Origin of the sequence: Pseudomonas sp. ESBL9, from assembly GCF_036668715.1 — a bacterium.
GTDB classification, from domain to species: Bacteria; Pseudomonadota; Gammaproteobacteria; order Pseudomonadales; family Pseudomonadaceae; genus Aquipseudomonas; species Aquipseudomonas lundensis.
In genome coordinates this window covers 1-56,073 of the sequence record NZ_JAZEVV010000005.1, presented here as the reverse complement: position 1 = coordinate 56,073, position 56,073 = coordinate 1, and the positions used below count along the sequence as shown (strand labels likewise).

Here is a 56,073-nt window from a genome sequence, read left to right as displayed (position 1 = left end):
GGTTTTTCAAGACATTCCCCGGCACCCACTCATTCAAGGTACAACTGATCGGCCCGAACGGTCAGCAAGCGGTTAACGTGTCAGCGAAAGCCCCGACGCTGACGTTCTAACCACGGCCAGTGGCTGGCGCCGCCCTTTACGCAGACGGCGCCACTGACACCCTCGTTTTCCCGACATTGCAGGCGACCCTGATTTCCCATGACCCAAGCACTCATCGAACTGAGCGACCTGCGTTTTAGTTGGCCGGGCCATCCCGTGCTGCTGGACATCCCCCACTTCAGCCTGCAGGCCGGCGAAACCCTGTTTCTCAAAGGGCCCAGTGGCAGCGGTAAAACCACCTTGCTGGGCTTGCTCGGGGGGGTGCAAAAGGCTGACTGCGGGTCGATCCGCCTGCTGGGCCAGGAGTTGAGTGAGTTGGGCTCCGGTGCGCGCGACCGTTTTCGCGTCGACCACACGGGGTACATCTTCCAGCAATTTAACTTGCTGCCTTTTTTGTCCGTGCGTGAAAACGTCGAGCTGCCTTGCCATTTTTCCAAACGGCGGGCCAGCCGCGCCGTTCAACGTCATGGCAGTGTCGACACAGCCGCGCGCACCTTGCTCGCGCACTTGGGCCTTAAAGACCCTGCTTTGCTGGAGCGACGGGCCGACTCGTTGTCCATCGGCCAGCAACAACGGGTCGCGGCGGCCCGCGCCCTGATCGGCCAACCGGCGCTGGTGATCGCTGACGAGCCCACCTCGGCCCTGGACGCCGACGCACGCGAAGCCTTCATCAAATTATTGTTCGCCGAATGCCGCGAAGCAGGCGCCAGCCTGTTATTCGTCAGCCACGATCAAAGCCTGGCCCCGCTGTTTGACCGCAACTTGTCGTTGTCTGAACTCAATCGTGCCGCCACTCCGGCAGAGGTCTGAGATGTATTTGTTCCGTCTTGCGCTGGCCAGCCTGGCCAACCGCCGTTTCACCGCGCTGCTGACCGCGTTCGCGATTGCCTTGTCCGTGTGTTTGTTGTTGGCCGTGGAGCGGGTGCGTACCGAGGCCCGCGCCAGCTTTGCCAGCACCATCAGCGGCACTGACCTGATCGTCGGCGCTCGTTCGGGTTCGGTGAATTTGCTGCTGTATTCGGTGTTTCGTATCGGCAATGCCACCAATAACATTCGCTGGGACAGCTTTGAGCACTTCGCCACGAACCCCAAGGTGAAATGGGCGATCCCCATGTCCCTGGGTGATTCCCATCGCGGCTACCGGGTGATGGGCACCAGCGAAGCCTATTTCGAGCACTATCAGTACGGTCATCGGCAAAACCTGCAGTTGGCCGATGGCCGCGCCTTTGCTAGCGACCCATTTGAAGTGGTGCTCGGCGCCGAGGTCGCACAGGCGCTGCACTACAAACTGGGGGACAAACTGGTGCTGGCCCACGGCGTAGCTGCCGTGAGTCTGGTCAAGCACGACGACAAACCCTTCACCGTGGTCGGCATTCTCAAGCGCACGGGCACGCCCGTGGACCGCACGCTGCACATCAGCCTGGGCGGCATGGAGGCCATTCACATCGACTGGCACAACGGCGTGCCAGCGCGCGGCGCAGGCCGTGTGACAGCCGATCAGGCCCGTAACATGGACCTCACACCACAGGCCATTACCGCGTTCATGCTGGGGCTGAACAGCAAGATTTCGACCTTCGCCTTGCAACGTGAAATCAACGACTTCCGGGGCGAACCGATGATGGCCATTTTGCCCGGCGTCGCCTTGCAGGAATTATGGAGCTTGATGAGCACCGCTGAAAAAGCCTTGTTTGTGGTCTCGCTGTTTGTGGTGCTGACCGGTTTGATCGGCATGCTGACGGCGATTTTGACCAGCCTCAATGAGCGACGGCGCGAAATGGCGATCCTGCGATCAGTCGGCGCCCGGCCGTGGCACATCGCTACTTTGCTGGTGTTCGAAGCGTTGGCATTGGCGCTGATCGGTGTAGTGGCGGGGGTTGCCCTGTTGTATGTGGGTATCGCGCTGGCACAAGGTTATGTGCAATCGAACTACGGCCTTTACTTGCCGCTGGCCTGGCCCAGTGAATATGAATGGACGCTGCTGGCAGGTATTCTGGCCGCCGCCCTGTTGATGGGCTGCGTGCCCGCCTGGCGCGCTTACCGCCAATCGCTGGCCGATGGCCTGTCCATTCGCTTATGAGCCTGTGTATGAAAATGTCCGTCTTGCCACGCGCACTGCTGGCCCTGTTACTGATGGTTTCAACCCCTGTATGGGCCGCCGAACCCAAGGAGTTGACGTGGTCGGAGATGATTCCGCCGGACGCCGCGCCCGAAGTGCCGGACACGGCGCCGATGCATGACCTGTCACAGTTGGGCAATCTTGACCCCGAGGCGGCCCCCGCTGCGCAGCAGAGCATGCCCAATGCGCCGGTTGTGCCTGCGCTGGACGGGCAAAACATTCGCTTGCCGGGCTACATCGTGCCCCTTGAAGTCAATGAGGAAGGCCGCACGACAGAGTTTTTGCTGGTGCCGTATTTCGGCGCCTGCATCCATGTCCCGCCACCGCCCTCAAATCAGATCGTGCACGTGACCAGTCACGTCGGGGTCAAACTGGACGAGCTGTACCAGCCGTATTGGATCGAAGGCGCATTGCAGGTCAAGCCGAGCAGCAGTGAGCTGGCCGATGCGGGGTATCAGATGGACGCGCAGAAAATCTACGTTTACGAGTTGCCGGAGTAACCGCCGGGGCCACGCTGCCCCGGCGTCTGAGCCGCCTGATGGCAGGCCACGACCGCGAGTAAAGAGTCCGTGTTTGCGGGTTAGTTCACGAAATTTTCACAAATTTTCATCGCATCGCCGTTTCATTGAGCTGGGTCAACAGAGTGGCTCGGAGCGCTCATTACCATTGGTTATATAAATTTTAAATATCCAATTGGAGCTCCCATGCACAAGTCTTTGCTCAGCGCAGCGGCACTTGCCCTTGCCGTCGTTGCCCCGCTTGCCCACGCGCACACTGAAGGCGACATTATCGTCCGTGCCGGTGCCATTACGGTTAACCCGAAAGCCGACAGCTCCAGTGTAAAAGTGGACCAGGGTCCGCTGGCTGGTCGCGATCTGGGCGGCAAGGCAACTATGAGCAGCGACACCCAATTGGGTCTCAACTTTGCTTACATGGTCACCAACAACATCGGTATCGAGTTGCTGGCCGCTACCCCGTTTGAACACGACGTCAAAATCAAAGGCACTGCCCTTGATCCGGCCAATGGCAAACTGGGTTCGCTCAAACACTTGCCGCCCACTCTGAGCGTTGTGTACTACCCGCTGGACTCCAAGTCCGCGTTCCAACCGTACGTGGGTGCCGGTATCAACTACACCTGGATTTACGACGAGCACGTGGGCAGCCGCGCCAACGCGGCGGGCTTCGATAACTTCAAAGCGAAAAACTCGTGGGGCATGGCCTGGCAGATCGGTGCCGACTACATGCTGACCGACAACATCATGATCAACGCCCAGGCGCGCTACATCGACATCGATACCCGCGCGACCGTGGAAAACAACGGTGTTGCGCCTGGCACTCGTGCCAAGGTCAACGTTGACGTCGATCCATGGGTTTACATGGTGGGCTTGGGTTACAAGTTCTAAGCAATAGCCGAACCTAAAAAGGCGCCTTTCGAGGCGCCTTTTTCATGTGCAGCGTTTACTAGCGACCCAACAAACGCGCCAGGCCTTCACTCATGGGCGTAGTCTGGCCCAGTGTGAAACGGTGTAACAGGCGGCTGTTATCGGCACGCGAATGCCGAATGTCACCGGAGCGCGCCGGGCCATAGCTGATCGGTGGCAGCTCACCGACCACTTCACTCAGGGCAGCCAGCATTTGCTTGAGGGTCGTGGCTTGGTTCAGGCCCACGTTGACCGCGCCTTCTTCCACGTGTTCGGCTTCGACGGCCTGCACCAGAATCTTCACCAAATCGCCCACATACACGAAGTCGCGGGTTTGTTCGCCATCGCCAAAGATGGTGATGGGCAGGCCTTTTTCAGCACGCTCACTGAAAATGCTGATCACCCCCGAGTACGGGGAAGACGGGTCCTGACGCGGCCCGAAAATGTTGAAGAAGCGGAAAATCACGGGCTCCAGACCGTGCTGGCGGCGGTAGAAGTCCAGGTAGTATTCGCTCGACAGTTTGTCTGAGGCATACGGGGTGAGCGGCGCTTTGGGGGTGTCTTCGACAATCGACTCGCCTTCGCCGTTGTTACCGTAGACCGCTGCGCTGGAGGCAAAGACCACACGTTTAACGCCCGCTTCGCGCATGGCTTCGCAAACGTTCAAGGTGCCAACAAAATTACTCTGGTGGGTGCGTACGGGGTCATCCACCGAGGCTTGCACCGACGCCACTGCCGCCAGGTGCACCACGGCACGACAGCCGGCCATGGTTGTGGCGACCAGCGCGGCATCGGCCACATCCCCTTCGATCAGTTCGACCTTGGGATTATCCAGCGGCAGGTTGCTGCGCTTGCCGGTGGACAGGTCATCCAGGATGCGCACTGCGTAGCCCTTAGCCAGCAATGCATCGACCAGATTGGAACCAATAAAACCGGCACCGCCGGTGACGAGAATGGGGGCATCAGCCATGACGATAAAACCTGTCCAGTAGGATCGGGAGGCCAGCGCGCCAGGCGCGGGGCTTGATCCCGAAGGTGTGTAGAATTTTTTTGCACGCCAGCACCGCATGCTGCGGTTCTTCAGCGGCATCGGGGCGTGCGGCGTGCGCTTGGGGGGTCGGGGCTTCGATGGCCAGCGGGTGCAGGTTGCGCGCCTCGGTCAGGATGGCCTGGCCCAGCGCCAGCGGCGTAGTGGCCTCGTGCCCGGCATAGTGGTAGGTGCCCCACAGCGGCGCCGCGCAATCGAGTTGTTTGAGTACCGAAATGATCACCCGGGCCGCATCATCGACCGGCGTCGGGTTACCGCGACGGTCATCGGCCATCAGCAACTCGCCCGGTTTTTCAGCCTGTGCCAAAAAGCGTCCCAACGTGCCGTCCGGGCTGTCATCGAGCAGCCAGCCAAACCGCAGCAACACGTGTTGCGGGCAAATGGCACGCACGGTTTGCTCGATCCGCCACAAAGCCTGCCCGCGCAAACCCAGCGGCACAGGTTCATCTTTCTCGCTGTAGGCCGTGGCCCGGGAGCCGTCGAAGACACGGTAACTGGAAGGCTGGATCAGCGTGATGCTGTGGTGCTGGCACAGTTCGGCCAGGCGCTCAACAGCTCGTTCCTGGGCAGACAGGCGAGCCTCGCTGACAGACTGCGCCTGAAACCAGTCGAAGTAGTACGCAAGGTTGATGACGGCGTCCGGTCGGGTGTCATCGAGCAGTAGGGTCAGACTCGCAGCATCCCAGCCGTCTTGCGGCGGACGCGGGGCCAGGAAGTTGATGCCTTCCTCGGCACCCAGACGAATCAGCGCCTGCCCGAGAGCATTTCCGCCGCCCAATAACATAAGGCGCATTCGCATAGAGTGTGCAGGCTCAGTCTATTCAGAACGGTGATGTATACCAGAAAACCAACCATACAAGCCGTTGGCCATGATCAAGACCCCCGCATTTTGCGGGTTTCTGTGCGTGTCGTCACTGACAAACTGCATCAGTTTCCTACACCGATTATTGCGATGAAGGCGGTGCATCGGTCAGTACCAGCGTGGATCGATGGGCCGCCGCCTCCGCTGGCTGTGGCGGCGTCAGCGTACTGATTGGCGCCAGCAACGCCTGTGGATAGGTTTGGGCGAAGTGAACGTCTTCTGACTTATCCACAAGCTTTTTCAAGCGATCGTTGAATGCCCGTGTGATCGTGCTCTGCGCACCGGACATGGTTCGAAATTGCGCGGTAACCGTTACGCCATCGAGGTTCATGCTGTCCACCCCGAACACCGTCAACGAGCCTTGCAAGCTCAGGCTCAGCAGCGGGTCATCGCTGATCTGGCGCCCGGCCTGGCGAATAAGGTCAGTGGCTTTGTCGATGTCCGTGGCATAGGTGAACTGCACGGAAAAGAACGCATAGGCGAACTGACGGGAATGGTTGACCACGGCCTTGATCTGGCCGAACGGCACCGAGTGGACGAAGCCGCGACTGTCGCGCAGGCGCAGGGTGCGGATTGTCAGGCCTTCGACGGTCCCCGCGTGATTGGCGTCCACCACCACCCAGTCACCGACCGAAATGGTGTCTTCAATAATGATGAACAACCCAGTGATGACATCCTGAACCAATTGCTGTGAGCCAAAACCGATCGCCAGACCGATCACCCCGGCCCCGGCCAGAAACGGCGCAACGTTCACGCCCAGATTGGCCATGGTGGTGATGGTGCACACCACCACCAGAATCACTTTGATGGCATTGCGCAGCAACGGCAGGATGGTTTTGATCCGGGTACTCGGTTCGCGCGTGCCACGCCGGTTGATATTGGGTTGCAAGGCTTGTTGAATCGAGGTGTCCAGCACCACCCACGTCAGCCAGGTCACCAACAGGATCAAGAGGATATGCCCGAGGGAATCGCTGATGACCTTGCCGGTGCTGCTATCGGACGCAAACGCCAGCAGCGAAAAGCCCCAGATTTGCGCCAGCAGTTCTATAAACGTTACGGCCAGCGCAATGCGCAACAGCGCGTACATCACCGTCATCAAACGCTCTCTGTAAGCGCCGTTGCGGTTGGCGTGGGTGCTGAACCAGTGATGCAGGATTGTGCTCAGGAACACGGTGCCGATTAACAGCCCGGAGGTCAGTAACGCGTTGCGTAACGCCTGTTCACTGCCCTCACCCACGCCAATCAGATTCAGCATCGAGACCAGCAGCATCAGCAGGATTGGCCAGTACCAGAGCGCGGAGAAAATGCGCAGCGACTCTTGCAGCGCCGGTTGTCCCAGGCGCTGGGCCAGTGCGCGGTTACGAATCAGGTGCGCCACCGGACGCCGCAACTTGATGGCCAAAAAAGCGAACACACTGCACGCGATCAGGCCGGTCAGTACCGACAGGCAACTGGCGATGTTGCCGCCCAATTGGCCAGCGATTTGCGGGCTGTTCATGGCATCGCTGAACGCTGCAAAAAAACCGATGATGAACAAAGGCCGCAGCGAATAGCGGCGAATAATCTCCACTGCCCGTCGCTTGTGGCCGACATAAAACATCGAACTCAGCGACAACACCAACGCCGTGCAAAATACGCCAGCGCTGCTGGCATAGGAAAGACTCAGCGCCAGCGAGCGGCCCATGGAATCATGCAGAAAACGACTCGCGTAGAGGGTCAACGGCAAGGCGATCAAGGCCGGGGCTAAATACGAAGCGCAGTACTGCGTCAACGTCTGCAAGCGCGGGCGATTTCGCAGGGGGCGGGTTGTGCTCGCATACCGCGCCACCAGACGGCCGCCGAACCACGCAGCGGCAAAAATGCCGATCCATACCACGGATAACCACACGAAATCGGCGACACCACTCCAAGAAGGATGAGTCGCAGCCTGCTCCACCAAAACGCCGACTTCATCGGCGGCCCGCTCGGAGCGCAGTCGCCAGCTGTCCAGTAAGTGCATGCTCAGACCGAGCTGACCTTGCATCTCGTCCATGCCGGCACCCAGCGCGCCCAGCAAGCCACCGTCTACCAAAACCGGCGGCTTGCCGTCGGTTTCCTCAGCTTTGATGACGGATGACAGCGTGGGCGCAGCCTGCAAGATTCCATTGCCTGTCAGCAACAGGATAAGCAGCAGAAAAACCGTTTTGAAATGGGACAAAACCGGGGTGACCTCCTGGGCGTCTGTAGTCAACTGATCGATAGAGCTCAGCGAAGTTCGATTTCAGTCGCCTCGCTGTTTTCTGGTTACAGCGTAGTCAATCACTAGGAAGACTTCGCACCTTCGCCAGAAAACCTTCTTACAGAGCACTCAGACAAACCTTTCGAGGTACTTTTAGGCCGTCAACGCGGTACCTAAGGCCTCCAGCACGACGCCGACCCTGGCCTGGGATTGGCGACGCTTGAGCCACAGTAAGTGGATGGGCGATCCGTCCGTCGCCAGATGCGCCAGCACTTGCACCAGTTTTCCCTGGTCCAGCGACGCTTGCACCAGCCACGTCGGCAACTGGGCAATGCCGTGCCCGGCCAGCACCGCAGCGGCCTGCCCTTCGCCGTCACCTATCGCGATGTGCGCCGGCAATAACCGCCGCTCCCGCCCTCCGTGCGGCCCGGCGAACCACCACGGGTTAACGCTGCCATCCGCGCGGCCATACATCACGCAATGGTGGTGCTCCAAATCCTGTTCCGTCCGGGGTACACCGTGCCGGTGCAAATAGTCGGGCGAGGCGCAAAACACCAGGCGCTCGGCCCCCAGATAACGTCGACCCAACGCCTGTGACAACAGATCCGGCCCACCTATGCGCACGACAATGTCGATGTCTTCTTCGACCGGGTCCACATAACGGTCCGAGAACGAGATATGCGGCTGCAACAAACCATGCTCGCGCGCGCAAGCCAAAATAGCCCCCAACGCATGCAGGCGACCGTAGGCAGCAGGCAGGTCAATGCGCACCTGCCCGACGGGCTCGGTACTGTGCGCGTGCAGCGACAACTCAGCCTCTTCCAGCTCACCCAGCACGTTGGTGCAGGTGCGGTAAAACCTCACCCCGGCCTCCGTCAGTGACAACGTGCGGGTGGTTCGATTGAACAGTCGGATATCCAGCCGCGCTTCCAGTCGGGCGATGGCTTTGCTGATGGCCGAGCGCGTGAGGTTTAAACGCTCAGCGGCACCGGTAAAACTGCCGGTTTGTGCAACAGACACAAAAACATCCAGCCCTTTCAACCGCTCTGAAGAAAACATCGCGCCTCGTAATTAGGGAATTCAATTCATCGGATTGCGTAGTTTATAGCCGCAATCAGAATTTACTTCTCCAATAAGCTGACGCCCTGTTTTTTTTGAGCTTCTGACCATGCCCTCTACCTCTCAGGCCCCCTCCACGGCCGCACCCACAACGCATTCACACACGGCAGTTCAAATCGCCATCATGGCCATTGCCGCCTTTGTGATTGTGACCACTGAGTTTCTGATCATCGGCCTCTTACCTGCGCTGGCGCGCGACTTGAATGTCTCGGTGACGCTCGCTGGCCAGTTGGTGACGTTATTTGCTTTCACGGTGATGCTGTTCGGCCCGATCCTGACGGCACGGCTGGCGCACATTGATCGCAGGCAGTTGTTCACCTGTATTTTGCTGGTGTTCGCTGCGTCGAATGCGCTGGCAGCGGTGTCCGCCAACATCTGGATTTTGGCGATTGCACGGTTTATTCCCGCACTGCTTTTACCGGTTTTCTGGGGCACGGCGAGCGAAACAGCCGGACAACTGGCCGGTCCGGCGAATGCCGGGAAAGCGGTGGCCAACGTGTACATGGGTATTTCAGCGGCACTGGTTTTCGGTATCCCGCTGGGCACGCTGGCGGCGGACGCCATTGGCTGGCGTGGCACCTTCTGGATGCTGGCCGCGCTGTGCCTGTTAATCGCCGCACTGATGCGCAGCTCTATGCCGACCTTACCCGCCGCGCCCCAGCGCAAACAGGGTGAAAAACAAACGCTGATCTTCAAGGACCCGCGCTTTATCGCCCATGTCGCGCTGTCTGTCCTGACCTTCACGGCCATGTTCACGGCCTACACCTACCTCGCAGATACACTCGAAAGCCTCGCGGGCATCTCGCCCGGTCATGTGGGTTGGTGGCTGATGGGCTTTGGGGCCGTCGGCATGCTCGGCAATCACATCGGCGGGCGCCTGGTCGATCGCAGCCCATTGGGTTCGAGTGTGGTATTTCTCGCGTTACTCGCTGCCGGCATGCTGGCCGCCACGCCACTGGCGACACAGCACACAGGCTTGATGGTCGCGTTGGCTGTGTGGGGCATTGCGTATACGGCACTGTTCCCCATTTGCCAGGTCCGGGTCATGCGAGCAGGCGCCAAGGCTCAGGCATTGGCCGCGACGATGAACATTTCGGCCGCTAACGCGGGTATCGGGTTAGGTGCGATCTTCGGCGGCCTGGGGATTCGTCACTATGGGCTGGAGTCTCTGGGGGTTATTTCAACGGCTATTGCTGGCGTAGCCATTGTGCTTGCTGTGCTGTTGATGCGTCGTCGGTAGTGCGATTAACACGCTCCCCCCTGAACGGCGGCGAGCGTGCTCACAACTGACGTGTCTTGCCTGACCTGAGCGAGCCCTCGGGCTTACCACAGCGCGATATCGTAAGTCAGGTAAAGACGATTACTGTCCCTGCCCCGCGCCCCATCGGAGCGGTAAACATAATTACGCATTTTTAAGCCCACGCCTTTAAGCGCCCCGCTTTGCACAACATAAGCCAGCTCTGCGTCGCGCTCATGTTCGTGCAACTGCGCGGACCCAGTCTTGCCATTTCTCCCACTCAAGTAGCGGCCAGATAGCGTCAAGCCAGGTAAACCCACTCTTGAAAAGTCATAGCCGTAACTGAGCATCCAGGTCTTTTCGTCTTCATGAATGAACTTGCCTATTCCGGCGTTGCTAAAGGAGTACACGCTCGCACCCGTGATGTACGGTAAACCGGCTTGGCCATTGAGCACTTGATAACCGGCGCCGACCCGGTGGCCTGCGATCGAATAGCTCAGCAGGCCACTGAGCAAGGTATTGTCAATTGCACCGGCCTTCTGCATTCCGGCGTCAACACTACGAAAATAACGAACATCGGTCGTTAACAGGCCTGTTCCCCATTGCTGATCGTGCTGTACCGAAGCGAAATGCTGTCTGTAAAAGTTGTCCAACTGGGCGTAGAAATACCCTAACCGGGTACGTTCACCCAGTGTGTATTCACCGCCTATAAATGAGAAGGGCGCCCCTTGTCCCGTAAAACCGTTGGGTGTTATCGAGCGGCTATCCGAGGAGTCCCTTAACTTGAATTGATTCAGGCGCCCGCCCGAAAGTGTCAAGTTATCGATGTCGGTACTGGTGAACAGTGTTCCCTGATAAGTCTGAGGTAAAAGGCGCGCATCGTTGTAGATCAAGACCGGCGTTTTGGGCAATACAGATCCGTGTTGAACGGTGGTGTGTGCAAACCGGACTTTACCGGCGATGCCCAGACTGGCGAACTCATCGGCGGCTTGTCCATCTGAGCCTACAGCAAGCAAACCAGTGCCACTGCGCCCTTTGCCAGAGTCCAGCTTAAAGCCTGTCAGCCCCAATGCATCTACACCAAAACCAACCGTGCCCGGTGTAAACCCGGACTTGAAGTCCAGTAGAAAACCTTGAGCCCACTCTGTTCGCTCACTCTTCGCGTTTTTAGCCGCGCGGGGGCTCAGTCCGTTCTCATCCCGAAAATTTTCATTGAAGTAAACGTTTCGCAACTGAAGTTTCAAATGACTGCCGTCAATAAACTCCGTCGCGTTGGAATTGATGAACGGTGAAGCACTCAGGGACGTAACAAGGACACCCCGCAGTAGAAGTTCTTTCATGACACGACTCTTTTTATTATTGGAACTGCCTGGGCCTGTCACCCGAAGCAGGTGTTATGCAAAAAACATCAGATCCACAGTGTCAAAGCCCCTGTTAAAAGCGCGATGGCGGTCACCACGAGCGAGGTGAGCACCGCCCACTTGCAAGCCGCTTTCTGAAAATCCCCGATATTGCAGTCGATCATGCCCATCAGCAGTAACGTAGAGGCGACCAGAGGGCTCATCAAATGAACGGGCTGCCCTAAAATAGAGGCCCGTGCAATTTCCAGGGGGCTAATGCCGTAGATAGCTGCCGCATTGGCAAGGATGGGGACAACGCCGAAGTAATACGCGTCATTGGACAGTACAAAGGTCAGTGGCATGCTGGTGAGGGCCACAATAAGAGGAAACAGATGGCCCCAGTCTGGGGGGATCCACTCCACTAATGTGTGTGCCAGGGCATCTACCATCTTGGTGCCTGAGAATATCCCTGCAAAGATGCCGGCACCAAATACCAGTACCACCACGGTCATGGCATTACCGGAGTGGGCGAGCAGGCGCTCTTTTTGTATGTCCAGTTGTGGGTAATTGATCATCAATGCGCACACAAACCCGATCAAAAACAGGATCGCGGAGTGCATCAATCCCATGACCAAAGCCGTCATCACCGCGATAACCAGCATCAAGTTGATGTAGGCCAGCCGGGGGCGCTTATGCGGGGTATCGTTCAGAATGGCTTTGATGTAGCAATCGCTGCCACCGCTGGACAAAAGCACATTGCCAATACGTTTGCGCTCTCTGCGTCCCAATAGAAAGGCGGTGAAAACAACCCAGAGCGCCCCACCGATCATGGTGGGCAATAACGGGATGAAGTACTCCCCGGCATCAAGGCCCAGCGCCGCTATGGCTCGCGTGGCCGGCCCGCCCCACGGGGTCATACCGCTCATGATGCTCAGTGACAACATCGCAATGATGCCCAAGATCATCGGATTCATGCCAATACGCTTGTATAAGGGCAACATTGCAGCGCAGGTGATCATGTACGTGGTCGTGCCGTCCCCATCCAGCGCAACGGTCAATGACAACAGTGCAGTACCTATAGCAATCTTCATCGGGTCCCCATTAACCCGCTTCAGGATTTTGCGGATCAACGGATCGAACAGGCCCGCATCAATCATCAAGCCAAAGAAAAGAATGGCAAATAACAACAATGCTGCCGAAGGCGCGACCATTTTCACGCCATCCAACATCATTTTTCCGGTTGTACCGCCGACCCCCCCGATCAGCGCAAATGCAATCGGTACTAGTGTCAAGGCAACTATCGGCGAAAGGCGCTTGGTCATGATCAGCAACGTGAACACGACCACCATGGCCAACCCCAGTAAGGCGAGCATAGATTATTCTCTTATTGTTATAGATGAAGTAATCGACAACCACGTGTTAAGCGGCATTTAACCGTTACAGAGACTCGGTACAACTTACACCCCTACAATGAACCTTATAGGCACTGCGCAGCGGTACATAATTACAGCACACGTCAAAAAGCGAATTAATAACTTTCATGACATCACCTTTTTTAGAATTATTTTGAGGTAGCTGCTTAAAGCGGACGTTACTTAAATTCACTCACTCGTTCGTTTTCGTGAGGGAAAGGCATATACGTATCCGGAAAACAATCGACGTGCTGTTCGTACAACAGAAGCGCAAATAATTCCGCCGCTCACGCCGGTGTAAGACAACATGACATCGATACCGCCGCCTGGGTGTTCAATGCGCACGTGTTGCTGACGCGGCTTGCAAGCCGTACCCAGCATCTGTGCTGCGACGCTTCCTTGGCTAACACAGGCGGTCGCCAGGCCAATCGAACCGGTAATGGCCAAGGCACGATGACAGGCGTGAGGCATGAAATACCTGACTAGAAGCGTTCCACCTGCTTTGGCGGGTGCTATCAACACAGGTTTGGGGATGACCCGTTCACTCACATCGCCCAACCCCATTGCCGCGCCAGCACGCAGGCGCAGGGCTTCCAGACGGTGCAGAAATGTCGTATCGGCATCGAGTTCTACCGGCGATTCATCACCTTGCTTACCCAGGTGCCGAGCCTCGACGATCACCATCGGCATGGCCATGTCGATGCAGGTCACAGGAATGCCGTCAAATTCGTCTTGAACATTGCCCGTCGGAAACAGCGCGCCTGTCTTGCTACCGGCAGCATCCAGAAAGGTAAGGTGAACAGCCGCCGCGCTCCCCGGCACGCCATCAATGGTTGTCTGCCCTTCATAAGTCACCTTGCCTTGTGGCGTCTGTACTTGAGCGGTGACAAATGTATGGGTGTTCAGGTTACGGATACGCACCCGGGTTGTAGGACCGTCGGGTTTTACCAGGCCTTGTTCAATAGCAAACGGGCCAACTGCACAGAGCATGTTGCCGCAGTTAGGCGTCGTATCAACACGGCGCGTTGAGACCATCACCTGGACAAAAAGATAATCGACATCTGCATCAGGGTGGCGCGAAGGACTGACGATGGCTACTTTACTTGTTTGAGGACTACCACCCCCGATCCCGTCAATCTCCAACTCGTGACCCGACCCCATCAACGCAAGCAATAACTCATCTCGTTCCGTCATTGACTCGGGTAGATCATGCGCGAGAAAAAACGCTCCCTTTGAAGTACCACCGCGCATTAGAACGCATGGAACACGCTGCATAATTAGTAACTCTTTTTAAATTAACTTATTGAATTATTTCCTTGCGAAGAGAGTGACAGGGAAGCAATAGTGTTTCCAATGCAAAGATTTCAACCATTATTGCGTTTCACAAAATAATAATCCCAAGCCACTTCCGGTGAAGCTGACCTTTCTGGCGAGAAAACACTATGGAATACGAACTTCAAGACATTCGCTCTTTCGTTAAAATCGCAGAACTCGGCAGTTTTCACGAAGCGGCTGATGCACTTCATCTTTCTCAGCCTGCGCTAAGTCGCCGGATAAAAAAACTTGAAGAGGGGTTGGGGACTGCTCTGCTTGATCGAACAACGCGCAAAGTGAGTGTGACAAGTGTAGGGCGCGATTTTTTACCCAAAGCGCGCAGACTGCTCGACGACTTTGATGACTCGATTCTTAATATTCGGGAGTTGGCTGAACGACGAAGCGGTCGTGTCACGCTGGCTTGTATCCCCACGGCAGCCTTCTATTTTTTGCCTTCAGTGATCCGGCTCTACAACGAGCGTTATCCTAAAATCCATATTCGATTGTTAGACCTGAGCGCAAACGACGGACTGGAAGCAGTACTGCGTGGCGAAGCCGATTTTGGTATCAACATGATGAGTGGCCAACACCCGGATATCGAGTTTGTAACCTTGGTCAATGAGCCGTTTGTGTTGGCCTGCAGACGAGACCATGAGCTGGCCAATTGTGCGTCTGTAAAGTGGTCGCAACTCAGTGAGTATCGGTTGATTGGCGTGGGCCGCTTAAGCGGAAACCGCATGCTTTTAGACCATGCCTTGTCGAGTTTAAGCTGGCGACCGAAGTGGTTTTATGAGGTTCAGCACCTTTCAACCTCATTGGGTTTAGTCGAAGCAGGACTTGGCGTATCGGTGATGCCCAGTCTGGCAATGCCAACGGGCGATCATCCCACACTGGTCAGCGTCCCCTTGATTGAGCCCGTGGTAAATCGCTCATTGGGTCTGGTGTATCGCAGAGGTGCGTCTCTGTCTCCGGCGGCAGAAAAGTTTGCCTCGATCTTGCTTGAGCAGTGGCCTCAATAAGTGTCTGCCGTTCTACAAGTGCAAACCTTAGGCAAAATCACAGTTTCAAAACGCCGCATTGCTCTGCAACCCCTTGGTTTTCCATGCACGGCCGACATGCCTGTAAGGCATCGCGCACCAATGAAAAAGCCCCAAAAACAGCGTTTTCGGGGCTTTGGTCTATACCTTACAAAATTGTCTTAGGTAAGTCCTAGAACGGGATATCGTCATCAAAGCTGTCGAAATCAGGGGCTGGCTGTTGAGCCTGCTGTTGCGGCGCCGGACGCGACTCGCGCTGTGGCTGCTGCTGCTGCGGTGCCGGGCGTTGAGCCTGCTGACGCGGCGCGGATTGCTGGTAGTTGTTACCGCCACCCTGATTTTGCTGGTCGCCTTGTGGGCGGCCGCCGAGCAGTTGCATGGTGCCTTGCATGTCGACCACGATTTCAGTGGTGTAACGCTTGATACCGTCTTTTTCCCACTCGCGGGTTTGCAGCTTGCCTTCGATGTACACCTGCGAACCCTTACGCAGGTATTCGCCAGCAATTTCGGCTACTTTGCCGAACATCGATACACGGTGCCATTCCGTCTTTTCAACTTTCTGGCCGGTTTGCTTGTCAGTCCACTGTTCGCTGGTTGCCAGACTCAGGTTGGTCACGGCATTACCGTTAGGCAAGTAGCGAACTTCGGGATCCTGGCCGCATGTGCCGACCAATATAACTTTGTTAACCCCACGGGCCATAACGTTCTCCTAGGCTTCGCACGTCGGCGCCGGGTTGACCAGCTGCTCGAGTGTCGCGCGATCCAATAGTTCGGTGTCCAATTTGATATAAATGGCAGCCTCTTCGGCTACCACCACTGCATCCGTTACGCCTGCAACGGCCTTTAAACGCTCGGTCAAACCTGCTTCGCGAAGCGCCTCAGGCGACAGCGGCAAGCGCAGGCTGGTTACATACGGCGGTTCGCGCATGGTAACAGCAAAGGCTAGCCAGAGTGCAGCCAGACCTGCGCATCCCAGGAACACAACCGACAGACCGCCATGCTGAAACATCCAGCCGCCGAGTATGCCGCCCAATGCCGACCCCAGGAACTGGCTGGTAGAGTAGACCCCCATCGCCGTGCCCTTGCCGCCCGCCGGTGACACCTTGCTGATCAGCGAAGGCAACGAAGCCTCCAGCAGATTGAACGCGGTGAAGAACACCACCGTGCCGATCACCAACGCACGCAAGCTGTCGCCGAACTGCCAGAAGAATAGCTCAGTGAGCATTAACGTCGCGACGGCACCGAGTAAAACTCGTTTCATTTTGCGTTTCTTTTCGCCGTAGATGATGAACGGGATCATGGCGAAGAAAGAAATCAACAACGCGGTCAGGTAGACCCACCAATGCTGCTCCTTGGGCAAACCGGCTTTTTCAACCAGCGCCAGCGGCAAGGCAATGAAGCTGGACATCAACATGGCGTGCAACACAAAAATGCCGAGGTCCAGACGCAGCAGGTCGGGATGGCGCAAGGTCGGCAGCAACGCCTGCCTGGCCACGCCTGACTCACGGTGCTGCAGCGTGCCGGTTGAGCGCGGCACCATGAACATGACGATGACAATCCCCACCAATGCCATGGCCCCGGTAGCCAGAAACAGCCCGGACAAACCAAAGGCGCGGGTCAGCAGTGGGCCCACCACCATCGCGACTGCGAACGACAAGCCGATGGTCATGCCAATCATGGCCATGGCCTTGGTGCGGTGCTGCTCGCGGGTCAGGTCTGAAAGCAAGGCCATCACCGCCGCAGAAATCGCGCCCGCCCCTTGCAGGATGCGCCCGGCAATCACGCCCCAGATTGAGTCAGAACAGGCAGCCACTACGCTGCCCACTGCGAACACCACCAGCCCCAGGTAGATAACGGGGCGACGGCCAATGCGGTCGGAAATGACCCCAAAAGGGATCTGGAAGATGGCCTGGGTCAAGCCATAAGCGCCAATCGCCAGACCAATCAAGGCCGGCGTTGCACCTGCAAGGTCCATCCCATAGGTCGCCAGTACCGGCAACACCATGAACATACCAAGCATGCGGAAGGCAAACACAAGGGCCAGACCGCTTGCTGCGCGGGTCTCGCTACCACTCATGCGTTCGCTGTGGGGATCGTGCATGGAAAAACCTCGTGTGAACCGGCGGCGATTCTACCAGTCCCATCGAGTAACAGCACACACACGAGCGATGCGCGACGCTTTGTCACGTAAAAGTTATAAAGACCCTTAATGACAACGTGCCATTAAGGACCTGCACAGCTTTCACACAGATCCGTATACTCATTCGTTTATGTTATGCCCGCCAAGCGAGGCCGCAGTGGACAAGATCCTGATACGTGGGGCACGAACCCACAACCTGAAGAACATCGACCTGACCCTGCCACGGGACAAACTGATCGTCATCACCGGACTGTCTGGCTCCGGCAAATCATCCCTGGCGTTTGACACGTTGTATGCCGAAGGCCAGCGTCGGTATGTCGAGTCGCTGTCGGCCTATGCGCGGCAGTTCCTTTCGATGATGGAAAAGCCTGACGTCGACACCATTGAAGGTTTGTCGCCAGCCATCTCCATCGAGCAAAAATCGACGTCACACAACCCGCGTTCCACTGTCGGCACCATCACTGAAATCTACGATTACCTGCGTTTGCTGTATGCACGCGTCGGCATTCCGCGCTGCCCGGATCACGATATTCCACTGGAAGCACAGACCGTCAGCCAGATGGTCGACCTGGTGCTGGCGCAACCCGAAGGCAGCAAGTTGATGCTGCTGGCGCCGGTGATTCGTGAACGTAAAGGCGAGCACCTGTCGGTGTTCGAAGAGCTACGGGCTCAGGGCTTCGTTCGCGCGCGCGTAGACGGCAAGCTGTGCGAACTGGATGAGTTGCCAAAGCTCGACAAGCAGAAGAAACACTCGATTGACGTGGTCGTTGACCGCTTCAAGGTCAGAGCGGATCTGCAACAGCGCCTGGCCGAATCGTTTGAGACCGCGCTCAAGCTGGCTGACGGTATCGCGCTGGTGGCGCCGATGGACGACGAGCCCGGCGAAGAGATAATTTTTTCGGCACGCTTCGCTTGCCCCATTTGCGGGCACGCTATCAGCGAGCTGGAACCCAAACTGTTTTCCTTCAACAACCCGGCCGGTGCATGCCCGACCTGCGACGGGCTCGGGGTTAAGCAGTTTTTCGACATCAAGCGACTGGTCAATGGTGATTTGACCTTGGCTGAAGGCGCCATTCGCGGCTGGGACAGGCGTAACGTCTATTACTTCCAGATGCTGGGTGCGCTGGCCAAGCATTACGATTTCAGCCTTGAAGTGCCGTTCAGCGAACTGCCCGCCGACAAACAGAAAGTCATTCTGTACGGCAGCGGCCCGCAGAACGTTGATTTCCGCTATCTCAATGATCGAGGTGACATCGTCAAGCGGGCGCACCCGTTTGAAGGGATCGTGCCTAACCTTGAGCGGCGCTATCGCGAAACCGAGTCGGCGACCGTTCGAGAGGAGTTGGCCAAGTTTCTCAGCACCCAGGCTTGCCCCGACTGCCGCGGCACACGCCTGCGTCGTGAAGCGCGTCACGTATGGGTCGGTGAGAAAAACCTGCCGGCCGTGACCAACATGCCCATTGGCGATGCCACTGAATATTTCAGCGCGCTGAGCCTGACCGGGCGTCGCGGCGAGATTGCAGACAAAATTCTGAAAGAAATTCGCGAACGCCTGCAGTTTTTGGTGAATGTGGGCCTCGATTATCTGTCGCTGGATCGCAGTGCTGACACACTGTCCGGCGGCGAGGCGCAGCGTATCCGTCTGGCCAGCCAGATCGGCGCGGGCCTGGTGGGTGTTCTTTACATCCTTGATGAGCCGTCTATCGGCCTGCATCAGCGCGATAACGATCGTTTGCTGGGCACCCTCAAACACCTTCGCGATATCGGCAATACCGTGATAGTGGTCGAGCACGATGAAGATGCAATTCGACTGGCGGACTATGTCGTGGATATCGGCCCGGGGGCAGGCGTGCATGGCGGACACATCGTGGCCGAAGGCACACCGGCCGAGGTGATGGCGCACCCTGATTCGCTGACCGGCAAATACCTGTCGGGGCGGGTGAAGATCGAAGTTCCGGCCAAACGCACTCCGCGCAACAAAAAGCTGACGCTGTCGCTCAAAGGTGCGCGCGGCAACAACTTGCGTAATGTTGACCTCGAAATCCCCATTGGCTTGCTGACCTGCGTGACCGGGGTTTCAGGTTCGGGCAAGTCCACACTGATCAACAACACGCTCTACCCGCTCAGCGCGACAGCCTTGAACGGCGCGAGCACGCTGGAGGCGGCGGCTCACGACAGCATCAAAGGGCTTGAGCATCTGGACAAGGTCGTCGACATCGATCAAAGCCCGATCGGCCGCACCCCGCGCTCTAACCCTGCGACCTATACCGGGTTGTTTACGCCTATTCGCGAGCTGTTCTCCGGCGTACCGGAATCCCGCTCCCGAGGCTATGGTCCGGGACGTTTCTCCTTCAACGTGAAGGGTGGACGTTGCGAGGCGTGTCAGGGTGACGGCCTGATCAAGGTAGAAATGCACTTTCTGCCCGACATCTACGTGCCTTGCGACGTGTGCAAAAGCAAGCGCTATAACCGCGAAACCCTTGAGATCAAGTACAAGGGCAAGAGCATCCATGAAGTGCTGGAGATGACCATTGAAGAAGCCCGCGAGTTCTTCGATGCCGTCCCTGCGCTGGCGCGTAAGCTACAGACGCTGATGGACGTAGGTTTGTCGTATATCAAGCTGGGGCAATCCGCCACGACCCTGTCAGGCGGCGAGGCTCAGCGGGTCAAGTTGTCCCGCGAGCTGTCCAAGCGCGATACCGGCAAAACGCTGTACATCCTCGACGAACCGACAACAGGCCTGCACTTCGCCGATATCCAGCAATTGCTGGATGTATTGCATCGATTACGCGACCACGGCAATACCGTGGTGGTCATCGAGCACAACCTCGACGTGATCAAGACCGCGGATTGGCTGGTGGACTTGGGCCCTGAAGGCGGTTCCAAAGGTGGGCAGATAATCGCAACCGGTACGCCGGAAGACGTGGCAAACATGAAGCAATCTCACACCGGTTTCTACCTGAAGCCGCTGTTGATTCGCGACAAAGCTTAAATCAGCGTATGAAAAAGGCCCTGTCATCGTGAGATGGCAGGGCCTTTTAGTCTGCGTCATCGCTGCCTGAAGCAGCGACAGGTAAGAACGCTAATCAGAACTGCGACTGAAGGTAGTTCTGCAAGCCAATCGACTTAATCAGACCGAGCTGTTTCTCCAGCCAATAGGTATGGTCTTCTTCAGTGTCGGCGAGCTGGATGCGCAGCATGTCGCGGCTGACGTAATCCTTGTGCAATTCGCACAGCTCAATACCTTTGCACAGCGCTGCCCGGACTTTGTATTCCAGACGCAAGTCTGCGGCGAACATCTCCGGGACGGTGGTCCCCACATCCAGGTCGTCAGGACGCATGCGAGGGGTGCCTTCGAGCATCAGAATCCGGCGCATCAACGCATCGGCGTGCTGCGCCTCTTCTTCCATCTCGTGATTGATACGCTCGTAGAGCTTGGTGAAACCCCAGTCTTCGTACATACGGGAATGGACAAAATATTGATCACGTGCAGCCAGCTCACCGGTGAGCAACGTGTTGAGATAATCGATTACTTCCGGGTGCCCTAGCATTGGCCCACATCTCCCTGCTTGAAAGGCTGTAGTTTGAACCAAGCTGACCAAGAGGTCACGGTTCAATCGCAACAAATGTGCTGTTTATCTGAGAAAACGAGCCTAAATAACGCAAAAACCGCCCAATTGAGGGCGGTTCTGCTTCTCACTTAGAGTTAGTTACGCTGTACACCCAACGCTTTTGCCACCCCTTCTCCGTACGCCGGATCAGCGTTATAGAAGTGAGGCAATTGACGCTGCACCACGTCGTCAGACACCCCGGCCATTGCCCCGGCAATGTTGTTAATCAACAGGGCTTTCTGTTCCGGGCTCATCAACCGGAACAGAGCACCTGCGTGGCTGTAGTAATCAGTATCTTCGCGATGATCGTAACGATCCGCCGCGCCATTCAACGCCAATGGCGGCTCAGCATATTGTGGCGCCTGCTTAGGGGCGTCAGAGTAACTGTTGGGCTCGTAGTTCGGTGCCGCGCCGCCGTTGTTGCCATAAGCCATGGAGCCATCACGCTGGTAGTTGTGCACAGGTACACGTGGCGAGTTGATCGGCAAATGTTGGTGGTTGGTGCCTACGCGATAGCGATGGGCATCCGCATACGCGAATACACGGCCCTGTAGCATGCGATCAGGCGAGAGGCCTACACCCGGAATCATATTGCTGGGGCCAAAGGCCGCCTGCTCAACTTCGGCGAAATAATTAAGCGGGTTGCGGTTGAGCTCAAGTTCGCCAATCTCAATCAATGGAAACTCTTTCTGCGACCAGGTTTTGGTGACATCAAACGGGTTCTCGTGATGCGCAGCCGCCTGTGCTTCGGTCATCACTTGCATGCAAACGCGCCATTTAGGGAAATCTCCCCGTTCAATCGCACCAAACAAATCGCGTTGCGCATAGTCAGGGTCTGTACCCGCCAAACGCGCCGCCTCGGCAGGCGCCAAGTTTTTAATTCCCTGCTTGGTTTTGTAATGCCACTTGACCCAATGGCGCTCGCCGGCGGCGTTGATCAGGCTGTACGTGTGGCTGCCGAAGCCATGCATATGACGATAGCCATCCGGGATACCGCGGTCAGAAAACAGGATGGTCACCTGATGTAAAGATTCAGGTGAATGTGACCAGAAATCCCACATCATTTGCGCGCTTTTCAAGTTGCTTTGCGGGAGACGCTTTTGGGTGTGGATAAAGTCCGGAAACTTGAGTGGGTCCCGGATAAAGAACACGGGGGTATTATTACCCACGATGTCCCAATTGCCTTCTTCGGTATAGAACTTGATGGCAAAACCGCGAGGGTCGCGCTCGGTGTCGGCAGAACCGCGTTCACCGCCGACCGTCGAGAAGCGCATAAAGGTCGGTGTTTGCTTGCCGATCGTGTCGAACAGCTTCGCGCTGCTGTATTGCGACATGTCACGCGTCACAGTGAACGTACCGTGAGCCCCCGAACCTTTGGCATGTACACGACGTTCAGGAATGTTTTCACGGTTGAAGTGAGCGAGTTTCTCGATCAAATGAAAGTCATCAAGCAGCAAGGGGCCACGAGGACCGGCAGAACGAGAATTCTGGTTGTCAGCTACTGGGGCGCCGCTGGCAGTGGTAAGCGTTTTGGTCTGGCTCATGCGTTTACTTCCTCAGTCAGTCTTGATGCTGCCGTGTAATCGGCTGACGAGGAGTATTGACCATGCACTTCACATGGGCAAATTCATTAAATGATGGAGATCAATAGAAAACCACAATACAACGCGCACAAAAAACCGGGCACTAGGCCCGGTTTTTTGTAGAGACTGACGTCTTACTCAGCGGATACAGCTTCACCGCCAACTGGACGATCAACCAACTCGACGTACGCCATAGGCGCGTTGTCGCCAGCGCGGAAACCGCACTTGAGGATGCGCAGGTAGCCACCCTCACGAGTTGCATAACGCTTGCCCAGATCGTTGAACAGCTTACCAACGATTGCTTTCGAACGAGTACGGTCGAAAGCCAGACGGCGGTTAGCAACAGAATCGTTCTTGGCCAGAGTAATCAGCGGCTCAGCAACGCGACGCAGTTCTTTGGCTTTCGGCAGAGTCGTTTTGATCAGCTCGTGCTCGAACAGCGACACTGCCATGTTTTGAAACATAGCCTTGCGGTGCGAGCTAGTGCGGCTCAGGTGACGACCACTTTTACGATGACGCATGGTTCATTCCTTACCAAACACAACGTTCGGTGATTACGACGATCAGGCAGTCGCCTTGTCGTCCTTCTTAAGACTTGCAGGCGGCCAGTTGTCGAGGCGCATGCCGAGGGACAGACCACGGGAGGCCAGAACGTCCTTGATTTCAGTCAAGGATTTCTTGCCCAGGTTCGGAGTCTTCAACAGTTCTACTTCGGTGCGCTGAATCAGGTCACCAATGTAGTAAATGTTCTCCGCCTTAAGGCAGTTGGCCGAACGCACGGTCAGTTCCAGATCGTCAACCGGACGAAGCAGGATCGGATCGATCTCGTCTTCCTGTTCGATAACCACTGGCTCGCTGTCACCTTTGAGGTCGACGAATGCAGCCAACTGCTGTTGCAGGATGGTTGCAGCACGACGAATGGCCTCTTCAGGATCCAGGGTACCGTTGGTCTCCAGATCAATAACCAGTTTGTCCAGGTTAGTACGCTGCTCGACACGGGCGTTTTCCACCACGTATGCGATACGGCGAACCGGGCTGAACGAAGAATCAAGCTGCAAGCGACCAATGCTGCGGCTTTCATCTTCATCGCTCTGACGCGAGTCTGCTGGTTCATAACCACGACCACGAGCTACGGTGAGCTTCATGTTCAAGGCGCCGTTAGACGCCAGGTTGGCGATTACGTGATCGGGATTAACGATCTCGACATCATGATCCAGCTGAATATCGGCAGCGGTAACCACCCCCGAACCCTTCTTCGACAAGGTCAGCGTAACTTCGTCACGGCCGTGCAGCTTGATAGCCAGACCTTTAAGGTTCAACAGGATTTCAATTACGTCTTCCTGTACACCTTCGATGGCGCTGTACTCGTGGAGCACACCATCAATCTCGGCCTCGACTACTGCACAGCCTGGCATTGAGGACAACAGGATGCGGCGCAGCGCGTTGCCCAGGGTGTGGCCAAAACCACGCTCGAGAGGCTCGAGAGTGATTTTAGCGCGGGTTGGACTGACAACTTGCACATCAATATGGCGAGGTGTCAGGAACTCATTTACCGAAATCTGCATGGATGCACCTATTTTCTAGCCCTTACTTGGAGTAGAGCTCGACAATCAGGCTTTCGTTGATGTCGGCGGACAGATCACTGCGAGCTGGAACGTTCTTGAAAACGCCCGACTTCTTCTCAGTGTCTACTTCTACCCATTCTACGCGGCCACGTTGGGCACACAGATCGAGAGCTTGGACAATGCGAAGCTGGTTCTTTGCTTTCTCGCGGATAGCGACCACGTCACCAGCACGAACCTGGTAGGACGGAACGTTTACGGTCTGACCGTTAACGCTGATCGACTTGTGCGATACCAACTGACGAGATTCGGCACGAGTAGAACCGAAACCCATACGGTATACGACGTTATCCAGACGGCATTCGAGCAGTTGCAGCAGGTTTTCACCGGTTGCACCTTTCTTGCCAGCAGCTTGTTTGTAGTAGCCGCTGAACTGACGCTCGAGAACGCCGTAGATACGACGGACCTTCTGCTTTTCACGCAGCTGGGTGCCGTAGTCGGATTGGCGACCGCGGCGCTGGCCGTGGATGCCTGGAGCAGCTTCAATATTGCACTTCGATTCGATAGCGCGCACACCACTCTTCAGGAAGAGATCGGTGCCTTCACGACGTGCCAGTTTGCATTTTGGACCAATGTAACGAGCCATTCTTTACAGTCTCCTGGATTACACGCGGCGCTTCTTCGGCGGACGGCACCCGTTGTGCGGGATTGGCGTCACGTCGGTGATGCTGGCGATCTTATAGCCACAGCCGTTCAAAGCACGGACAGCGGACTCACGACCTGGACCTGGGCCCTTAACGTTAACGTCAAGGTTTTTCAGGCCATATTCCAGCGCAGCTTGACCAGCACGTTCAGCAGCTACTTGAGCAGCGAACGGGGTGGACTTGCGAGAACCGCGGAAACCCGAACCACCGGAGGTTGCCCAAGAAAGCGCATTACCCTGACGGTCGGTGATGGTCACGATGGTGTTGTTGAAAGACGCGTGGATGTGGGCGATGCCATCAACCACTGTCTTTTTAATTTTTTTACGAGGACGAGCAGCAGGTTTTGCCATGACTAAATTCCTGTCGATTCGCTGGTGCGATTACTTGCGGATCGGCTTACGCGGACCTTTGCGAGTACGCGCGTTGGTCTTGGTACGCTGACCGCGCACTGGAAGACCACGACGATGGCGCAGACCGCGGTAGCAGCCCAAGTCCATCAAGCGTTTGATTTTCATGTTGACTTCACGACGCAGGTCACCTTCAGTGGTGAACTTTGCCACTTCGCCACGCAGCTGTTCAATCTGCTCGTCGCTCAGATCCTTGATCTTAGCGGCTGGGTTTACACCAGCATCTACACAGATTTTCTGTGCAGTAGTGCGACCAACACCATAGATGTAGGTCAGCGAGATAACAGTGTGCTTGTTATCTGGAATGTTAACGCCTGCAATACGGGCCATTCAGTGGGACTCCAATTGACAGCTACCTACGCCCCGGAAGCCAAGAAATAGGGCGCGAGATAATATCGCTGTAATAACAAATAATCAACCCAGCAGCGCACTAGCTGCTGGGCTTCAAACAGATCACACTCAGCCTTGGCGCTGTTTGTGACGTGGTTCCGCGCTGCAAATTACCCGAACAACACCTTCGCGGCGAATAATCTTGCAGTTACGGCACAGCTTTTTCACCGATGCACGAACTTTCATCACCAACTCCTCTAACCTTATGGGTACTTCAGCGAAGCATTCCGCTGCCGTAGCCCTTCAGGTTGGCTTTCTTCATCAGGGATTCGTACTGGTGCGAAACGAGGTGCGATTGTACTTGCGACATGAAGTCCATAACAACCACGACAACGATCAGCAACGAGGTCCCGCCAAGGTAGAACGGAACGTTGGCTGCAACCACCAGGAATTGGGGCAGCAGACACACGGCCGTCATATAAAGAGCACCGAACAGAGTCAAACGAGTCAAAACGCCATCAATATAGCGCGCCGACTGCTCGCCTGGACGGATACCCGGAATAAAGGCACCGGACTTCTTCAGGTTTTCCGCTACGTCTTTCGGATTGAACATCAACGCCGTATAGAAGAAGCAGAAGAAAATAATCCCTGCACTAAACAGCAGAATATTCAACGGCTGACCAGGAGCGATCGACTGTGAGATGTCCTGCAACCAGCCCATACCTTCAGACTGACCAAACCAGGCACCCAGCGAAGCCGGGAACAGCAAAATGCTGCTCGCGAAAATAGCCGGGATTACGCCGGCCATATTCACTTTCAGCGGCAGGTGGCTCGTTTGAGCAGCAAACACCTTACGGCCCTGCTGACGCTTAGCGTAGTGAACAGCAATACGACGCTGGCCACGCTCAATGAACACCACAAAACCGATAATCGCTACTGCCAGCAAACCGATAGCAACCAGGGCGAAAATATTGATATCACCCTGACGCGCAGACTCGAACGACTGCCCAATTGCTCTCGGAAGACCGGCGACGATACCCGAAAAAATCAACATCGAGATACCGTTGCCAACTCCACGTTCAGTAATCTGCTCACCCAGCCACATCATGAACATTGCACCAGCCACAAATGTGGTCACTGCAACGAAATGAAAGCCCAGGTCACCAGTGAACGCTACGCCCTGCCCCGCCAGACCAATGGACATGCCAATAGCCTGGACGAGAGCAAGAGCGACAGTGAGGTAGCGGGTGTACTGGCTAATCTTGCGACGGCCAGCTTCACCTTCCTTCTTCAACTGCTCCAGCTGCGGGCTAACAGCGGACATAAGCTGCATGATGATCGATGCCGAAATGTACGGCATGATCCCCAGCGCAAAAATACTCATCCGCTCCAGCGCGCCGCCGGAAAACATGTTGAACAAGCTAAGAATGGTCCCCTCATTCTGTCGAAACAGGTCCGCCAGCCGGTCCGGGTTAATACCAGGAACTGGGATGTGTGCGCCTATCCGGTAGACGATAATCGCCAGGAATAGAAAACGCAGACGAGCCCAGAGCTCGGACAACCCGCCTTTGCTGAGCGCTGAGAGAGCACCTTGCTTAGCCATTTATTCCTCGAACTTGCCGCCAGCTGCTTCGATAGCCGCACGCGCACCTTTGGTGGCTGCGATACCTTTGATGGTGACAGCGCGAGTCACTTCACCGGACAACATGATTTTCACACGTTGTACGTTGACGTTGATCACGTTGGCATCCTTCAGAGTCTGCACAGTTACGATGTCGCCTTCCACTTTAGCCAGCTCGGACAAACGCACTTCTGCGCGATCCATAGCTTTCAGGGAAACGAAACCGAACTTAGGCAGACGGCGATGCAACGGCTGTTGGCCGCCTTCAAAGCCTGGAGCAATGGTGCCACCGGAGCGGGAAGTCTGACCTTTGTGACCACGGCCACCAGTCTTACCCAAACCACTACCGATACCACGGCCCGGACGATGCTTTTCGCGACGGGAACCCGGCGCTGGACTCAGATCATTGAGCTTCATCGATTAACCCTCTACACGCAGCATGTAGTAAGCCTTGTTGATCATCCCGCGATTCTCGGGAGTATCAAGTACTTCTACAGTGTGACCGATGCGACGCAGACCCAGACCCTTAACGCACAGTTTGTGGTTAGGGATACGGCCGGTCATGCTTTTGATCAACGTTACTTTAACGGTAGCCATGATCAGAAGATCTCCTTAACGCTTTTGCCACGCTTAGCGGCAATAGATTCAGGAGACTGCATAGCTTTCAAACCTTTAAATGTGGCGTGAACCACGTTTACAGGGTTAGTCGAGCCGTAGCACTTAGCCAGTACGTTCTGAACGCCAGCAACTTCGAGGACAGCACGCATAGCGCCGCCAGCGATGATACCGGTACCTTCAGAAGCAGGCTGCATGTACACCTTCGAAGCGCCATGGGCAGACTTCATTGCGTACTGCAGGGTGGTGCCGTTCAGATCAACCTGGATCATGTTGCGGCGAGCAGCTTCCATTGCCTTCTGGATCGCAGCAGGCACTTCACGTGACTTGCCACGGCCGAAGCCAACACGCCCTTTACCATCACCAACCACGGTCAACGCGGTGAAAGTGAAGATACGGCCGCCTTTAACGGTTTTGGCTACGCGGTTAACTTGAACCAGCTTCTCAATGTAGCCTTCGTCGCGCTTTTGGTCGTTATTTGACATAACTTAGAACTCCAGCCCAGCTTCACGAGCAGCCTCAGCCAGCGCTTTAACGCGGCCGTGGTACTTGAAGCCAGAGCGGTCGAAAGCCACCTGCGAGACGCCAGCGGCTTTTGCACGCGTAGCGACCAGCTGGCCAACCTTTGTGGCCGCGTCGATGTTGCCAGTGGCAGCATCACGCAGTTCTTTGTCCAAAGTCGAGGCGCTTGCCAGGACTTTGCTGCCGTCGGCCGAGATGACCTGGGCATAGATGTGCTGCGAAGAGCGGAACACGCAGAGACGCACGACTTCTAGTTCGTGCATTTTCAGACGTGCTTTGCGAGCGCGACGCAGTCGAGTAACTTTTTTGTCGGTCATTTGCTAGGCCCTACTTCTTCTTGGCTTCTTTACGGCGGACGACTTCGTCCGCGTAACGCACACCTTTACCTTTGTAAGGTTCTGGCGGACGGAAGTCGCGGATCTCAGCGGCCACTTGACCTACTAGCTGCTTATCGATGCCCTTGATCAGGATATCGGTCTGGCTAGGAGTCTCAGCGGTGATGCCTTCCGGCAGTTCGTAATCCACTGGGTGCGAGAAGCCAAGAGCCAGGTTCAGCACTGTGCCTTTTGCTTGCGCTTTGTAACCAACACCGACCAGCTGGAGCTTGCGCTCGAAGCCTTGGCTTACGCCTTGGACCATGTTGTTTACCAACGCACGAGTGGTACCAGCCATTGCGCGAGTTTGTTGATCGCCATTGCGAGCAGCGAAACGCAGCTCACCAGCTTCTTCAACGATCTCAACGGACGAATGGATGTTCAGTTCTAGAGTGCCCTTGGCACCCTTCACCGAAAGCTGTTGGCCGGCGAATTTTACTTCAACACCAGCTGGCAGCTTAACGGGGTTCTTAGCGACGCGTGACATGCTTATCCCCCCTTAGAACACAGTGCAAAGAACTTCGCCGCCGACACCGGCAGCGCGCGCAGCACGATCCGTCATCACACCTTTGTTGGTGGAGACGATAGACACACCCAGACCGCCACGAACTTTTGGCAGATCTTCGGAGGACTTGTACTGACGCAGGCCTGGACGGCTAACGCGCTTAACTTCTTCGATAACCGGACGGCCTTCGAAGTACTTCAGCTCGATAGACAGCAGTGGCTTGATTTCGCTGCTGATCTGATAATCCGCGATGTAACCTTCGTCCTTCAGAACTTTGGCTACAGCTACCTTCAACGTGGAAGATGGCATGCTTACGACGGACTTTTCAGCCATCTGGGCATTACGGATTCGAGTTAGCATGTCCGCTAACGGGTCCTGCATACTCATGGGCTAGACGCTCCTGATACAAAAAGAATTAGCCTTACGGCTACAACTGTCGCCGAGTAACTCAATGCTTAAAAAGCACGGGCTCAGGCGAGCCGGTCATTCTAGACACACACCAGAAATGAATCAAGCCCCAATAGGGGCTTGATTCATGTTCAGGGTCACCGACTGTCAGGATCTTACGAACCTGACAACGATAACTTTGCCTGTACAGCTTACCAGCTGGCTTTAACCAGACCTGGTACGTCACCGCGCATTGCTGCTTCACGCAATTTGTTACGGCCAAGGCCGAACTTGCGGTAAACACCATGCGGACGACCAGTCAGGCGGCAGCGGTTACGCATGCGCGAAGCGCTTGCGTCACGTGGCTGCTTCTGCAGAGCTACTGTAGCTTCCCAACGCGCTTCTGGACTTGCGTTCAGATCAACGATGATCGCTTTCAGCTCGGCACGCTTCTTGGCGTACTTGGCAACCGTGAGCTGACGCTTCAGCTCGCGGTTTTTCATGCTCATCTTAGCCATGGTCCTACTCCAATCAGTTGCGGAACGGGAATTTGAATGCACGCAGCAATGCGCGACCTTCATCATCCGTCCGAGCAGTGGTGGTCAGGGTAATATCCAGACCGCGGAGTGCATCGATCTTGTCGTAGTCGATTTCCGGGAAGATGATCTGCTCTTTAACGCCCATGCTGTAGTTACCACGACCATCGAAGGACTTGGCATTCAGGCCGCGGAAGTCGCGAACCCGAGGCAGGGAGATCGACAGCAGACGATCCAGGAATTCATACATACGCTCACGGCGCAGAGTTACTTTGACGCCGATCGGCCAGCCTTCGCGAACTTTAAAGCCTGCGATGGACTTGCGAGCGTAAGTCACAACAACTTTTTGACCCGTGATTTTTTCCAAATCAGCTACAGCGTGCTCGATGACTTTTTTGTCGCCGATCGCTTCGCCCAGACCCATGTTCAGGGTGATTTTGGTAACGCGCGGAACTTCCATCACGTTCGAAAGCTTAAGTTCTTCCTTAAGTTTCGGAGCGATTTCCTTCCGGTAAATCTCTTTTAGTCGTGCCATGGTCTTATCTACCTAGCAGTGTTCAAGCATCAACCGCTTTTTGGGTCGACTTGAAGACACGAATTTTTTTGCCTTCTTCTACTTTGAAACCAACGCGGTCAGCCTTGTTGGTTTCGCCGTTGAAAATGGCGACGTTAGAAGCGTGCAATGGCGCTTCTTTTTCGACGATACCGCCTTGTACGCCCGACATCGGGTTAGGCTTGGTATGACGCTTTACCAGGTTCAGACCACCAACAACCAGACGGTTGTCAGCGAGAACCTTAAGCACCTTACCGCGCTTACCTTTGTCTTTGCCGGCGATCACGATGATCTCGTCGTCACGACGAATCTTTTGCATGTCGGATCTCCTTACAGCACTTCTGGGGCGAGCGAGACGATCTTCATGAACTTCTCAGTACGAAGTTCACGGGTCACTGGCCCAAAGATACGGGTGCCGATAGGCTCTTGCTTGTTGTTCAGAAGAACAGCAGCGTTGCCATCAAAGCGGATAATGGAGCCATCAGCACGGCGTACGCCGTGACGAGTGCGGACTACTACTGCAGTCATCACTTGGCCTTTTTTCACTTTACCGCGCGGAATTGCTTCCTTGACGGTTACTTTGATGATGTCACCGATACCAGCGTAACGACGATGGGAGCCACCCAGCACCTTGATGCACATAACGCGGCGTGCGCCGCTGTTATCGGCCACATCGAGCATGGATTGAGTCTGAATCATATAATTTCTCCGACCCCTAGTCCTTAGACTTCCACAGCGCGTTCGAGAACATCAACCAGCGCCCAAGACTTGGTCTTGGCCATCGGACGAGTTTCACGAATAGTGACTTTGTCGCCGATGTGGCACTGATTGGTTTCGTCGTGCGCGTGCAGCTTAGTCGAACGCTTAACGTATTTACCGTAGATCGGGTGCTTAACGCGACGCTCAATCAGAACGGTGATGGTTTTGTCCATCTTGTCGCTGACAACACGGCCAGTCAGCGTACGGACAGTTTTTTCGGCTTCAGCCATGATTACTTACCTGCCTGCTGTTTGAGCACAGTCTTCACGCGAGCGATGTCACGCTTAACTTGCGAGAGCAGATGCGACTGCCCCAACTGGCCAGTTGCTTTCTGCATACGCAGATTGAACTGGTCGCGCAGCAAGCCGAGCAGTTGCTCGTTCAGCTGCTGTGCGGATTTTTCACGAAGTTCATTCGCTTTCATCACATCACCGTCCGTTTAACAAAGGAGGTGGCGAGCGGCAGCTTTGCAGCAGCCAGGGCGAAAGCCTCACGCGCCAGCTCTTCAGAAACACCCTCGATCTCATACAGGACTTTGCCTGGCTGAATCTGGGCAACCCAATACTCCACGTTACCCTTACCTTTACCCATACGAACTTCGAGGGGCTTTTTGGTTACAGGCTTGTCCGGGAATACACGGATCCAGATCTTGCCACCACGTTTCACGTGACGGGTCAGTGCACGACGCGCTGACTCGATCTGACGAGCGGTGAGACGACCACGAGCAACAGACTTCAGCGCGAACTCGCCGAAGCTGACTTTGCTACCGCGCAATGCCAAGCCACGGTTGTGGCCAGTCATTTGCTTGCGGAACTTCGTACGCTTAGGTTGTAACATTTGGCGTACCCCTTACTTAGCAGCTTTTTTACGAGGCGCTGGTGCTTGTGGTTTCAGTTCTTCTTGGCGACCACCAATTACTTCGCCTTTGAAGATCCAAACCTTTACACCGATCACACCGTAAGTGGTGTGAGCTTCGTAGTTGGCATAGTCGATGTCGGCACGCAGGGTGTGCAATGGCACACGACCTTCGCGATACCATTCAGTACGTGCAATTTCAGCACCGCCGAGACGACCGCTCACTTGGATTTTGATGCCCTTGGCACCAATGCGCATAGCGTTCTGTACAGCGCGCTTCATAGCGCGACGGAACATTACACGACGCTCCAGCTGCTGAGCTACGCTCTGCGCAACCAGCATACCGTCGAGCTCCGGCTTGCGGATCTCTTCGATATTGATGTGCACAGGCACACCCATTTGCTTGGTCAGGTCCTGACGCAGTTTCTCAACATCTTCACCTTTCTTCCCGATAACAATACCTGGACGAGCGGTGTGGATGGTGATGCGTGCAGTTTGGGCCGGACGATGGATATCGATACGGCTTACGGACGCGCTTTTTAGTTTGTCTTGGAGGTATTCACGCACCTTCAGATCAGCGAACAAGTAGTCCGCATAAGTCCGGCCGTCTGCGTACCAGACGGAGGTGTGCTCCTTGACGATTCCCAGGCGAATGCCAATGGGATGTACTTTCTGACCCATCTCTTCGACTCCGTTACTTGTCAGCAACCTTGACAGTGATATGGCAAGACCGCTTGACGATGCGATCAGCGCGGCCTTTGGCACGCGGCATGATGCGCTTCAGCGAACGCCCTTCGTTGACGAAAACGGTGGCGACTTTCAAGTCGTCAACGTCTGCGCCTTCGTTATGCTCGGCGTTGGCTACGGCCGACTCCAGCACTTTCTTGATGATCTCGGCGGCTTTCTTGTTGCTGAAAGCCAACAGGTTGAGCGCTTCGCCCACCTTCTTCCCGCGGATCTGGTCGGCGACCAAGCGGGCTTTCTGGGCGGAGATTCGAGCGCCCGACAACTTAGCGGCTACTTCCATCGTTCCTTACCCCTTAACGCTTGGCTTTCTTGTCTGCCACGTGCCCACGATAAGTGCGGGTACCGGCAAACTCGCCTAGTTTATGGCCAACCATGTCTTCGTTCACGAGAACTGGAACATGCAGACGACCGTTATGCACAGCGATGGTCAGACCGACCATTTGTGGCAGGATCATCGAACGACGCGACCAGGTTTTCACCGGCTTGCGATCATTCTTTTCCGCCGCCACTTCGATCTTCTTCAGTAGGTGAAGATCAATAAAAGGACCTTTTTTCAGAGAACGTGGCACTGTCGTATCCCTCTATTTACTTGCGACGACGGACGATCATTTTGTCGGTACGCTTATTACCACGAGTCTTCGCGCCCTTAGTCGGGAAGCCCCATGGCGATACCGGATGACGACCACCAGAGGTACGACCTTCACCACCACCATGTGGGTGGTCAACCGGGTTCATGGCAACACCACGAACGGTTGGGCGAACGCCACGCCAGCGTTTGGCACCAGCTTTACCCAGCGAACGCAGGCTGTGCTCGGAGTTCGAGACTTCACCCAGGGTCGCACGGCATTCAGCCAGAACTTTACGCATTTCACCGGAGCGCAGACGCAGGGTCACGTAGACACCTTCACGAGCTACCAGCTGAGCAGAAGCACCAGCGGAGCGAGCGATTTGCGCGCCTTTACCCGGCTTCAACTCGATGCCGTGTACGGTGCTACCAACTGGAATGCTACGCAGCTGCAGCGAGTTACCCGGCTTGATCGGAGCCAAAGCACCCGAAATCAGCTGGTCACCAGCGCTCACGCCTTTTGGGGCGATGATGTAACGGCGTTCGCCGTCTGCGTACAGCATAAGAGCAATGTGAGCAGTACGGTTTGGATCGTATTCGATACGCTCAACAGTGGCAGGAATGCCATCTTTGTCGTTGCGACGGAAGTCGACCATACGGTAATGCTGCTTATGACCACCACCGATGTGACGCGTGGTAATGCGGCCATTGTTGTTACGACCACCAGACTTCGATTTTTTCTCGAGCAGCGGTGCGTGAGGAGCGCCTTTATGCAGCTCCTGGTTGACCACCTTGACCACATGACGGCGGCCAGGGGAAGTCGGTTTGCATTTAACGATTGCCATGATGCACCCCTTCCTTACTCAGCACTGCTGCTGAAATCGAGATCTTGGCCTGGCTGAAGGGAAATTACCGCCTTCTTCCAGTCATTACGCTTGCCCACGCCGCGAGCGGTGCGCTTGCTCTTACCCAGTACATTCAGGGTAGTAACACGCTCAACTTTCACGCTGAACAGGCTTTCGACGGCCTTCTTGATTTCCAGCTTGGTTGCATCAGTAGCAACCTTGAAAACGAACTGGCCTTTCTTGTCTGCCAGAACCGTAGCCTTCTCGGAAACGTGCGGGCCAAGCAGAACTTTAAATACGCGTTCCTGGTTCATCCCAGCAGCTCCTCGAATTTCTTCACGGCCGACACGGTGATCAACACCTTGTCGTATGCGATCAGACTAACTGGATCGGAACCTTGCACGTCACGGACATCAACGTGTGGCAGGTTACGAGCAGCCAGGTACAGGTTCTGATCAACAACTTCAGACACGATCAGGACATCAGTCAGACCCATGCCATTCAGTTTGTTCAGCAGATCTTTGGTTTTCGGCGCTTCAACAGCGAAGTCCTGAACCACGACCAGACGATCAGTACGCACCAGCTCAGCAAGGATGGAACGCATTGCTGCGCGATACATCTTCTTGTTCAGCTTCTGAGAGTGATCCTGTGGACGAGCTGCGAATGTGGTACCACCGCCACGCCAGATTGGGCTACGGATAGTACCGGCACGAGCACGGCCAGTACCTTTCTGACGCCAAGGGCGCTTACCGCCACCACGAACGTCGGAACGGGTCTTTTGCTGCTTGCTACCTTGACGGCCGCCAGCCATGTAGGCCACGACTGCTTGGTGAACCAGCGTCTCGTTGAACTCGCCGCCGAATGTCAGTTCGGAAACTTCGATCGCTTGAGCGTCATTTACGTTTAATTGCATGTCAGCTTCCCCTTAACCGCGAGCCTTGGCCGCCGGACGTACAACCAGGTTGCCGCCAGTAGCGCCAGGAACAGCACCCTTGACCAACAACAGATTGCGTTCAGCGTCGACGCGCACTACTTCGAGGGACTGCACGGTCACGCGCTCAGCGCCCATATGACCGGACATTTTTTTGCCCTTGAATACACGACCAGGAGTCTGGCACTGGCCAATAGAGCCCGGGACGCGGTGGGAAACGGAGTTACCGTGAGTGTTATCTTGGCCACGGAAATTCCAACGCTTGATCGTACCCTGGAAGCCTTTACCCTTGGACTGACCGGTCACATCGACCATCTGACCTGCGGTGAAGATTTCAGCGTTGATCAGATCGCCTGCCTGGTACTCGCCTTCTTCAAGGCGGAATTCCATTACGGTACGACCGGCTGCAACGTTTGCCTTGGCGAAGTGACCCGCCTGGGCAGCTGTTACACGCGAAGCGCGACGCTCGCCGACAGTGACTTGCACTGCACGATAGCCATCGGTTTCTTCAGTTTTGAACTGGGTGACGCGATTCGGCTCGATCTCAATGACCGTGACCGGAATGGAGACACCTTCTTCGGTGAAAATACGGGTCATACCGCATTTACGACCGACTACACCAATAGTCATGTTGTAAACCTCATGAGTGTACGGGGCTTTCACCCGCTATGGCCGCCCATTTCAGAGCGTTACACGACTAAGACCCAAGTCTTAGCCGAGGCTGATCTGCACTTCCACACCGGCCGCAAGATCAAGCTTCATAAGTGCATCAACGGTTTTATCCGTTGGCTGGACGATGTCCAGTACGCGCTTATGAGTACGGATCTCGTACTGGTCACGCGCGTCTTTGTTGACGTGCGGGGAGACCAGAACGGTGAACCGCTCTTTACGGGTAGGCAGTGGAATTGGACCACGCACTTGAGCACCAGTACGTTTCGCGGTTTCCACGATTTCCTGGGTTGATTGGTCGATCAGGCGATGGTCAAAAGCCTTCAACCTGATACGGATTTGCTGATTTTGCATTGGATTTCAGACTCCAGATTGCTATTCCCACCGAGCGCAATACGCCCGTTAAAAGGAGGCGCAATTCTATAGACGACCCCAGTAGGTGTCAACTCAATAAAAAAAGCCCCCGCTAGGCGGGGGCTTTTTCATGCAATCATCGATTACTCGATGATTTTGGCTACGACGCCAGCGCCGACGGTACGACCGCCTTCACGGATAGCGAAACGCAGACCATCTTCCATTGCGATGGTTTTGATCAGGGTAACAGTCATTTGAATGTTATCACCCGGCATTACCATTTCAACGCCTTCTGGCAACTCGCAGTTACCAGTCACGTCAGTAGTACGGAAGTAGAACTGTGGACGGTAGCCTTTGAAGAACGGAGTATGACGGCCGCCTTCTTCCTTGCTCAGAACATATACTTCTGCAGTGAACTTGGTGTGCGGCTTAACCGAACCCGGCTTAACCAGAACCTGACCACGCTCAACGTCGTCACGCTTGGTACCACGCAACAGAACGCCGCAGTTCTCGCCTGCACGACCTTCGTCAAGCAGCTTGCGGAACATTTCAACGCCGGTGCAAGTGGTAACAGTCGTGTCACGCAGACCAACGATTTCCAGCGGATCCTGAACGCGAACGATACCGCGCTCGATACGACCAGTCACAACAGTACCGCGACCAGAGATCGAGAATACGTCTTCGATTGGCATCAGGAACGGCTTGTCGGTCAAACGAACTGGTTCTGGGATGTAGCTGTCCAGAGTTTCAACCAGTTTACGAACGGCAGTGGTGCCCATTTCGTTTTCGTCGTTGCCTTCCAGAGCCATACGAGCAGAACCGATGATGATCGGAGTGTCGTCACCTGGGAAGTCGTAAGTGCTCAGCAGATCGCGCACTTCCATCTCAACCAGTTCCAGCAGCTCAGCGTCGTCTACCAGGTCAGCCTTGTTCAGGAAAACCACGATGTACGGAACGCCTACCTGACGGGACAGCAGGATGTGCTCACGGGTTTGTGGCATCGGACCATCAGCGGCCGAACAAACCAGGATCGCGCCGTCCATCTGGGCAGCACCAGTGATCATGTTCTTCACGTAGTCAGCGTGACCTGGGCAGTCAACGTGAGCGTAGTGACGAATTGTCGAGTTGTACTCAACGTGAGCAGTGTTGATGGTGATACCACGAGCTTTTTCTTCTGGCGCGCTGTCGATCTTGTCGAAGTCAACACGAGCAGAACCGAAAACTTCGGAGCAAACACGAGTCAGAGCTGCAGTCAGAGTGGTTTTACCATGGTCAACGTGACCGATAGTGCCAACGTTGACGTGCGGTAGGGAACGATCAAATTTTTCTTTAGCCACGACAATTAACTCCTTGCCTAAAGGACTGAACTAAATCAGCCTTGTTTTTTAGTAACAGCTTCGACGATGTGCGACGGCGCTGTATCGTATTTTTTGAATTCCATAGAGTAGCTTGCGCGACCCTGGGACATGGAACGAACGTCGGTTGCATAACCGAACATTTCACCCAACGGAACCTCAGCGCGGATAACCTTGCCAGAAACCGTATCTTCCATACCCTGAATCATGCCGCGACGACGATTCAAGTCGCCCATCACGTCACCCATATAGTCTTCTGGTGTAACAACCTCTACCGCCATGATCGGCTCAAGCAGCTCACCACCACCTTTGGTAGCCAGTTGCTTGGTCGCCATGGAAGCAGCCACCTTAAACGCCATCTCGTTGGAGTCGACGTCGTGGTAAGAACCATCAAACACGGTAGCCTTCAGGCCGATCAGCGGATAGCCGGCAACAACACCGTTCTTCATCTGCTCTTCGATACCCTTCTGGATAGCCGGGATGTATTCCTTAGGAACCACACCACCTACCACTTCGTTCACGAACTGCAGACCTTCCTGACCTTCGTCAGCAGGTGCAAAACGGATCCAGCAATGGCCAAACTGACCACGACCGCCGGACTGACGAACGAACTTGCCTTCGATCTCACAGCTCTTCGTGATGCGCTCACGATAAGAAACCTGAGGCTTACCGATGTTGGCTTCGACGTTGAACTCACGCTTCATCCGATCTACCAGGATGTCGAGGTGCAATTCGCCCATGCCAGAGATGATCGTCTGACCAGTCTCTTCATCAGTTTTTACACGGAAAGATGGATCTTCCTGAGCAAGCTTGCCCAGTGCGATACCCATTTTTTCCTGGTCATCCTTGGTTTTAGGTTCAACGGCAACCGAAATAACCGGCTCCGGGAATTCCATACGAACCAGAATGATTGGCTTGTCAGCGGCGCACAGGGTATCACCAGTGGTGACATCCTTCATGCCGATCAAGGCCGCGATGTCACCAGCGCGCACTTCCTTGATCTCTTCACGGGCGTTTGCGTGCATTTGCACCATACGACCCACACGCTCTTTCTTGCCTTTAACCGAGTTGATCACGCCGTCACCGGAGTTCAACACGCCCGAGTAAACACGGACAAAGGTCAAAGTACCCACGAATGGGTCAGTCGCAATCTTGAACGCCAAAGACGAGAACGGTTCAGCATCATCCGCGTGACGCTCCATCTCGATATTTTCGTCATCCGGATCAGAACCCTTGATGGCTGGAATATCGGTAGGCGCTGGCAGGTAATCGATCACAGCATCGAGAACCAGGGGAACACCCTTGTTCTTGAAGGAAGAACCACAAACAGCCAGAACGATCTCACCAGCGATAGTACGCTGACGCAGAGCCGCCTTGATTTCCGCGACGGTGAGTTCTTCACCTTCGAGGTACTTGTTCATAAGCTCTTCACTGGCTTCGGCCGCAGCCTCAACCATGTGGCTGCGCCACTCTTCAGCCAATTCCTGCATTTCAGCAGGGATAGCTTCACGACGCGGCGTCATGCCCTTGTCAGCATCGTTCCAGTAAACCGCTTCCATGGTCATCAGATCGATCTGACCCTGGAAGTTGTCTTCGGAACCGATAGCCAACTGGATAGGCACTGGAGTGTGACCCAGACGCTTCTTGATCTGACCTACTACGCGCAGGAAATCTGCACCAGCACGGTCCATCTTGTTTACGTAAACAAGACGCGGAACCCCGTACTTGTTGGCTTGACGCCATACGGTTTCAGACTGAGGCTCAACACCCGAGGTGCCGCAGAACACAACAACCGCGCCATCGAGTACACGCAGGGAACGTTCAACTTCAATCGTGAAGTCAACGTGGCCCGGGGTATCAATTACATTGAAACGGTAGTTGTCGTACTGTTTGGCAGAACCCTGCCAAAAGGTAGTGATCGCAGCAGAAGTAATGGTAATACCACGCTCCTGCTCCTGCACCATCCAGTCCGTGGTCGCGGCGCCATCATGCACCTCGCCCATCTTGTGACTTTTGCCCGTGTAAAAAAGTACCCGCTCAGTAGTCGTGGTTTTACCCGCGTCCACGTGAGCACAGATACCAATGTTACGGTAGCGGTTAATCGGTGTAGTACGAGCCATAAAGCCCTCGCAAAGTGAGTAGCGCTGAAATTAGAAGCGGTAGTGCGAGAAAGCTTTGTTAGCTTCAGCCATACGGTGCACGTCTTCACGCTTCTTAACTGCTGCGCCTTTGCCTTCAGCAGCGTCCAACAGTTCGCCAGCCAAGCGCAAAGCCATAGACTTTTCGCCACGCTTGCGCGCGAAGTCTACCAACCAGCGCATGGCCAGAGCGTTACGACGGGACGGACGAACCTCGACCGGAACCTGGTAAGTAGCGCCGCCTACACGGCGCGACTTCACTTCGACCAGCGGAGCGATGGCGTCGAGTGCTTTCTCGAAGAGTTCCAGGGGATCGCTGTTCTTACGCTCTTTAACCTTCTCCAGCGCGCCATAAACGATACGCTCGGCAACGGCTTTCTTGCCGCTTTCCATCACGTGGTTCATGAACTTGGCCAGGATTTGGCTTCCGTATTTTGGATCGTCAAGCACTTCGCGCTTGGCTGCTACGCGTCTTCTTGGCATGGATAAGCCCTCAAACGGTCTTCAGGTTAGCTCGGAACCCTTGCACCTTGACGATGCACGTCCGACCTTACTCTTATCGACTCAGAAAAAAAGAAATCTGCATTATTTACCAGCTACCGAAAACTACTTCGGTTTCTTGGTACCGTACTTCGAGCGACCCTGGTTACGACCTTTAACGCCGGAAGTATCCAAAGAACCGCGAACGGTGTGATAACGAACACCTGGCAAGTCTTTTACACGACCGCCACGAATCAGTACCACGCTGTGCTCTTGCAGGTTGTGGCCTTCACCGCCGATGTACGAGGAAACCTCGAAACCGTTGGTCAGACGCACACGGCATACTTTACGCAGTGCCGAGTTAGGTTTTTTCGGCGTAGTTGTATACACACGAGTGCATACACCACGACGTTGCGGGCAGTTTTGCAGCGCAGGCACGTCGGATTTCTCGACGATACGCTTACGCGGCTGACGTACCAGCTGGTTGATAGTTGCCATCTACTAGCTCCACTGTTGTCTTGCGACGCTATTGTCTTGCAAGAAAAGCAAAATGGCAGGAACGAATTCCCGCCAAATTTAGGGGTACAAGAGTCTAAAGAGGATCTTGCCCCCAGTCAAGGCAAGGCCCCGACCTTCCGCATCATCAAACCTAGACTATTGGTCTCGATTCGATGAACGGAACAGCCAGGGCCCTTCCTTCATTTAGTACCGAACTCAGTTACCGCTAGAGTTCAGTGCTTCGGTCAGTGCAGCTTCCACTTCACTGGCGCTAACGCGCAATGGCTTGTCAGCATCACGGCGGCGCTTGCGCTCGCTGTGGTAAGCCAAACCAGTACCTGCCGGGATCAAACGACCCACGACAACGTTTTCTTTCAGGCCGCGCAGGTAATCGCGCTTGCCCGTTACCGCTGCTTCGGTCAGCACGCGGGTAGTCTCTTGGAAAGAGGCCGCGGAGATGAACGATTCAGTCGACAACGATGCCTTGGTGATACCCAACAGAACACGCGTGAACTTGGAGACAAACTTGTCTTCAGTGCTCAGACGCTCGTTCTCGGTCAACACCTGCGTCAACTCCATCTGGTCACCCTTGATGAAGGAGGAGTCGCCAGACTCGGAAATTTCAACTTTACGCAGCATCTGACGCAGGATGGTCTCGATGTGCTTATCGTTGATTTTCACGCCTTGCAGACGGTAAACATCTTGAATCTCGTTAACGATGTACTTGGCCAGCGCACTCACACCCAGCAGACGCAGGATGTCATGCGGATCGCTAGGACCGTCGGAGATAACTTCGCCACGGTTCACTTGTTCGCCTTCGAAGACGTTCAGGTGACGCCACTTCGGAATCAGCTCTTCATACGGATCGCTACCATCGTTCGGGGTAATGACCAGACGGCGCTTGCCCTTGGTCTCTTTACCGAACGCGATTGTGCCGCTGACTTCAGCCAAAATCGAAGCTTCTTTTGGACGACGTGCTTCGAACAAGTCAGCAACCCGTGGAAGACCACCGGTAATGTCTCGAGTTTTCGAAGTTTCTTGCGGAATACGAGCGATAACATCACCGATCGCGATTTCCGCACCATCCGCCACACCAACCAAGGCGTTTGCAGGCAAGAAGTACTGTGCCGGTACGTCAGTACCTGGCAAGAGCAAGTCTTTGCCATCTACACCCACCATCTTCACAGCAGGACGGATATCCTTACCGGCAGCTGGACGGTCTTTGGCATCAAGCACTTCAATATTGGTCATACCGGTCAATTCGTCAGTCTGACGCTTGATCGTGATGCCTTCTTCCATGCCCACGTAGGTCACGGTACCTTTCATTTCGGTAACGATTGGGTGAGTGTGCGGATCCCACTTGGCTACGATTGAGCCAGCATCGACCTTGTCACCCTCTTTAACCGAGATAACAGCACCGTACGGCAGCTTGTAGCGCTCACGCTCACGACCGAAGTCATCAGCGATCGCCAGCTCACCGGAACGCGAAACAGCGACCAGGCAGCCATCTACACGCTCAACGTGCTTCAGGTTGTGCAGACGGACAGTACCGCCATTCTTCACCTGAACGCTGTCAGCAGCCGAGGTCCGGCTAGCCGCACCACCGATGTGGAACGTACGCATTGTCAGCTGTGTACCTGGCTCACCGATCGACTGAGCGGCGATTACGCCGACAGCTTCACCAATGTTCACCTGGTGACCACGGGCCAGATCGCGGCCGTAGCACTTGGCGCAGATACCAAAACGGGTTTCGCAGCTGATTGGCGAGCGAACGATAACTTCGTCGATGCTGTTCAGCTCGATGAACTCAACCCATTTCTCGTCAACCAGAGTGCCAGCAGGAACGATAACTTCCTCAGTACCCGGCTTGAATACGTCGCGGGCGATCACTCGGCCCAATACGCGCTCACCCAACGGCTCTACAACGTCACCACCTTCAATGTGCGGCGTCATCAGCAGACCGTGCTCGGTACCGCAATCAACTTCAGTTACAACCAGGTCTTGTGCAACGTCCACGAGACGACGAGTCAGGTAACCGGAGTTAGCCGTTTTCAAGGCCGTATCCGCGAGACCCTTACGAGCACCGTGAGTCGAGATGAAGTACTGAAGTACGCTCAAACCTTCACGGAAGTTCGCAGTGATCGGCGTTTCGATGATCGAGCCGTCCGGCTTGGCCATCAGACCACGCATACCGGCCAACTGACGGATCTGCGCAGCAGAACCACGAGCACCGGAGTCAGCCATCATGTACATCGAGTTGAACGACTCTTGCTCAACTTCATTGCCGTGACGATCGATAACCTTCTCTTTCGAGAGGTTCGACATCATCGCCTTGGAAACTTCATCGTTAGCTTTCGACCAAAGGTCGATTACCTTGTTGTACTTCTCGCCCTGAGTCACTAGGCCGGAGGCGTACTGACTTTCGATTTCTTTCACTTCATCGGTAGCAGCACCGATGATGCGGGCTTTTTCATCCGGGATAACGAAGTCGTTAACACCGATGGAAACGCCGGAAATAGTCGAGTAAGCAAAACCTGTGTACATCAACTGGTCAGCAAAGATCACAGTCTCTTTCAAACCAACCACGCGGTAGCACTGGTTGATCAGTTTGGAGATTGCCTTTTTCTTCATTGGCAGGTTGACGACGTCGTAAGACAGACCTTTTGGAACAACCTGGAACAACAACGCACGGCCGACAGTCGTGTCGACGATACGGGTGTTGGTCACGCTGCCGCCATCACGATCATTGACGGTTTCGTTGATCCGCACCTTGACCTTAGCGTGCAGCGCAGCTTCGCCGGCGCGGAACACACGGTCAACTTCCTGCAAGTCGGCGAATACACGACCTTCGCCCTTGGCGTTGATCGCTTCGCGGGTCATGTAGTACAGACCCAGTACAACGTCCTGCGACGGAACGATGATTGGCTCACCGTTGGCTGGCGACAGAATGTTGTTGGTCGACATCATCAAGGCACGCGCTTCCAGCTGGGCTTCCAGCGTCAGCGGTACGTGCACGGCCATTTGGTCGCCGTCGAAGTCGGCGTTGTACGCAGCACAAACCAGAGGGTGAAGCTGAATAGCCTTACCTTCGATCAGTACTGGTTCAAATGCCTGGATACCCAAACGGTGCAAGGTTGGCGCACGGTTAAGAAGTACCGGGTGTTCGCGAATGACTTCGGCAAGAACGTCCCAAACTTCAGGCAGCTCGCGCTCAACCATTTTCTTGGCGGCTTTAATAGTGGTAGCGAGACCACGCATTTCAAGCTTGCCAAAAATGAACGGTTTGAACAGCTCAAGTGCCATTTTCTTCGGCAGACCGCACTGGTGCAGACGCAAGGTCGGACCTACGGTAATTACAGAACGACCCGAATAGTCAACGCGCTTACCGAGCAAGTTCTGACGGAAACGACCTTGCTTACCCTTGATCATGTCAGCCAGGGATTTCAGAGGACGCTTGTTAGAACCGGTAATTGCACGGCCGCGACGACCGTTGTCGAGCAGGGCATCGACAGCTTCCTGCAACATACGCTTTTCGTTACGCACAATGATGTCCGGTGCGGACAGATCAAGCAGGCGCTTCAAACGGTTGTTACGGTTGATCACCCGACGATACAGGTCGTTGAGGTCGGAAGTCGCAAAACGACCGCCATCCAACGGAACCAGAGGACGCAGATCTGGCGGCAGAACTGGCAAAACAGTCAGAACCATCCACTCTGGCAAGTTGCCGGAGCCTTGGAAGGCTTCCATCAACTTAAGACGCTTGGACAGTTTTTTGATTTTGGTTTCAGAGTTGGTTTGCGGAATCTCTTCGCGCAGACGACCAATCTCATGCTCCAGATCGATAGCGTGCAACAGTTCGCGAACAGCTTCGGCACCCATACGGGCATCGAAATCGTCACCAAACTCTTCCAGCGCTTCGAAATACTGCTCATCGTTCAGCAGCTGACCTTTTTCCAACGTGGTCATGCCCGGATCGATAACAACGTAGCTCTCGAAATAGAGAACGCGCTCGATATCACGCAGGGTCATGTCCATCAGCAAACCGATACGGGACGGTAGCGACTTCAGGAACCAGATGTGGGCTACTGGCGAAGCCAGTTCAATGTGGGCCATGCGCTCACGACGGACCTTGGCCAGCGCAACTTCAACGCCGCACTTCTCACAGATCACACCGCGGTGCTTCAAGCGCTTGTACTTACCGCACAGGCACTCGTAATCCTTTACCGGGCCAAAGATTTTGGCGCAGAACAGGCCGTCACGCTCAGGCTTGAACGTACGGTAGTTAATGGTTTCCGGCTTTTTAACTTCACCGAACGACCACGAACGGATCATCTCAGGCGATGCCAATCCAATACGGATGGCGTCGAACTCTTCGACTTGACCCTGGTTTTTCAGCAAATTCAGTAGGTCTTTCAAGGCCTTTCCTCCTGGCGGAGCAGAGAGCGGGCAGTACAGCCCCGCTCTCGATTCGCGTCACGTGTTATTCGGTTTCCAGATCGATATCGATGCCGAGGGAACGAATTTCTTTGATCAACACGTTGAAAGACTCGGGCATGCCCGGCTCCATACGGTGATCGCCGTCCACGATGTTTTTGTACATCTTGGTACGACCGTTCACATCGTCCGACTTCACTGTGAGCATTTCTTGCAGAGTGTATGCCGCGCCATAGGCTTCCAGCGCCCAGACCTCCATCTCCCCGAAACGCTGACCACCGAACTGCGCCTTACCACCCAACGGCTGTTGAGTAACCAGGCTGTAAGAACCGGTAGAACGAGCATGCATCTTGTCGTCTACCAAGTGGTTCAGTTTCAGCATGTACATGTAGCCAACGGTAACCGGACGCTCAAACTTGTTGCCGGTACGACCGTCAGTCAGCTGCATCTGGCCGCTGTCAGGCAGATCTGCCAAGCGCAGCATGGCCTTGATTTCGCTTTCCTTGGCACCGTCAAATACCGGGGTAGCCATAGGAACACCGCCGCGAAGGTTCTTCGCCAGATCAAGAATTTCCTGATCAGAGAAGTCATCCAGGCTTTCTTGACGACCGCCAATTTCGTTGTAGATCTCATGCAGGAACTTACGCAGGTCTGCAACCTTGCGCTGCTCCTCGATCATGAGGTTGATCTTCTCGCCCAACCCTTTGGCTGCAAGGCCCAAGTGAGTTTCAAGAATCTGACCAACGTTCATACGCGATGGTACGCCCAACGGGTTGAGGACAACATCAACCGGAGTACCATTGGCATCGTACGGCATGTCTTCAACCGGCATGATCACGGAGACCACACCTTTGTTACCGTGACGACCAGCCATCTTGTCACCCGGCTGGATGCGACGGCGAATTGCCAGGTAAACCTTGACGATTTTCAACACGCCTGGAGCCAGGTCATCGCCTTGCTGCAGCTTGCGTTTCTTATCTTCGAACTTGTCATCCAGCAGACGACGACGGTCGATGATGTAAGCCTGAGCCTTTTCAAGTTGCTCGTTCAGAGCATCTTCAGCCATGCGCAGCTTGAACCACTGACCATGCTCAAGACCATCCAGGACCTCATTGGTGATTTCCTGGCCTTTCTTGAGACCAGCACCACCTTCGGCAATGTTACCTACCAATGCAGAGCGCAGACGTTCGAAAGTTGCACCTTCAACGATACGGAACTCTTCGTTCAGATCCTTGCGGATTTCGTCCAGCTGGGTTTTTTCGATCGAGAGTGCACGAGCGTCACGCTCAACGCCGTCTCGGGTGAAAACCTGAACGTCAATGACAGTACCTTTGGTGCCGGTCGGCACACGCAGAGAAGTGTCTTTTACGTCGCTGGCTTTTTCACCGAAGATTGCGCGCAACAGCTTCTCTTCTGGCGTCAGTTGCGTCTCACCTTTCGGTGTCACTTTACCAACCAGAATGTCGCCCGGGCCGACTTCAGCACCTACATAAACGATACCGGCCTCATCCAGTTTATTCAGAGCAGCTTCACCGACGTTCGGGATGTCTGCAGTGATTTCCTCTGGACCAAGCTTGGTGTCACGAGCCACACAGGTCAGTTCCTGAATGTGGATCGTGGTGAAACGGTCTTCCTGAACGACACGTTCCGACAGGCAGATGGAGTCTTCGAAGTTGAAGCCGTTCCATGCCATGAAGGCAATACGCATGTTCTGACCCAGAGCCAGTTCACCCATGTCGGTGGACGGACCGTCGGCCATGATGTCACTACGCTGGACCCGATCACCTTTGCGAACCAGCGGACGCTGGTTGATGCAGGTGTTCTGGTTGGAGCGCGTGTACTTGGTCAGGTTGTAGATGTCGACACCGGCTTCACCGGTTTCAACTTCATCATCTGCAACGCGAACAACGATACGACTTGCATCCACGGAGTCAATAACGCCACCACGACGGGCTACAACACAAACCCCCGAGTCTCGCGCTACGTTGCGCTCCATACCCGTACCCACCAGCGGCTTGTCAGCACGCAGTGTCGGTACAGCTTGACGCTGCATGTTCGAACCCATCAATGCACGGTTGGCATCGTCATGCTCAAGGAACGGAATCAGCGACGCAGCAACCGAAACTACCTGCTTCGGCGACACGTCCATCAAGGTGACGTCTTCCGGCGCCTTAACGGTGAATTCGTTCAAGTGACGAACAGCTACCAGCTCATCGATCAGGACTTTCTGATCGTTCATGGTGGCCGAAGCCTGAGCAATAACGTGATCTGCTTCTTCAATGGCAGACAGGAACACGATCTCGTCGGTTACTACGCCTTCTTTCACAACACGGTACGGGCTCTCAAGGAAACCATACTGGTTGGTGCGGGCGTAAGCAGCCAATGAGTTGATCAGACCGATGTTCGGACCTTCCGGTGTTTCAATCGGGCATACACGACCGTAGTGAGTCGGGTGTACGTCACGAACTTCAAAGCCAGCACGCTCACGTGTCAAACCACCCGGGCCCAGTGCAGAGACACGGCGCTTGTGGGTGATTTCGGAAAGCGGATTGTTTTGGTCCATGAACTGCGAAAGCTGGCTGGAGCCAAAGAACTCTTTCACCGCCGCAGCAACTGGCTTGGCGTTGATGAGGTCTTGCGGCATCAGGCCTTCGCTTTCTGCCATCGACAGACGCTCTTTAACTGCACGCTCAACACGCACCAGACCAACACGGAACTGGTTTTCAGCCATCTCGCCAACGCAGCGAACACGACGGTTACCCAAGTGGTCGATGTCATCGACGATGCCTTTACCGTTACGGATGTCGACCAGAGTCTTCAACACTGCAACGATGTCTTCCTTGCACAGCACACCCGAACCTTCGATTTCGGTACGACCGATACGACGGTTGAACTTCATTCGGCCGACCGCAGACAGGTCATAACGCTCAGGGCTGAAGAACAGGTTGTTGAACAGGGTCTCGGCAGCGTCTTTGGTTGGCGGCTCGCCTGGACGCATCATGCGATAGATTTCGACCAGCGCTTCCAATTGGTTGCTGGTGGAATCAATTTTCAGCGTGTCAGAAACGAACGGACCACAGTCGATGTCGTTGGTGTACAACGTTTCGATACGGACAACCTGGCTCTTGGCAACTTTTGCCAGAATTTCAGTGGTCAGTTCTGTGTTGCACTCAGCAATGATTTCGCCAGTAGCCGGATGCACGATTGCCTTGGCCGTTGTGCGACCCAGGACATAGTCAAGAGGCATTACGAGCTCTTTGACACCGGCTTTTTCCAGCTGGTTGATATGGCGAGCAGTAATACGACGGCCTTGCTCGACAATCACTTTGCCCTTGTCATCCATAATATCGATGACCGCGATTTCACCGCGCAGGCGCTGTGGTACCAGCTCCAGGCTGATGCTCTCACCTTGAACGTGGAATACGTTCGTGGTGTAGAACGCTTCAAGCACCTGTTCAGTGGTGTAACCCAATGCGCGCAGAAGCACGGACGCAGGCAATTTGCGACGACGGTCGATACGTACGAATACGCAGTCTTTCGGGTCGAACTCGAAATCCAACCACGAACCACGGTAAGGAATGATACGCGCGGAATACAGCAGCTTACCGGAGCTGTGCGTCTTGCCGCGGTCGTGGTCGAAGAACACGCCCGGGGAACGGTGCAGCTGGGAAACAATTACACGCTCGGTACCGTTAATAACGAAGGTACCGTTTTCAGTCATCAATGGGATTTCGCCCATGTAGACTTCTTGCTCTTTGATGTCCTTGATCGCTTTGTTCGACGATTCTTTGTCGAAAATGATCAAGCGAACTTTAACCCGCAAAGGTACGGCGTAAGTTACACCGCGCAACACGCATTCTTTGACATCAAATGCCGGTTCACCCAAACGATAACCCACATACTCCAGCGCAGCATTGCCGGAGTAGCTGATGATCGGGAAAACGGATTTGAAGGCCGCATGCAGGCCCACGTCGCGGAACTGATCTTTAGTCGCTCCCGCCTGCAAGAATTCACGATACGAATCCAGCTGGATTGCCAAGAGATACGGCACATCCATGACGTCCGGCAACTTGCTAAAGTCCTTGCGGATACGTTTTTTCTCAGTATATGAGTAAGCCATCAGCGTTCCCCAGCTTGGTCACCTGCTTGTTTGGCCCCTCCCGACGGGAGCAGCCAGAAAATCGTGCAAACCCCTTGGTTTGCTCCACCGCACAGGGTGGTTACAGCACGTTAAAAGCACCGACCCAGTCGGAAGCCAATAACGGAAAAAGGCCGGTGGCAAGAGCCACCAGCCATCAGCCTCAGCTTAACGCTTGGGCTGGAGACGCAAGGTCGATGCTTACTTCAGCTCGACTTTAGCGCCTGCTTCTTCCAAGGTAGCCTTGGCTTTGTCAGCTGCGTCTTTTGCAACAGCTTCCAGAACCATAGCTGGAGCGCCGTCAACTACTGCCTTGGCTTCTTTCAAGCCCAGACCGGTCAGCTCACGTACAGCCTTGATCACGTTAACTTTCTTCTCGCCAGCTTCAGTCAGCATAACGTTGAATTCAGTTTGCTCTTCAACAACAGCAGCGGCAGCAGCAGGACCAGCAGAAGCAGCAGCAGCGGAAACGCCGAACTTCTCTTCCATTGCCTTGATCAGCTCAACGATTTCCAGAACGGATTTTTCGCCGATTGCTTCGATGATTTGCTCGTTAGTCAGAGACATGACTATAAATTCCTGTATTGGGGTGACAGCCTAGGTGGCCATCGAAATAAACAATAAACGCTGAAAGAAATCGCTTAGCTTTTAAGCTGCAGCGGCTTCTTTCTGGTCGCGAAGTGCTGCCAGTGTACGAGCCAATTTGCTGGTTGCGCCTTGAATCACGCTCATCAGCTGAGAAATTGCTTCGTCACGGGTCGGCAGGCTTGCCAGTACGTCGATCTGATTAGCTGCGAGGAACTTGCCCTCGAACGCAGCTGCCTTGATCTCGAACTTATCCTGACCTTTCGCGAACTCTTTGAACAAACGGGCAGCAGCGCCAGGATGTTCATTCGAGAATGCAATCAAGGTCGGGCCAGTGAACACGTCGTTGAGGACACTGTATTCAGTGTCAGCAACAGCGCGCTTCAGCAGTGTGTTACGTACAACACGTACGTAAACACCAGCTTCACGAGCCTCTTTACGGAGTCCGGTCATAGCGCCAACTGTCACGCCGCGGGCATCAGCCACAACAGCAGACAGGGCAACTTTGGCAGCCTCGTTGACTTCAGCGACGATGGCCTTCTTGTCTTCGAGTTTAATTGCCACGGGTTTAACTCCTGCTTGTTACCGTTTCATCCAACCGAAGCCGGATGTCGTTTTGGTGTCTGATTCGGTAAGGAACCGGGAGCACCATCTGCGTAGGCTTTAGGTTTAAGACTTGCGTCGCCTACGGTCTTGGATAGCCCCCGCCAGGCAGGGACCCCAATCTTTCAACCAATGCATTTAAAGCACCGGATTTGTCTTACGCGTCCAGAGAACCTTGGTCGATGACCAAGCCTGGGCCCATAGTGGTGCTCAGGGTAACGCGCTTGACGTAAATGCCTTTAGAAGAAGCTGGCTTGATACGCTTCAGATCAGCGATCAGGGCCTCAACGTTTTCCTTCAGCTGAACGGCGTCAAAACCGATCTTGCCAACGGAAGTGTGGATGATACCGTTTTTGTCAGTGCGATAACGAACCTGACCAGCTTTAGCGTTTTTAACTGCTGTCGCTACGTCTGGAGTTACTGTACCAACCTTAGGGTTAGGCATCAGACCACGAGGACCGAGGATTTGACCCAACTGACCTACAACACGCATTGCATCCGGAGAAGCAATAACTACGTCATAGTTCAGATCGCCGCCTTTCATTTCAGCAGCCAGATCGTCCATACCTACGCGATCAGCACCTGCAGCCAGAGCAGCTTCAGCAGCTGGGCCCTGAGTAAAGACAGCTACGCGTACAGTCTTGCCAGTGCCGTGTGGCAACACAGTTGCGCTACGAACAACCTGGTCAGATTTGCGCGGGTCTACGCCCAAGTTTACGGCGATATCAAAGGACTCGCTGAATTTTACAGTCGACAGCTCAGCCAGCAAAGCAGCAGCGTCTACAAAGTTGTAAGACTTGCCAGCTTCAATTTTACCGGCGATTGCCTTTTGACGCTTAGTCAGCTTAGCCATTACACACCCTCCACGTTAAGGCCCATGCTACGAGCAGAACCGGCGATGGTACGCACGGCTGCTTCCATATCAGCTGCAGTCAGATCCGCGTTTTTGGTTTTCGCGATTTCTTCCAGCTGAGCACGAGTAACGGTGCCAACCTTAACGGTGTTTGGACGAGCGGAACCGCTAGTCAAACCGGCAGCTTTCTTCAGCAGAACCGAAGCAGGAGTCGATTTGGTTTCGAACGTGAAGCTACGGTCGCTGTAAACGGTGATGATCACAGGGGTCGGCAAGCCTGGCTCAATACCCTGAGTACGGGCGTTGAAAGCTTTGCAGAACTCCATGATGTTCACGCCGTGCTGACCCAAAGCTGGACCAACAGGTGGGCTTGGGTTGGCCTGAGCGGCCTTTACTTGCAGCTTGATGTAAGCGGTAATCTTCTTGGCCATGAGGCACTCCAATTACGGGTTCAGACGCCTATAAAGGCTCCCCGGTTACTTGCGTGTTTATCCCAGTGACGACAAAACCCCACAGCCGAAGCCATGGGGTTGGGATACGTATTCAGCTAGACCTTTTCGACCTGGCTGAATTCAAGCTCTACCGGAGTAGAGCGACCGAAAATGAGCACAGCGACTTGGATGCGGCTCTTTTCGTAGTTAACTTCTTCAACTGTGCCGTTGAAATCAGCGAAAGGACCGTCAGTAACACGAACGACCTCACCCGGCTCAAACAGAGTCTTTGGCTTGGGCTTATCACTGCCATCAGCAACGCGACGCAGAATGGATTCTGCCTCTTTATCAGTGATCGGTGCTGGCTTATCAGCAGTGCCACCAATAAAGCCCATGACACGAGGAGTATCCTTGACCAAATGCCAAGTACCTTCGTTCATGTCCATCTGGACAAGGACATAGCCTGGAAAGAATTTGCGTTCACTTTTGCGCTTCTGGCCATTACGCATTTCAACCACTTCTTCAGTGGGAACCAGAATTTCGCCGAAGCCATCTTCCATGCCTGCCAGCTTGATGCGCTCAATCAAAGAGCGCATAACATGCTTTTCGTAACCCGAATAAGCATGCACAACGTACCAACGCTTAGCCACGGGACACCCTTAGCCAACAATCAAGGAAACGAGCCAACCGAGCAGGGAATCTAGCCCCCACAACAGCAACGCCATAACAAGAACAACAGCCACAACAATTAAAGTGGTCTGCGTAGTTTCTTGGCGGGTTGGCCATACGACTTTACGAATCTCAGTACGAGCTTCCTTTACCAGGACAGCGAACGACTTACCTTTTGCTGTCTGCAACCCAACATAGGCGGCGACCGCAGCAAGAACAAGAAGCGCAATGACACGATACAGAATCGGCGAACCAGAATAATACTGATTCCCAACAACGCCAACCACCACAAGGGCAACCACAGCCAGCCACTTGAGGAGATCGAAGCGAGAGCCTTGAACTTCAGCCTTGGGAGTCATCAAAGAAGGATCCTGTGAAAAGAAAGCCAGACGCATTGAGCGAATCTGGCAGGTCAGGAGGGAATCGAACCCCCAACCTACGGTTTTGGAGACCGTCGCTCTGCCAATTGAGCTACTGACCTATAACATTATCGAGCCGCTAATTATGCAGACTCGAGAGAGACTTTTCAACAACCAATGCAACCGCCTTTGCCAAAAAGCTACCTAAGCATCTAATGACAGCACGAGCAGCAGAATGCGAGCCACCCAAAACAGCAATTGCAAATCGGAGCAGCTATGCAACCAACACACAACCAGCAAACACTCCGAACAGGCTTTCTAGCCTGTTAAAACAAAGGCAGATACTTTCATATCTGCCTTCGTAATATGGAGCTCTTGAGCGGATTTGAACCGCTGACCTCACCCTTACCAAGGGTGTGCTCTACCAACTGAGCTACAAGAGCAAAACCGCATTAAACCAGCATGTATGGAGCGGGTGGCGGGAATCGAACCCGCATCATCAGCTTGGAAGGCTGAGGTTCTACCACTAAACTACACCCGCAAATCATGCTGATTCACATAAATATGGTGGAGGGGGAAGGATTCGAACCTTCGAAGTCGTAGACGTCAGATTTACAGTCTGATCCCTTTGGCCGCTCGGGAACCCCTCCTGAGCTGAGCGGGATTATACATCACCCCAACTCTATGTCAACCACTTTCTTAATAAAATCATAAGCTTAGCGTTTTGACTCACTTCACAACAAAATCAAATCTGATTATCACTGCGGAGCGGGCGCCATTCTATTCAAACGAACGGCCTACCGCAACCCCTAACATGGTTTTTTTTCAAATCTTAAGTGCTTGAATTCATTCATAAGATTTAATAATTTTTGCTCACCCTTCATCGCGGCGGGCGCCCCCATGATTTTAAAGCCCCCCCCCTACCTGCTCAACCTGCAATTCCTTCTCCATCAATTTCAAAACTGTCTCCTTGTCCACACCCTCTGCCTCTGGGCCACTCAGATAAATGCACTCATCATCCACTGACAGCTTTTCTGTAACGACCTCATTGATAAGCTGTATCCCTTGCTTGCTCCCTTTATATGCAGACAAAGAGGCCACCTCCTTGACCCTCAGAGGCGCCGCTTGGTGATGCCAGATAAAATAAAATGCATTTAGCACCACCAACAATAGAAACAGCCAACGCATAGCCACCTCAAGAAAATGGACAAGCAACTGCCAAACCAACGAACACCAGATCTTTAATTACCCTGGCATCAGCGACCACATCTGCAACCAGATCTGCATCGCCACCGGTAAGGAAAACCATATAATCGTCCCCCCAATACTCGCGTGCCAATTGAACCTGGGCGGATACAAAACCTCGCAACATTAGCAGGCACCCCCGTTCCACCGCCTCAATTGTCGTATTAGCTGGCTCCAAACACTGCAATGCACCTTTCGCCGATCCAGCGTCATACCTGATACGTCGTGTGTGAGTTTGCAATTGATTGCGCATAAGTGACAGACCTGGGCATATAAATCCGCCCTTATGCTGCCCATCAGAATCCACAAAATCCGCAGTAACCGCCGTTCCTAAATCGAGAACCAAGCATGGCCCTCCGGACAATTTGTACCCACCCACCATCGCAAGCCATCGATCCAACCCTAAACGCTCAAAGTCTTTATAACCATTTGTTACACCCGCAAGCATTGATGCAGGGGCAACACAGTCGACCTCAACGGAAAACTCAGAGGCAATTGCAGCAACCAGATTCGATGTTTCGACATCACTGCGCACACTCACCATACGGCAGCGCGTGATACTCAATTCTGGAGAAGCCAGAATTTCAACGATCAATCTTTCTGGGGAATCCGCCACTCCACCACTTACCGGCCCTTCAGCATCCAGAACTCGCCATTTGATGAAACTATTTCCGCAATCGAGCTCAAGAATCATGGCGCAATCTCAAACTCAGCTCGCCACCACTGTATGTTTTTAACTCATCATTGACGCTCAAACGCAATGCCCCTTGCTGATCAACACCTATGACAACTCCATCTACTTGGTGCAGCCCAGCCATCAATGAAACCTCTCGACCTTGCCACACGTGATTCTTTTCCCATTCATCATGAAACGAAGAGAAACCGGTGATAGCGTGAGATTTCAAATACTCCTTTAGCCGCATACTCAGCGCAGTTATAACCTCATTACGCGCAAACATCTTGCCTGTTTCCAGACTCATCGACGTCCAAGGCTGCCCCACATCCGCAGCCGTTGTCATGTTTACATTGATACCAATACCTACTACCACATGACAAACATCTGCAGGGTCACCTATCAACTCAAGCAATATTCCAGCAATTTTCTTATCACAAACCAATATGTCGTTTGGCCATTTCAGGCCCGCAGTCATTACGCCAAAACCTTTTAGCGTATTCAATACCGCTAGACCGACCACAAGACTTAATGCCTCAAGTTGGCGTAGACCACCATCGACCCGCAACACTAAGCTGTAGTAAACATTTTGCCCAAATGGACTTATCCAATGCCGTCCTCTACGCCCTCGCCCGGCACTTTGCTGCTCAGCCGAAATTACAAAAGGCGCCGAAACTCCTTTATTGATCTGACGAAATGCCTCTGCATTGGTTGAATCTACTATCTCGTAGATATGGACTGGATAGCAGCTTTCAGAGAGCACCTCTTGATCGAGAAGATCAACAGGTGATGCTAATTTGTAGCCCCGACCAGGAACCTTATGGATAGGCAGATTTAATTCTGCCTGCAGTTTTTGCAACTGCTTCCAAACCGCACTGCGACTAATGCCCAATTGAGCACCTAAGGCTTGCCCCGAGTGGAAGCGACCATCTTTAAGGAGTTTCAACAACGTCAGCATGCAAGTATCGCCTCACAATCAAGCACGCATCATAACGATGGGCTCACGGATTGCATAGGAGCCAGAAAGCACATGGAGTTGGGGATAAGGGTGTCTAGCAGAAATACCTGAAGGCTCTTTTTCAGGCACAAAAACAAAATCCCTGTCTGCGTGAGCAGACAGGGATTTTGGAATTTAATCTTGACGATGACCTACTCTCACATGGGGAAACCCCACACTACCATCGGCGATGCATCGTTTCACTGCTGAGTTCGGG

The 56,073-nt window shown here is 54.6% G+C and carries 62 protein-coding genes, 4 tRNA genes and 1 rRNA gene (1 of these 67 only partly in view); 8 read left to right on the top strand and 59 right to left on the bottom strand.

Annotated features, from left to right (window positions below; all coding sequences use genetic code 11):
* The 5 genes from V6F78_RS15145 to V6F78_RS15125 form a co-directional block, all read left to right on the top strand.
* A protein-coding gene (locus tag V6F78_RS15145; RefSeq protein ID WP_047295768.1) for a DUF2796 domain-containing protein crosses the window boundary here: on the top strand, positions 1 to 110 show its final stretch. It extends 454 nt beyond the left edge of the window; the window shows 110 of its 564 coding nt (coding positions 455-564); its start codon lies beyond the left edge, outside the window; its stop codon occupies positions 108 to 110.
* Positions 111 to 198: 88 nt separating this feature from the next.
* Positions 199 to 909, top strand: a complete 711-nt coding sequence (locus V6F78_RS15140; protein ID WP_047279193.1) for an ABC transporter ATP-binding protein — start codon at positions 199 to 201, stop codon at positions 907 to 909.
* A 1-nt stretch (position 910) separates the two neighbouring features.
* Positions 911 to 2,176, top strand: a complete 1,266-nt coding sequence (locus V6F78_RS15135; protein ID WP_047279194.1) for an ABC transporter permease — start codon at positions 911 to 913, stop codon at positions 2,174 to 2,176.
* Positions 2,177 to 2,199: 23 nt separating this feature from the next.
* A complete protein-coding gene (locus tag V6F78_RS15130; RefSeq protein WP_169838008.1) occupies positions 2,200 to 2,715 on the top strand; it encodes a DUF3299 domain-containing protein in 516 nt (171 codons plus the stop codon).
* A 204-nt stretch (positions 2,716 to 2,919) separates the two neighbouring features.
* Complete coding sequence (locus V6F78_RS15125; protein ID WP_047295770.1) at positions 2,920 to 3,618, top strand: OmpW/AlkL family protein; 699 nt, start codon at positions 2,920 to 2,922, stop codon at positions 3,616 to 3,618.
* Positions 3,619 to 3,676: 58 nt separating this feature from the next.
* On the opposite strand, the gene V6F78_RS15120 is transcribed toward V6F78_RS15125, so the two are convergent.
* From V6F78_RS15120 to V6F78_RS15105, 4 genes are all read right to left on the bottom strand, one after another.
* Positions 3,677 to 4,606 carry an NAD-dependent epimerase/dehydratase family protein gene (locus V6F78_RS15120; protein ID WP_094991199.1) on the bottom strand — a complete coding sequence of 310 codons (930 nt, stop codon included), beginning with the start codon at positions 4,604 to 4,606 and terminating at the stop codon, positions 3,677 to 3,679.
* Positions 4,599 to 5,483, bottom strand: coding sequence for a sugar nucleotide-binding protein (locus V6F78_RS15115; protein ID WP_169839910.1), 885 nt, complete (start codon positions 5,481 to 5,483; stop codon positions 4,599 to 4,601). The genes V6F78_RS15120 and V6F78_RS15115 overlap by 8 nt, the downstream gene beginning before the upstream one ends.
* A gap of 145 nt (positions 5,484 to 5,628) precedes the next feature.
* Positions 5,629 to 7,743 carry a mechanosensitive ion channel family protein gene (locus V6F78_RS15110; protein ID WP_094991197.1) on the bottom strand — a complete coding sequence of 705 codons (2,115 nt, stop codon included), beginning with the start codon at positions 7,741 to 7,743 and terminating at the stop codon, positions 5,629 to 5,631.
* 174 nt (positions 7,744 to 7,917) lie between these two features.
* Entirely contained in the window at positions 7,918 to 8,823 is a 906-nt protein-coding gene (locus V6F78_RS15105; protein WP_048377141.1) for a LysR family transcriptional regulator, read from the bottom strand.
* 109 nt (positions 8,824 to 8,932) lie between these two features.
* Here V6F78_RS15105 and V6F78_RS15100 point away from each other — a divergent pair, with 109 nt between their 5' ends.
* Positions 8,933 to 10,123 (top strand): MFS transporter, encoded by a 1,191-nt coding sequence (locus V6F78_RS15100; RefSeq protein WP_047295780.1) that lies wholly within the window; start codon positions 8,933 to 8,935, stop codon positions 10,121 to 10,123.
* Positions 10,124 to 10,206: 83 nt separating this feature from the next.
* Here the strand turns inward: V6F78_RS15100 and V6F78_RS15095 are convergent, their stop codons facing one another.
* From V6F78_RS15095 to V6F78_RS15085, 3 genes are all read right to left on the bottom strand, one after another.
* Positions 10,207 to 11,460: an OprD family porin gene (locus tag V6F78_RS15095; RefSeq protein WP_047279205.1), complete on the bottom strand. Its 1,254-nt coding sequence runs from the start codon at positions 11,458 to 11,460 to the stop codon at positions 10,207 to 10,209.
* 68 nt (positions 11,461 to 11,528) lie between these two features.
* Entirely contained in the window at positions 11,529 to 12,833 is a 1,305-nt protein-coding gene (locus V6F78_RS15090; RefSeq protein ID WP_332727699.1) for a CitMHS family transporter, read from the bottom strand.
* Positions 12,834 to 13,061: 228 nt separating this feature from the next.
* The gene (locus V6F78_RS15085) at positions 13,062 to 14,147 is read right to left on the bottom strand and encodes a 4-oxalomesaconate tautomerase (protein WP_047295784.1); all 1,086 of its coding nucleotides are present in this window, start codon (positions 14,145 to 14,147) and stop codon (positions 13,062 to 13,064) included.
* A 167-nt stretch (positions 14,148 to 14,314) separates the two neighbouring features.
* Between V6F78_RS15085 and V6F78_RS15080 the strand changes: the two genes are divergently transcribed.
* Complete coding sequence (locus V6F78_RS15080) at positions 14,315 to 15,205, top strand: LysR family transcriptional regulator (protein ID WP_047277858.1); 891 nt, start codon at positions 14,315 to 14,317, stop codon at positions 15,203 to 15,205.
* Positions 15,206 to 15,395: 190 nt separating this feature from the next.
* Here V6F78_RS15080 and V6F78_RS15075 read toward each other — a convergent pair whose 3' ends face one another.
* The gene (locus tag V6F78_RS15075; protein ID WP_094989645.1) at positions 15,396 to 15,923 is read right to left on the bottom strand and encodes a single-stranded DNA-binding protein; all 528 of its coding nucleotides are present in this window, start codon (positions 15,921 to 15,923) and stop codon (positions 15,396 to 15,398) included.
* Positions 15,924 to 15,932: 9 nt separating this feature from the next.
* A complete protein-coding gene (locus V6F78_RS15070; protein ID WP_047277862.1) occupies positions 15,933 to 17,324 on the bottom strand; it encodes an MFS transporter in 1,392 nt (463 codons plus the stop codon).
* A 196-nt stretch (positions 17,325 to 17,520) separates the two neighbouring features.
* Here V6F78_RS15070 and uvrA point away from each other — a divergent pair, with 196 nt between their 5' ends.
* Entirely contained in the window at positions 17,521 to 20,355 is a 2,835-nt protein-coding gene (gene uvrA, locus V6F78_RS15065) for an excinuclease ABC subunit UvrA (protein WP_273416202.1), read from the top strand.
* A gap of 94 nt (positions 20,356 to 20,449) precedes the next feature.
* On the opposite strand, the gene bfr is transcribed toward uvrA, so the two are convergent.
* The 50 genes from bfr to rrf all read right to left on the bottom strand — a co-directional run.
* Positions 20,450 to 20,914, bottom strand: a complete 465-nt coding sequence (gene bfr / locus V6F78_RS15060) for a bacterioferritin (RefSeq protein WP_047277866.1) — start codon at positions 20,912 to 20,914, stop codon at positions 20,450 to 20,452.
* Positions 20,915 to 21,069: 155 nt separating this feature from the next.
* Positions 21,070 to 22,518, bottom strand: a complete 1,449-nt coding sequence (locus V6F78_RS15055; RefSeq protein ID WP_047295788.1) for a catalase — start codon at positions 22,516 to 22,518, stop codon at positions 21,070 to 21,072.
* Between the two features lie 173 nt (positions 22,519 to 22,691).
* Positions 22,692 to 23,078, bottom strand: coding sequence for a 50S ribosomal protein L17 (gene rplQ / locus V6F78_RS15050; protein ID WP_047277870.1), 387 nt, complete (start codon positions 23,076 to 23,078; stop codon positions 22,692 to 22,694).
* A gap of 42 nt (positions 23,079 to 23,120) precedes the next feature.
* Positions 23,121 to 24,122, bottom strand: a complete 1,002-nt coding sequence (locus tag V6F78_RS15045) for a DNA-directed RNA polymerase subunit alpha (protein WP_003176403.1) — start codon at positions 24,120 to 24,122, stop codon at positions 23,121 to 23,123.
* Between the two features lie 22 nt (positions 24,123 to 24,144).
* Positions 24,145 to 24,765: a 30S ribosomal protein S4 gene (rpsD, locus tag V6F78_RS15040; RefSeq protein ID WP_003444359.1), complete on the bottom strand. Its 621-nt coding sequence runs from the start codon at positions 24,763 to 24,765 to the stop codon at positions 24,145 to 24,147.
* A gap of 18 nt (positions 24,766 to 24,783) precedes the next feature.
* Complete coding sequence (rpsK, locus tag V6F78_RS15035; protein WP_007924177.1) at positions 24,784 to 25,173, bottom strand: 30S ribosomal protein S11; 390 nt, start codon at positions 25,171 to 25,173, stop codon at positions 24,784 to 24,786.
* A 30-nt stretch (positions 25,174 to 25,203) separates the two neighbouring features.
* A complete protein-coding gene (gene rpsM, locus V6F78_RS15030; RefSeq protein ID WP_047277874.1) occupies positions 25,204 to 25,560 on the bottom strand; it encodes a 30S ribosomal protein S13 in 357 nt (118 codons plus the stop codon).
* A 129-nt stretch (positions 25,561 to 25,689) separates the two neighbouring features.
* A complete protein-coding gene (rpmJ, locus tag V6F78_RS15025) occupies positions 25,690 to 25,806 on the bottom strand; it encodes a 50S ribosomal protein L36 (RefSeq protein WP_002555468.1) in 117 nt (38 codons plus the stop codon).
* 28 nt (positions 25,807 to 25,834) lie between these two features.
* Positions 25,835 to 27,163: a preprotein translocase subunit SecY gene (gene secY, locus V6F78_RS15020; protein ID WP_003444361.1), complete on the bottom strand. Its 1,329-nt coding sequence runs from the start codon at positions 27,161 to 27,163 to the stop codon at positions 25,835 to 25,837.
* Positions 27,164 to 27,598 (bottom strand): 50S ribosomal protein L15, encoded by a 435-nt coding sequence (gene rplO, locus V6F78_RS15015; protein WP_047277881.1) that lies wholly within the window; start codon positions 27,596 to 27,598, stop codon positions 27,164 to 27,166.
* Between the two features lie 3 nt (positions 27,599 to 27,601).
* Positions 27,602 to 27,778: a 50S ribosomal protein L30 gene (rpmD, locus tag V6F78_RS15010; RefSeq protein ID WP_003186033.1), complete on the bottom strand. Its 177-nt coding sequence runs from the start codon at positions 27,776 to 27,778 to the stop codon at positions 27,602 to 27,604.
* A 2-nt stretch (positions 27,779 to 27,780) separates the two neighbouring features.
* The gene (rpsE, locus tag V6F78_RS15005) at positions 27,781 to 28,281 is read right to left on the bottom strand and encodes a 30S ribosomal protein S5 (protein WP_003186035.1); all 501 of its coding nucleotides are present in this window, start codon (positions 28,279 to 28,281) and stop codon (positions 27,781 to 27,783) included.
* A gap of 3 nt (positions 28,282 to 28,284) precedes the next feature.
* Positions 28,285 to 28,635, bottom strand: a complete 351-nt coding sequence (gene rplR / locus V6F78_RS15000; RefSeq protein WP_003444364.1) for a 50S ribosomal protein L18 — start codon at positions 28,633 to 28,635, stop codon at positions 28,285 to 28,287.
* Positions 28,636 to 28,645: 10 nt separating this feature from the next.
* Positions 28,646 to 29,179, bottom strand: a complete 534-nt coding sequence (gene rplF / locus V6F78_RS14995; protein ID WP_003176412.1) for a 50S ribosomal protein L6 — start codon at positions 29,177 to 29,179, stop codon at positions 28,646 to 28,648.
* 12 nt (positions 29,180 to 29,191) lie between these two features.
* Complete coding sequence (gene rpsH, locus V6F78_RS14990) at positions 29,192 to 29,584, bottom strand: 30S ribosomal protein S8 (RefSeq protein WP_047277884.1); 393 nt, start codon at positions 29,582 to 29,584, stop codon at positions 29,192 to 29,194.
* 212 nt (positions 29,585 to 29,796) lie between these two features.
* Positions 29,797 to 30,102 carry a 30S ribosomal protein S14 gene (gene rpsN, locus V6F78_RS14985; RefSeq protein WP_047277885.1) on the bottom strand — a complete coding sequence of 102 codons (306 nt, stop codon included), beginning with the start codon at positions 30,100 to 30,102 and terminating at the stop codon, positions 29,797 to 29,799.
* Between the two features lie 13 nt (positions 30,103 to 30,115).
* Entirely contained in the window at positions 30,116 to 30,655 is a 540-nt protein-coding gene (rplE, locus tag V6F78_RS14980; protein WP_003186044.1) for a 50S ribosomal protein L5, read from the bottom strand.
* Between the two features lie 22 nt (positions 30,656 to 30,677).
* Positions 30,678 to 30,992, bottom strand: coding sequence for a 50S ribosomal protein L24 (gene rplX / locus V6F78_RS14975; protein ID WP_042561341.1), 315 nt, complete (start codon positions 30,990 to 30,992; stop codon positions 30,678 to 30,680).
* Between the two features lie 11 nt (positions 30,993 to 31,003).
* Positions 31,004 to 31,372 carry a 50S ribosomal protein L14 gene (rplN, locus tag V6F78_RS14970; RefSeq protein ID WP_002555479.1) on the bottom strand — a complete coding sequence of 123 codons (369 nt, stop codon included), beginning with the start codon at positions 31,370 to 31,372 and terminating at the stop codon, positions 31,004 to 31,006.
* A 23-nt stretch (positions 31,373 to 31,395) separates the two neighbouring features.
* Positions 31,396 to 31,662 (bottom strand): 30S ribosomal protein S17, encoded by a 267-nt coding sequence (gene rpsQ, locus V6F78_RS14965; protein WP_003194644.1) that lies wholly within the window; start codon positions 31,660 to 31,662, stop codon positions 31,396 to 31,398.
* Between the two features lie 2 nt (positions 31,663 to 31,664).
* The gene (gene rpmC / locus V6F78_RS14960; RefSeq protein WP_003444371.1) at positions 31,665 to 31,856 is read right to left on the bottom strand and encodes a 50S ribosomal protein L29; all 192 of its coding nucleotides are present in this window, start codon (positions 31,854 to 31,856) and stop codon (positions 31,665 to 31,667) included.
* Entirely contained in the window at positions 31,856 to 32,269 is a 414-nt protein-coding gene (gene rplP / locus V6F78_RS14955) for a 50S ribosomal protein L16 (RefSeq protein WP_003186052.1), read from the bottom strand. Before rplP ends, rpmC begins: the two co-directional genes overlap by 1 nt.
* 12 nt (positions 32,270 to 32,281) lie before the next feature.
* Positions 32,282 to 32,968 (bottom strand): 30S ribosomal protein S3, encoded by a 687-nt coding sequence (rpsC, locus tag V6F78_RS14950; protein WP_003176422.1) that lies wholly within the window; start codon positions 32,966 to 32,968, stop codon positions 32,282 to 32,284.
* Between the two features lie 13 nt (positions 32,969 to 32,981).
* Complete coding sequence (rplV, locus tag V6F78_RS14945) at positions 32,982 to 33,314, bottom strand: 50S ribosomal protein L22 (protein ID WP_003444373.1); 333 nt, start codon at positions 33,312 to 33,314, stop codon at positions 32,982 to 32,984.
* Between the two features lie 13 nt (positions 33,315 to 33,327).
* Entirely contained in the window at positions 33,328 to 33,603 is a 276-nt protein-coding gene (gene rpsS / locus V6F78_RS14940; RefSeq protein WP_003232420.1) for a 30S ribosomal protein S19, read from the bottom strand.
* A gap of 16 nt (positions 33,604 to 33,619) precedes the next feature.
* Positions 33,620 to 34,444, bottom strand: a complete 825-nt coding sequence (gene rplB, locus V6F78_RS14935; protein ID WP_047277892.1) for a 50S ribosomal protein L2 — start codon at positions 34,442 to 34,444, stop codon at positions 33,620 to 33,622.
* Positions 34,445 to 34,458: 14 nt separating this feature from the next.
* A complete protein-coding gene (gene rplW / locus V6F78_RS14930) occupies positions 34,459 to 34,758 on the bottom strand; it encodes a 50S ribosomal protein L23 (protein ID WP_003444375.1) in 300 nt (99 codons plus the stop codon).
* Positions 34,755 to 35,357 carry a 50S ribosomal protein L4 gene (gene rplD, locus V6F78_RS14925; RefSeq protein ID WP_047277894.1) on the bottom strand — a complete coding sequence of 201 codons (603 nt, stop codon included), beginning with the start codon at positions 35,355 to 35,357 and terminating at the stop codon, positions 34,755 to 34,757. Before rplD ends, rplW begins: the two co-directional genes overlap by 4 nt.
* A gap of 12 nt (positions 35,358 to 35,369) precedes the next feature.
* Positions 35,370 to 36,005 carry a 50S ribosomal protein L3 gene (gene rplC, locus V6F78_RS14920; RefSeq protein ID WP_003444377.1) on the bottom strand — a complete coding sequence of 212 codons (636 nt, stop codon included), beginning with the start codon at positions 36,003 to 36,005 and terminating at the stop codon, positions 35,370 to 35,372.
* An 81-nt stretch (positions 36,006 to 36,086) separates the two neighbouring features.
* Complete coding sequence (gene rpsJ, locus V6F78_RS14915; RefSeq protein WP_003186070.1) at positions 36,087 to 36,398, bottom strand: 30S ribosomal protein S10; 312 nt, start codon at positions 36,396 to 36,398, stop codon at positions 36,087 to 36,089.
* A 143-nt stretch (positions 36,399 to 36,541) separates the two neighbouring features.
* The gene (gene tuf, locus V6F78_RS14910; RefSeq protein WP_005791980.1) at positions 36,542 to 37,735 is read right to left on the bottom strand and encodes an elongation factor Tu; all 1,194 of its coding nucleotides are present in this window, start codon (positions 37,733 to 37,735) and stop codon (positions 36,542 to 36,544) included.
* A gap of 35 nt (positions 37,736 to 37,770) precedes the next feature.
* Entirely contained in the window at positions 37,771 to 39,873 is a 2,103-nt protein-coding gene (fusA, locus tag V6F78_RS14905; RefSeq protein WP_047279217.1) for an elongation factor G, read from the bottom strand.
* Between the two features lie 30 nt (positions 39,874 to 39,903).
* A complete protein-coding gene (gene rpsG / locus V6F78_RS14900) occupies positions 39,904 to 40,374 on the bottom strand; it encodes a 30S ribosomal protein S7 (protein WP_016779172.1) in 471 nt (156 codons plus the stop codon).
* Positions 40,375 to 40,497: 123 nt separating this feature from the next.
* Entirely contained in the window at positions 40,498 to 40,869 is a 372-nt protein-coding gene (gene rpsL / locus V6F78_RS14895; protein ID WP_002555494.1) for a 30S ribosomal protein S12, read from the bottom strand.
* A 216-nt stretch (positions 40,870 to 41,085) separates the two neighbouring features.
* Positions 41,086 to 45,285, bottom strand: a complete 4,200-nt coding sequence (gene rpoC / locus V6F78_RS14890) for a DNA-directed RNA polymerase subunit beta' (RefSeq protein WP_047277900.1) — start codon at positions 45,283 to 45,285, stop codon at positions 41,086 to 41,088.
* A gap of 64 nt (positions 45,286 to 45,349) precedes the next feature.
* Complete coding sequence (gene rpoB, locus V6F78_RS14885) at positions 45,350 to 49,423, bottom strand: DNA-directed RNA polymerase subunit beta (RefSeq protein WP_047277902.1); 4,074 nt, start codon at positions 49,421 to 49,423, stop codon at positions 45,350 to 45,352.
* Positions 49,424 to 49,642: 219 nt separating this feature from the next.
* A complete protein-coding gene (gene rplL / locus V6F78_RS14880; RefSeq protein ID WP_047277905.1) occupies positions 49,643 to 50,008 on the bottom strand; it encodes a 50S ribosomal protein L7/L12 in 366 nt (121 codons plus the stop codon).
* Between the two features lie 81 nt (positions 50,009 to 50,089).
* Positions 50,090 to 50,590, bottom strand: coding sequence for a 50S ribosomal protein L10 (rplJ, locus tag V6F78_RS14875; RefSeq protein WP_003444392.1), 501 nt, complete (start codon positions 50,588 to 50,590; stop codon positions 50,090 to 50,092).
* Between the two features lie 196 nt (positions 50,591 to 50,786).
* Positions 50,787 to 51,482 (bottom strand): 50S ribosomal protein L1, encoded by a 696-nt coding sequence (gene rplA / locus V6F78_RS14870; protein ID WP_016779167.1) that lies wholly within the window; start codon positions 51,480 to 51,482, stop codon positions 50,787 to 50,789.
* Positions 51,482 to 51,913 (bottom strand): 50S ribosomal protein L11, encoded by a 432-nt coding sequence (rplK, locus tag V6F78_RS14865; protein ID WP_008008888.1) that lies wholly within the window; start codon positions 51,911 to 51,913, stop codon positions 51,482 to 51,484. Before rplK ends, rplA begins: the two co-directional genes overlap by 1 nt.
* Before the next feature lie 116 nt (positions 51,914 to 52,029).
* Entirely contained in the window at positions 52,030 to 52,563 is a 534-nt protein-coding gene (gene nusG / locus V6F78_RS14860) for a transcription termination/antitermination protein NusG (protein WP_047277909.1), read from the bottom strand.
* 9 nt (positions 52,564 to 52,572) lie between these two features.
* A complete protein-coding gene (gene secE / locus V6F78_RS14855) occupies positions 52,573 to 52,941 on the bottom strand; it encodes a preprotein translocase subunit SecE (protein WP_047277911.1) in 369 nt (122 codons plus the stop codon).
* A 46-nt stretch (positions 52,942 to 52,987) separates the two neighbouring features.
* A tRNA-Trp gene (locus V6F78_RS14850) sits at positions 52,988 to 53,063 on the bottom strand.
* A gap of 245 nt (positions 53,064 to 53,308) precedes the next feature.
* Positions 53,309 to 53,384: transfer RNA gene (locus V6F78_RS14845), tRNA-Thr, on the bottom strand.
* A 24-nt stretch (positions 53,385 to 53,408) separates the two neighbouring features.
* Positions 53,409 to 53,482 (bottom strand) — tRNA-Gly (locus tag V6F78_RS14840).
* A gap of 24 nt (positions 53,483 to 53,506) precedes the next feature.
* Positions 53,507 to 53,591: transfer RNA gene (locus tag V6F78_RS14835), tRNA-Tyr, on the bottom strand.
* Between the two features lie 256 nt (positions 53,592 to 53,847).
* Positions 53,848 to 54,129: a hypothetical protein gene (locus V6F78_RS14830; RefSeq protein WP_332727679.1), complete on the bottom strand. Its 282-nt coding sequence runs from the start codon at positions 54,127 to 54,129 to the stop codon at positions 53,848 to 53,850.
* A gap of 7 nt (positions 54,130 to 54,136) precedes the next feature.
* Positions 54,137 to 54,880, bottom strand: coding sequence for a pantothenate kinase (locus V6F78_RS14825; protein WP_047295794.1), 744 nt, complete (start codon positions 54,878 to 54,880; stop codon positions 54,137 to 54,139).
* Positions 54,870 to 55,817: a bifunctional biotin--[acetyl-CoA-carboxylase] ligase/biotin operon repressor BirA gene (gene birA, locus V6F78_RS14820; protein WP_047295795.1), complete on the bottom strand. Its 948-nt coding sequence runs from the start codon at positions 55,815 to 55,817 to the stop codon at positions 54,870 to 54,872. The genes V6F78_RS14825 and birA overlap by 11 nt, the downstream gene beginning before the upstream one ends.
* Positions 55,818 to 55,995: 178 nt before the next feature.
* Positions 55,996 to 56,073: ribosomal RNA gene (rrf, locus tag V6F78_RS22455) — 5S ribosomal RNA — on the bottom strand; the annotation flags it as partial.

Excerpts from the sequence above, each read along its gene's own strand:
- V6F78_RS15140 (WP_047279193.1), top strand. The coding sequence starts at position 199 with ATGACCCAAGCACTCATCGAACTGAGCGACCTGCGTTTTAGTTGGCCG.
- V6F78_RS15135 (WP_047279194.1), top strand. The coding sequence starts at position 911 with ATGTATTTGTTCCGTCTTGCGCTGGCCAGCCTGGCCAACCGCCGTTTC.
- V6F78_RS15125 (WP_047295770.1), top strand. The coding sequence starts at position 2,920 with ATGCACAAGTCTTTGCTCAGCGCAGCGGCACTTGCCCTTGCCGTCGTT.
- V6F78_RS15120 (WP_094991199.1), bottom strand. The coding sequence starts at position 4,606 with ATGGCTGATGCCCCCATTCTCGTCACCGGCGGTGCCGGTTTTATTGGT.
- V6F78_RS15115 (WP_169839910.1), bottom strand. The coding sequence starts at position 5,483 with ATGCGAATGCGCCTTATGTTATTGGGCGGCGGAAATGCTCTCGGGCAG.
- V6F78_RS15105 (WP_048377141.1), bottom strand. The coding sequence starts at position 8,823 with ATGTTTTCTTCAGAGCGGTTGAAAGGGCTGGATGTTTTTGTGTCTGTT.
- V6F78_RS15100 (WP_047295780.1), top strand. The coding sequence starts at position 8,933 with ATGCCCTCTACCTCTCAGGCCCCCTCCACGGCCGCACCCACAACGCAT.
- V6F78_RS15095 (WP_047279205.1), bottom strand. The coding sequence starts at position 11,460 with ATGAAAGAACTTCTACTGCGGGGTGTCCTTGTTACGTCCCTGAGTGCT.
- V6F78_RS15090 (WP_332727699.1), bottom strand. The coding sequence starts at position 12,833 with ATGCTCGCCTTACTGGGGTTGGCCATGGTGGTCGTGTTCACGTTGCTG.
- V6F78_RS15085 (WP_047295784.1), bottom strand. The coding sequence starts at position 14,147 with ATGCAGCGTGTTCCATGCGTTCTAATGCGCGGTGGTACTTCAAAGGGA.
- V6F78_RS15080 (WP_047277858.1), top strand. The coding sequence starts at position 14,315 with ATGGAATACGAACTTCAAGACATTCGCTCTTTCGTTAAAATCGCAGAA.
- V6F78_RS15075 (WP_094989645.1), bottom strand. The coding sequence starts at position 15,923 with ATGGCCCGTGGGGTTAACAAAGTTATATTGGTCGGCACATGCGGCCAG.
- V6F78_RS15070 (WP_047277862.1), bottom strand. The coding sequence starts at position 17,324 with ATGCACGATCCCCACAGCGAACGCATGAGTGGTAGCGAGACCCGCGCA.
- bfr (WP_047277866.1), bottom strand. The coding sequence starts at position 20,914 with ATGCTAGGGCACCCGGAAGTAATCGATTATCTCAACACGTTGCTCACC.
- V6F78_RS15055 (WP_047295788.1), bottom strand. The coding sequence starts at position 22,518 with ATGAGCCAGACCAAAACGCTTACCACTGCCAGCGGCGCCCCAGTAGCT.
- rplQ (WP_047277870.1), bottom strand. The coding sequence starts at position 23,078 with ATGCGTCATCGTAAAAGTGGTCGTCACCTGAGCCGCACTAGCTCGCAC.
- V6F78_RS15045 (WP_003176403.1), bottom strand. The coding sequence starts at position 24,122 with ATGCAGATTTCGGTAAATGAGTTCCTGACACCTCGCCATATTGATGTG.
- rpsD (WP_003444359.1), bottom strand. The coding sequence starts at position 24,765 with ATGGCTCGTTACATTGGTCCAAAATGCAAACTGGCACGTCGTGAAGGC.
- rpsK (WP_007924177.1), bottom strand. The coding sequence starts at position 25,173 with ATGGCAAAACCTGCTGCTCGTCCTCGTAAAAAAATTAAAAAGACAGTG.
- rpsM (WP_047277874.1), bottom strand. The coding sequence starts at position 25,560 with ATGGCCCGTATTGCAGGCGTTAACATTCCAGATAACAAGCACACTGTT.
- rpmJ (WP_002555468.1), bottom strand. The coding sequence starts at position 25,806 with ATGAAAGTTCGTGCATCGGTGAAAAAGCTGTGCCGTAACTGCAAGATT.
- secY (WP_003444361.1), bottom strand. The coding sequence starts at position 27,163 with ATGGCTAAGCAAGGTGCTCTCTCAGCGCTCAGCAAAGGCGGGTTGTCC.
- rplO (WP_047277881.1), bottom strand. The coding sequence starts at position 27,598 with ATGAAGCTCAATGATCTGAGTCCAGCGCCGGGTTCCCGTCGCGAAAAG.
- rpmD (WP_003186033.1), bottom strand. The coding sequence starts at position 27,778 with ATGGCTACCGTTAAAGTAACGTTGATCAAAAGCATGACCGGCCGTATC.
- rpsE (WP_003186035.1), bottom strand. The coding sequence starts at position 28,281 with ATGTCAAATAACGACCAAAAGCGCGACGAAGGCTACATTGAGAAGCTG.
- rplR (WP_003444364.1), bottom strand. The coding sequence starts at position 28,635 with ATGACCGACAAAAAAGTTACTCGACTGCGTCGCGCTCGCAAAGCACGT.
- rplF (WP_003176412.1), bottom strand. The coding sequence starts at position 29,179 with ATGTCACGCGTCGCTAAGAACCCCGTTAAGCTGCCAGCTGGTGTTGAA.
- rpsH (WP_047277884.1), bottom strand. The coding sequence starts at position 29,584 with ATGAGTATGCAGGACCCGTTAGCGGACATGCTAACTCGAATCCGTAAT.
- rpsN (WP_047277885.1), bottom strand. The coding sequence starts at position 30,102 with ATGGCTAAGATGAGCATGAAAAACCGCGAGCTGAAGCGTCAGCTCACG.
- rplE (WP_003186044.1), bottom strand. The coding sequence starts at position 30,655 with ATGGCACGACTAAAAGAGATTTACCGGAAGGAAATCGCTCCGAAACTT.
- rplX (WP_042561341.1), bottom strand. The coding sequence starts at position 30,992 with ATGCAAAAGATTCGTCGTGACGACGAGATCATCGTGATCGCCGGCAAA.
- rplN (WP_002555479.1), bottom strand. The coding sequence starts at position 31,372 with ATGATTCAGACTCAATCCATGCTCGATGTGGCCGATAACAGCGGCGCA.
- rpsQ (WP_003194644.1), bottom strand. The coding sequence starts at position 31,662 with ATGGCTGAAGCCGAAAAAACTGTCCGTACGCTGACTGGCCGTGTTGTC.
- rpmC (WP_003444371.1), bottom strand. The coding sequence starts at position 31,856 with ATGAAAGCGAATGAACTTCGTGAAAAATCCGCACAGCAGCTGAACGAG.
- rplP (WP_003186052.1), bottom strand. The coding sequence starts at position 32,269 with ATGTTACAACCTAAGCGTACGAAGTTCCGCAAGCAAATGACTGGCCAC.
- rpsC (WP_003176422.1), bottom strand. The coding sequence starts at position 32,968 with ATGGGTCAGAAAGTACATCCCATTGGCATTCGCCTGGGAATCGTCAAG.
- rplV (WP_003444373.1), bottom strand. The coding sequence starts at position 33,314 with ATGGAAGTAGCCGCTAAGTTGTCGGGCGCTCGAATCTCCGCCCAGAAA.
- rplB (WP_047277892.1), bottom strand. The coding sequence starts at position 34,444 with ATGGCAATCGTTAAATGCAAACCGACTTCCCCTGGCCGCCGTCATGTG.
- rplW (WP_003444375.1), bottom strand. The coding sequence starts at position 34,758 with ATGAACCAGGAACGCGTATTTAAAGTTCTGCTTGGCCCGCACGTTTCC.
- rplD (WP_047277894.1), bottom strand. The coding sequence starts at position 35,357 with ATGCAATTAAACGTAAATGACGCTCAAGCGATCGAAGTTTCCGAACTG.
- rplC (WP_003444377.1), bottom strand. The coding sequence starts at position 36,005 with ATGACTATTGGTGTAGTCGGTCGTAAATGCGGTATGACCCGTATTTTC.
- rpsJ (WP_003186070.1), bottom strand. The coding sequence starts at position 36,398 with ATGCAAAATCAGCAAATCCGTATCAGGTTGAAGGCTTTTGACCATCGC.
- fusA (WP_047279217.1), bottom strand. The coding sequence starts at position 39,873 with ATGGCTCGTACTACACCGATTAACCGCTACCGTAACATTGGTATCTGT.
- rpsG (WP_016779172.1), bottom strand. The coding sequence starts at position 40,374 with ATGCCAAGAAGACGCGTAGCAGCCAAGCGCGAAGTGCTTGACGATCCA.
- rpsL (WP_002555494.1), bottom strand. The coding sequence starts at position 40,869 with ATGGCAACTATCAACCAGCTGGTACGTCAGCCGCGTAAGCGTATCGTC.
- rpoB (WP_047277902.1), bottom strand. The coding sequence starts at position 49,423 with ATGGCTTACTCATATACTGAGAAAAAACGTATCCGCAAGGACTTTAGC.
- rplL (WP_047277905.1), bottom strand. The coding sequence starts at position 50,008 with ATGTCTCTGACTAACGAGCAAATCATCGAAGCAATCGGCGAAAAATCC.
- rplA (WP_016779167.1), bottom strand. The coding sequence starts at position 51,482 with ATGGCTAAGCTGACTAAGCGTCAAAAGGCAATCGCCGGTAAAATTGAA.
- rplK (WP_008008888.1), bottom strand. The coding sequence starts at position 51,913 with ATGGCCAAGAAGATTACCGCTTACATCAAGCTGCAAGTAAAGGCCGCT.
- secE (WP_047277911.1), bottom strand. The coding sequence starts at position 52,941 with ATGACTCCCAAGGCTGAAGTTCAAGGCTCTCGCTTCGATCTCCTCAAG.
- V6F78_RS14830 (WP_332727679.1), bottom strand. The coding sequence starts at position 54,129 with ATGCGTTGGCTGTTTCTATTGTTGGTGGTGCTAAATGCATTTTATTTT.
- V6F78_RS14825 (WP_047295794.1), bottom strand. The coding sequence starts at position 54,880 with ATGATTCTTGAGCTCGATTGCGGAAATAGTTTCATCAAATGGCGAGTT.
- birA (WP_047295795.1), bottom strand. The coding sequence starts at position 55,817 with ATGCTGACGTTGTTGAAACTCCTTAAAGATGGTCGCTTCCACTCGGGG.